The sequence below is a fragment of the Candidatus Endoriftia persephonae genome, assembly GCF_023733635.1.
GTDB classification, from domain to species: domain Bacteria; phylum Pseudomonadota; class Gammaproteobacteria; order Chromatiales; family Chromatiaceae; genus Endoriftia; species Endoriftia persephonae.
The window spans coordinates 743,747-801,417 of the sequence record NZ_CP090569.1 but is presented as its reverse complement, the minus strand read 5'-3'; the positions used below and the strand labels follow the sequence as shown (position 1 = coordinate 801,417).

The 57,671-nt window shown below is 59.1% G+C and carries 47 protein-coding genes and 1 tRNA gene (2 of these 48 running past the window's edge); 15 read left to right on the top strand and 33 right to left on the bottom strand.

What is annotated here, in order from left to right:
* Both L0Y14_RS03675 and L0Y14_RS03670 read left to right on the top strand, forming a co-directional pair.
* A protein-coding gene (locus L0Y14_RS03675) for an MMPL family transporter (protein WP_251859250.1) crosses the window boundary here: on the top strand, window positions 1–1,840 show its 3' portion. Its footprint begins 962 nt before the window's first position; only the last 1,840 of its 2,802 coding nucleotides appear in the window; the start codon falls outside the window, past its left edge; its stop codon occupies window positions 1,838–1,840.
* A gap of 84 nt (window positions 1,841–1,924) precedes the next feature.
* Window positions 1,925–2,659 (top strand): hypothetical protein, encoded by a 735-nt coding sequence (locus L0Y14_RS03670; RefSeq protein ID WP_006474237.1) that lies wholly within the window; start codon window positions 1,925–1,927, stop codon window positions 2,657–2,659.
* A 364-nt stretch (window positions 2,660–3,023) separates the two neighbouring features.
* On the opposite strand, the gene L0Y14_RS03665 is transcribed toward L0Y14_RS03670, so the two are convergent.
* Window positions 3,024–3,269: an RtcB family protein gene (locus L0Y14_RS03665; protein WP_006474238.1), complete on the bottom strand. Its 246-nt coding sequence runs from the start codon at window positions 3,267–3,269 to the stop codon at window positions 3,024–3,026.
* 376 nt (window positions 3,270–3,645) lie between these two features.
* Here L0Y14_RS03665 and L0Y14_RS03660 point away from each other — a divergent pair, with 376 nt between their 5' ends.
* The 3 genes from L0Y14_RS03660 to L0Y14_RS03650 are packed head-to-tail and all read left to right on the top strand — an operon-like array spanning window position 3,646 to window position 7,401.
* On the top strand, window positions 3,646–4,650 hold the full coding sequence (locus L0Y14_RS03660; RefSeq protein WP_006474239.1) for a Fe(3+) ABC transporter substrate-binding protein: 1,005 nt from the start codon (window positions 3,646–3,648) through the stop codon (window positions 4,648–4,650).
* Between the two features lie 3 nt (window positions 4,651–4,653).
* On the top strand, window positions 4,654–6,339 hold the full coding sequence (locus tag L0Y14_RS03655; RefSeq protein WP_006474240.1) for an ABC transporter permease: 1,686 nt from the start codon (window positions 4,654–4,656) through the stop codon (window positions 6,337–6,339).
* A gap of 9 nt (window positions 6,340–6,348) precedes the next feature.
* Entirely contained in the window at window positions 6,349–7,401 is a 1,053-nt protein-coding gene (locus L0Y14_RS03650; protein ID WP_006474241.1) for an ABC transporter ATP-binding protein, read from the top strand.
* A gap of 64 nt (window positions 7,402–7,465) precedes the next feature.
* Here L0Y14_RS03650 and L0Y14_RS03645 read toward each other — a convergent pair whose 3' ends face one another.
* Window positions 7,466–7,870: a Fur family transcriptional regulator gene (locus L0Y14_RS03645; RefSeq protein WP_006474242.1), complete on the bottom strand. Its 405-nt coding sequence runs from the start codon at window positions 7,868–7,870 to the stop codon at window positions 7,466–7,468.
* 689 nt (window positions 7,871–8,559) lie between these two features.
* Here L0Y14_RS03645 and L0Y14_RS03640 point away from each other — a divergent pair.
* The 4 genes from L0Y14_RS03640 (at window position 8,560) to L0Y14_RS03625 (ending at window position 12,583) form a co-directional block, all read left to right on the top strand.
* A complete protein-coding gene (locus L0Y14_RS03640; RefSeq protein ID WP_005963934.1) occupies window positions 8,560–10,581 on the top strand; it encodes a putative bifunctional diguanylate cyclase/phosphodiesterase in 2,022 nt (673 codons plus the stop codon).
* Window positions 10,582–10,622: 41 nt separating this feature from the next.
* Window positions 10,623–11,489, top strand: a complete 867-nt coding sequence (locus tag L0Y14_RS03635; RefSeq protein ID WP_005963931.1) for an HDOD domain-containing protein — start codon at window positions 10,623–10,625, stop codon at window positions 11,487–11,489.
* A gap of 132 nt (window positions 11,490–11,621) precedes the next feature.
* Window positions 11,622–11,819 (top strand): hypothetical protein, encoded by a 198-nt coding sequence (locus L0Y14_RS03630; RefSeq protein WP_010084807.1) that lies wholly within the window; start codon window positions 11,622–11,624, stop codon window positions 11,817–11,819.
* Between the two features lie 122 nt (window positions 11,820–11,941).
* The gene (locus tag L0Y14_RS03625; protein WP_006474245.1) at window positions 11,942–12,583 is read left to right on the top strand and encodes a hypothetical protein; all 642 of its coding nucleotides are present in this window, start codon (window positions 11,942–11,944) and stop codon (window positions 12,581–12,583) included.
* A 246-nt stretch (window positions 12,584–12,829) separates the two neighbouring features.
* Here L0Y14_RS03625 and L0Y14_RS03620 read toward each other — a convergent pair whose 3' ends face one another.
* The 6 genes from L0Y14_RS03620 to L0Y14_RS03595 form a co-directional block, all read right to left on the bottom strand.
* Window positions 12,830–13,798 (bottom strand): zinc metalloprotease HtpX, encoded by a 969-nt coding sequence (locus tag L0Y14_RS03620; RefSeq protein ID WP_006474246.1) that lies wholly within the window; start codon window positions 13,796–13,798, stop codon window positions 12,830–12,832.
* A complete protein-coding gene (locus L0Y14_RS03615) occupies window positions 13,798–14,109 on the bottom strand; it encodes a chaperone modulator CbpM (RefSeq protein WP_005963922.1) in 312 nt (103 codons plus the stop codon). The genes L0Y14_RS03620 and L0Y14_RS03615 overlap by 1 nt, the downstream gene beginning before the upstream one ends.
* Window positions 14,110–14,115: 6 nt before the next feature.
* Window positions 14,116–15,072 (bottom strand): DnaJ C-terminal domain-containing protein, encoded by a 957-nt coding sequence (locus L0Y14_RS03610; RefSeq protein ID WP_005963919.1) that lies wholly within the window; start codon window positions 15,070–15,072, stop codon window positions 14,116–14,118.
* Between the two features lie 51 nt (window positions 15,073–15,123).
* Window positions 15,124–16,599: a DegQ family serine endoprotease gene (locus L0Y14_RS03605; protein ID WP_006474247.1), complete on the bottom strand. Its 1,476-nt coding sequence runs from the start codon at window positions 16,597–16,599 to the stop codon at window positions 15,124–15,126.
* A gap of 59 nt (window positions 16,600–16,658) precedes the next feature.
* Window positions 16,659–17,165 (bottom strand): Hsp20/alpha crystallin family protein, encoded by a 507-nt coding sequence (locus tag L0Y14_RS03600; protein WP_005963912.1) that lies wholly within the window; start codon window positions 17,163–17,165, stop codon window positions 16,659–16,661.
* A gap of 704 nt (window positions 17,166–17,869) precedes the next feature.
* A tRNA-Ser gene (locus L0Y14_RS03595) sits at window positions 17,870–17,960 on the bottom strand.
* 367 nt (window positions 17,961–18,327) lie between these two features.
* On the opposite strand from L0Y14_RS03595, the gene mltF reads away from it, so the two are divergent.
* Entirely contained in the window at window positions 18,328–19,725 is a 1,398-nt protein-coding gene (gene mltF, locus L0Y14_RS03590) for a membrane-bound lytic murein transglycosylase MltF (protein ID WP_240991606.1), read from the top strand.
* A gap of 7 nt (window positions 19,726–19,732) precedes the next feature.
* On the opposite strand, the gene L0Y14_RS03585 is transcribed toward mltF, so the two are convergent.
* The 4 genes from L0Y14_RS03585 to guaB all read right to left on the bottom strand — a co-directional run bounded on the left by L0Y14_RS03585 (window position 19,733) and on the right by guaB (window position 24,442).
* Entirely contained in the window at window positions 19,733–20,725 is a 993-nt protein-coding gene (locus L0Y14_RS03585) for a phospholipase A (RefSeq protein WP_006474251.1), read from the bottom strand.
* A gap of 38 nt (window positions 20,726–20,763) precedes the next feature.
* Window positions 20,764–21,255, bottom strand: a complete 492-nt coding sequence (gene tadA, locus L0Y14_RS03580; RefSeq protein ID WP_006474252.1) for a tRNA adenosine(34) deaminase TadA — start codon at window positions 21,253–21,255, stop codon at window positions 20,764–20,766.
* Window positions 21,256–22,830: a glutamine-hydrolyzing GMP synthase gene (guaA, locus tag L0Y14_RS03575; protein WP_006474255.1), complete on the bottom strand. Its 1,575-nt coding sequence runs from the start codon at window positions 22,828–22,830 to the stop codon at window positions 21,256–21,258. It abuts the gene before it with no gap.
* A gap of 148 nt (window positions 22,831–22,978) precedes the next feature.
* On the bottom strand, window positions 22,979–24,442 hold the full coding sequence (gene guaB / locus L0Y14_RS03570) for an IMP dehydrogenase (protein ID WP_039960636.1): 1,464 nt from the start codon (window positions 24,440–24,442) through the stop codon (window positions 22,979–22,981).
* A gap of 242 nt (window positions 24,443–24,684) precedes the next feature.
* Here guaB and L0Y14_RS03565 point away from each other — a divergent pair, with 242 nt between their 5' ends.
* Together L0Y14_RS03565 and xseA are read left to right on the top strand one after the other, a co-directional pair.
* Complete coding sequence (locus L0Y14_RS03565) at window positions 24,685–26,799, top strand: ATP-binding protein (protein ID WP_005966157.1); 2,115 nt, start codon at window positions 24,685–24,687, stop codon at window positions 26,797–26,799.
* Window positions 26,796–28,280: an exodeoxyribonuclease VII large subunit gene (xseA, locus tag L0Y14_RS03560; RefSeq protein ID WP_006474258.1), complete on the top strand. Its 1,485-nt coding sequence runs from the start codon at window positions 26,796–26,798 to the stop codon at window positions 28,278–28,280. Before L0Y14_RS03565 ends, xseA begins: the two co-directional genes overlap by 4 nt.
* Window positions 28,281–28,289: 9 nt before the next feature.
* Here xseA and L0Y14_RS03555 read toward each other — a convergent pair whose 3' ends face one another.
* The 21 genes from L0Y14_RS03555 to L0Y14_RS03460 all read right to left on the bottom strand — a co-directional run bounded on the left by L0Y14_RS03555 (window position 28,290) and on the right by L0Y14_RS03460 (window position 56,273).
* Window positions 28,290–30,680, bottom strand: coding sequence for a Lon protease family protein (locus tag L0Y14_RS03555; protein WP_006474259.1), 2,391 nt, complete (start codon window positions 30,678–30,680; stop codon window positions 28,290–28,292).
* 20 nt (window positions 30,681–30,700) lie between these two features.
* A complete protein-coding gene (locus L0Y14_RS03550; RefSeq protein ID WP_006474260.1) occupies window positions 30,701–31,096 on the bottom strand; it encodes a host attachment protein in 396 nt (131 codons plus the stop codon).
* A gap of 150 nt (window positions 31,097–31,246) precedes the next feature.
* Entirely contained in the window at window positions 31,247–31,438 is a 192-nt protein-coding gene (locus L0Y14_RS03545; RefSeq protein ID WP_138921778.1) for a hypothetical protein, read from the bottom strand.
* 10 nt (window positions 31,439–31,448) lie between these two features.
* Window positions 31,449–31,877 (bottom strand): DUF1841 family protein, encoded by a 429-nt coding sequence (locus tag L0Y14_RS03540; protein ID WP_006474262.1) that lies wholly within the window; start codon window positions 31,875–31,877, stop codon window positions 31,449–31,451.
* A gap of 16 nt (window positions 31,878–31,893) precedes the next feature.
* The gene (locus tag L0Y14_RS03535) at window positions 31,894–32,352 is read right to left on the bottom strand and encodes a DUF302 domain-containing protein (protein ID WP_006474263.1); all 459 of its coding nucleotides are present in this window, start codon (window positions 32,350–32,352) and stop codon (window positions 31,894–31,896) included.
* Between the two features lie 47 nt (window positions 32,353–32,399).
* Window positions 32,400–33,032, bottom strand: coding sequence for an endonuclease III (gene nth, locus L0Y14_RS03530; RefSeq protein WP_040819103.1), 633 nt, complete (start codon window positions 33,030–33,032; stop codon window positions 32,400–32,402).
* Window positions 33,033–33,094: 62 nt separating this feature from the next.
* The gene (locus L0Y14_RS03525; RefSeq protein ID WP_006474265.1) at window positions 33,095–33,577 is read right to left on the bottom strand and encodes a C-GCAxxG-C-C family protein; all 483 of its coding nucleotides are present in this window, start codon (window positions 33,575–33,577) and stop codon (window positions 33,095–33,097) included.
* A 184-nt stretch (window positions 33,578–33,761) separates the two neighbouring features.
* Window positions 33,762–36,857 carry an AsmA family protein gene (locus L0Y14_RS03520; RefSeq protein ID WP_006474266.1) on the bottom strand — a complete coding sequence of 1,032 codons (3,096 nt, stop codon included), beginning with the start codon at window positions 36,855–36,857 and terminating at the stop codon, window positions 33,762–33,764.
* A 47-nt stretch (window positions 36,858–36,904) separates the two neighbouring features.
* Complete coding sequence (locus tag L0Y14_RS03515) at window positions 36,905–37,375, bottom strand: hypothetical protein (RefSeq protein ID WP_005966203.1); 471 nt, start codon at window positions 37,373–37,375, stop codon at window positions 36,905–36,907.
* Window positions 37,372–39,933, bottom strand: coding sequence for a TRAP transporter permease (locus L0Y14_RS03510; protein ID WP_251859249.1), 2,562 nt, complete (start codon window positions 39,931–39,933; stop codon window positions 37,372–37,374). Before L0Y14_RS03510 ends, L0Y14_RS03515 begins: the two co-directional genes overlap by 4 nt.
* Window positions 39,934–40,000: 67 nt before the next feature.
* Complete coding sequence (locus L0Y14_RS03505; protein ID WP_005966200.1) at window positions 40,001–40,960, bottom strand: TAXI family TRAP transporter solute-binding subunit; 960 nt, start codon at window positions 40,958–40,960, stop codon at window positions 40,001–40,003.
* A 93-nt stretch (window positions 40,961–41,053) separates the two neighbouring features.
* Window positions 41,054–43,543, bottom strand: coding sequence for an EAL domain-containing protein (locus tag L0Y14_RS03500; protein ID WP_251859248.1), 2,490 nt, complete (start codon window positions 43,541–43,543; stop codon window positions 41,054–41,056).
* Between the two features lie 123 nt (window positions 43,544–43,666).
* Complete coding sequence (locus L0Y14_RS03495; RefSeq protein ID WP_006474272.1) at window positions 43,667–44,461, bottom strand: alpha/beta fold hydrolase; 795 nt, start codon at window positions 44,459–44,461, stop codon at window positions 43,667–43,669.
* 74 nt (window positions 44,462–44,535) lie between these two features.
* Window positions 44,536–46,266 carry a dihydrolipoyl dehydrogenase gene (gene lpdA, locus L0Y14_RS03490; RefSeq protein ID WP_251859247.1) on the bottom strand — a complete coding sequence of 577 codons (1,731 nt, stop codon included), beginning with the start codon at window positions 46,264–46,266 and terminating at the stop codon, window positions 44,536–44,538.
* A gap of 306 nt (window positions 46,267–46,572) precedes the next feature.
* Complete coding sequence (aceF, locus tag L0Y14_RS03485) at window positions 46,573–47,901, bottom strand: dihydrolipoyllysine-residue acetyltransferase (RefSeq protein ID WP_006474275.1); 1,329 nt, start codon at window positions 47,899–47,901, stop codon at window positions 46,573–46,575.
* 77 nt (window positions 47,902–47,978) lie between these two features.
* The gene (gene aceE, locus L0Y14_RS03480; protein WP_006474276.1) at window positions 47,979–50,633 is read right to left on the bottom strand and encodes a pyruvate dehydrogenase (acetyl-transferring), homodimeric type; all 2,655 of its coding nucleotides are present in this window, start codon (window positions 50,631–50,633) and stop codon (window positions 47,979–47,981) included.
* A gap of 329 nt (window positions 50,634–50,962) precedes the next feature.
* Window positions 50,963–51,892 (bottom strand): GGDEF domain-containing protein, encoded by a 930-nt coding sequence (locus L0Y14_RS03475; protein WP_005961334.1) that lies wholly within the window; start codon window positions 51,890–51,892, stop codon window positions 50,963–50,965.
* Window positions 51,873–54,569 (bottom strand): response regulator, encoded by a 2,697-nt coding sequence (locus L0Y14_RS03470; protein WP_006474278.1) that lies wholly within the window; start codon window positions 54,567–54,569, stop codon window positions 51,873–51,875. The genes L0Y14_RS03475 and L0Y14_RS03470 overlap by 20 nt, the downstream gene beginning before the upstream one ends.
* Before the next feature lie 85 nt (window positions 54,570–54,654).
* Window positions 54,655–55,512 (bottom strand): PhnD/SsuA/transferrin family substrate-binding protein, encoded by an 858-nt coding sequence (locus tag L0Y14_RS03465; RefSeq protein ID WP_005961330.1) that lies wholly within the window; start codon window positions 55,510–55,512, stop codon window positions 54,655–54,657.
* A gap of 311 nt (window positions 55,513–55,823) precedes the next feature.
* Window positions 55,824–55,892, bottom strand: coding sequence for a hypothetical protein (locus tag L0Y14_RS16585; RefSeq protein WP_081417723.1), 69 nt, complete (start codon window positions 55,890–55,892; stop codon window positions 55,824–55,826).
* 42 nt (window positions 55,893–55,934) lie between these two features.
* Window positions 55,935–56,273, bottom strand: a complete 339-nt coding sequence (locus L0Y14_RS03460) for a response regulator (protein WP_005961328.1) — start codon at window positions 56,271–56,273, stop codon at window positions 55,935–55,937.
* A 33-nt stretch (window positions 56,274–56,306) separates the two neighbouring features.
* Between L0Y14_RS03460 and L0Y14_RS03455 the strand changes: the two genes are divergently transcribed.
* The 3 genes in view from L0Y14_RS03455 to L0Y14_RS03445 are tightly spaced (at most 52 nt apart) and all read left to right on the top strand, a layout consistent with a single transcriptional unit that may run on beyond the window.
* Window positions 56,307–57,296 (top strand): GGDEF domain-containing protein, encoded by a 990-nt coding sequence (locus L0Y14_RS03455; RefSeq protein WP_006474280.1) that lies wholly within the window; start codon window positions 56,307–56,309, stop codon window positions 57,294–57,296.
* A gap of 52 nt (window positions 57,297–57,348) precedes the next feature.
* Window positions 57,349–57,642, top strand: a complete 294-nt coding sequence (locus L0Y14_RS03450; protein WP_006474281.1) for a c-type heme family protein — start codon at window positions 57,349–57,351, stop codon at window positions 57,640–57,642.
* A gap of 5 nt (window positions 57,643–57,647) precedes the next feature.
* A protein-coding gene (locus tag L0Y14_RS03445) for a class I SAM-dependent methyltransferase (protein WP_005961325.1) crosses the window boundary here: on the top strand, window positions 57,648–57,671 show its 5' end (the start). The gene runs 738 nt beyond the window's last position; 24 of the gene's 762 nt are visible here — the first part of the coding sequence; the start codon lies at window positions 57,648–57,650; its stop codon lies beyond the right edge, outside the window.

Sequence of the window (57,671 nt, the reverse complement as noted above, 5' to 3'; positions counted from 1 at the left end):
CTACGTCGGTTTTCTCTCGGTGGGGCTGAGCCGCATCGAGGTGCTCTGGCAGTTCGGCATCCTCGCCTCCACCGGGCTGTTGTTTAACTTCATCGCCACCATCGTGCTGATCCCTGCCCTACTGTCGCTTGCCGGACGCTGGCAATTGGATGGTCGATCCCGCTTTGTGCAGGCCAAACCGGGCAGGCTGGCGGATGCCTATTGGCGGGGGTTGCAGCGCTACCGTTGGGCCATTCTGCTGGTTCTGCTCGGCATCACCGTGATTGCCGCCTTGGGCGTACCCGCCATCCAGGTCAACCACAGCACCATCGAAAGCCTTGGCCGGGATTCGGCCGTGCGGCAGCAAGTGGAGGCAGTGAATAGTGATCTGGCCGGGCTTGAGAACTTCTCCATCATCCTCGACTCCGGCATCCAGGACACCTTCCTCAAAGTCCGTTATCTGGAGGAGATCGTTGAGATACAGCAGTTTATCGACAGCCAGGGGATCTCCCGCTCCACCACCTCATTCGCCGACTATCTGTCTATCCTCAATCGCGCCTTTCAGGAGTTGGATGAGGCCGAGTTGCCGGAGTCGGACGATGTGGTGAACGAACTGATGATCTTTCTCGACCACAAGCATGTGCATGCCTACGTCTCCGAGGACTACAGTCGGGTACGCATCCTGGTCCGGCACGCCGCCGACTCGACCCGCGAACTGCAGTCCTTCGTTGATGCCCTGCAGGAATTCATCGACCAGCAGCTCGATCCCGGTCTGCAGGCGCACATCACCGGCTCCTCGGTACTCACTCTCTCAGCCACCCGATCCATGATCAATGGACAGTTGCAGTCGATCTTGCTGCTGCTGCTCTTCTTTGTGCTGATCATCTCGGTGCTCTTCACCGATCTGCGGGTCGGCCTGCTGGCCGCCCTGCCCAATGCCTTCCCGGTGGTGGTGCTGTTCGGCGTGATGGGTTTTGCCGGCATTCCCCTCAACATCGGCACCACCATGGCGGCGGCCATCGCCATCGGCATTGCCGTGGACGACACTCTGCACTTCATGCTGCGCTACAACCAGGAGCTGCGCTCATCCCGCCATCAGGCCCTCGCCATGCACGCCACTCTGGCCAACGAGGCCCTGCCGGTGATCTCCACCTCAGTGGCGCTAATTGCCGGCTTCCTGGTCTTTACCCTGTCTGATTTTCAGCCCATCGCGCTCTTCGGGCTGTTGAGCGCACTGGTCATCGCCACCGCTCTGATCGCCGATTTCGTCATCACGCCACTGGTGATCTCTTCCCTGCGACTGGTCAGCCTGTGGGATCTGCTCTCAGCTCAACTGCGTCAGGAGGTCATCCCGCAGAGTGTACTGTTCCGGGAGATGCGGCCCTGGCAGATCCGTCGCTTCATCCTCGCCAGCACCGTGACTGAGTACGCTGCAGGAGAGCAGGTGTTCAAACCCGGCGACAAAAGCCATGCCATGTATCTGGTGATGCAGGGTGCGGTGGAGGTGAGCATGCCGGGCAGAGAGAACTCGGAGAAGAGACTGGTCGTCAACCGTTTTGCCCCCGGCAAATTATTCGGTGATATCGCCCTGCTCGCCGACGAACCGCGCAAAACCCAGGCGGTGGCTCTGGAGAAGAGCAGCCTGCTAGTGCTCAGCAGAGATAGCCTCCGCAGTGTCACCCTACTCCATCCGTTTATAGGCAGCCGCCTCTTCTACAACCTCGCTACCGATGTCAGCTGCCGCTGGGTCACATTCATCGACAAGATCAATCCACCAACATCCACTGAGACGGTCCCAGCAAAGCGAGGGGATAGAAATGTTGCTGGCCCGAAACACGAGAGGCAGAATGGAATCCAATAAGGTGATTCGATGAAACAGTCTCTAAACCAACAACCTAATAACGCACATGCAATGCGTCACCCACTCTGCTGGCTCCTCCTTCTGATGGCCATCTCTGCCGCTTCCGAGGCCGGCCATGCCGATCTCTACTTCAGTGCACCCTACAGCGGTCAAAAGGTCACCGAATATGAAGTCAACCTGCCGATCAGCCGGCATATTAAAAAGCCGTTCCGTATCCCTGCCGACTGTGCTGCGGCACAGGCTGCCTTCCGACAGGGAGCCCAACAGTGGTGTAATCGCGTGGAGCGCACTATCTGGAGCAAGGTGCAACAGGATTGTGACTATGTGAATTTTCTGTACCGGTTTAATGGACCACCAACCCATGACTTTGTCAGTGGTTATGATTTCATGAATGCCAAACTGCACGATCTGCCCATTCAGGTCGATTGTAATCCAGAGAGTGACTCAGGCAACTGCCGTCCCCTACCGCCCGGTGTACCCGACCTAACCCGTATTCTGACCAGAGTCGAGCCCAGCAGTGAGAAACCGGCGAACGATCTCCAGGCCTGCCGCATTAAAAACGGCCTTTTCCGTGGTCGCATCGACTTCAAATCGACAGGTCTCGACTGCGAGACCGATCCCTTGGCCACCGGTTTTCGGGTGATTGCCATCGACTATGCCGATGTGAATGGCGATGGTTATCAGGATGTCACCCTGCGGTTGCTGCCCCTAGGACGGGGCGGTAGACGCGGCCCTCTGATCCTGCCATTAACCCGCAAACAGGCAGATGGACCTTTTACCATTCCACAGAACCTGCCCGGCCCCGTGCCCAGACCCTGATGTAATAATACGATAGGGGTTAGGGAGCCTCCCCGACCTCCAAACCGTGTGTACGGTTTTCCCGCGCACGGCTCTCCAGTCGGGCGTTGCCTCGTCGTGACTGGCTCGCCAATATCCAGGCTCCTGATAAGGTGCAAGATCCCGCATTAACGAAGAATACATTTGGCCAGCGATGATGGTCGAAGCGTTAGTCCTTGAGCTGTCAAAGCCCCGTGGACCGCGGCCCTCGGCCATAATATCCACGATAACAGCGCCCTCGCTTTCAAGTAGGCCCTCGCCGAAGACGACGACACTGCAGACGGCGGCAACGGCGAGACCGCCGACAACCGCTACCGTCCATCTGGCAGTGGAGTTCTGAGCCAACCTAGGGAAGCTGGGCCACAGCCGATATCCACCCCCACCGCAGCGGGGATGATCGCCCCCTTGTGGGGATCACCGCACCCACCGTGGCACCAATGCCCAGGAACTCATCCGGCATCCCCACCACATGGTGGTGCACGAGGTCGAGTCTAGCGATGTTGCCCAGTTGCTGCAGCGCGGTGGGCTCCATCTCATCGGTGTAGATCCGCAGCGGCACCCGTCCCTGATCAAGGATCATCTTCACTGGCATAACGTCTTCTTGCCCACCAACAAGAGAGTGAGAGTGGTTCACTTGTAAATACGAACGATTTGCAATAACATTTGCATCAAGGTCTATTTTTAGGTCACTTGGTGAGATCAACAATGTACGCCAAAACAACCAGCAAGAGCAGCCACCCTGCAACACCTGCCACCTTAGCCCACGCCTGGCTACTCCACCGCCAGGCAAAACAGCACACAGAGAACCATAGAACAAGACGTTGGCGGCTAATGCGCGAGGCCCTGTTGCGCTAGCCGGATAGCATCGGGGCAATCTGGCACCAACCTCTGCTGGGCAGACGGCCTCATCGAACACCGTCTGCCCAATCAGCCACTCTCACATCCCTGCACATCCATTCGAGACGATCATGAAATATCTGCACCAACCGATGCTACTGCTGCTCGCCACCCTGATGCTGCTGCCTGCCGCCCAGGCCGACGATGAGATCGTCGTCTACTCGGCCCGCAAGGAGCATTTGATCAAGCCGCTGTTCGACGCCTACACGCAAAAGAGCGGAGTAAAGATCCGTTACATCACCGACAAAGCCGGACCGCTGCTGGCACGGCTAAAGGCGGAGGGGGCCAACACCCCGGCGGATCTGCTGATCACGGTGGATGCGGGCAATCTCTGGCAGGCGGCCGAACAGGGTGTGCTGTCCCCTATCGACTCACAGAGCCTCAGCGCCAACGTGCCGGAGCATCTGCGCGCCCCCGACAACAGCTGGTTCGGCCTCTCGGTGCGCGCCCGCACCATCGTCTACAGCAGCGAGCGGATACAGCCGGGAGAGCTAAGCAGCTATGCGGCGCTAGCCGATCCCAAATGGAAGGGCCGCCTCTGTCTGCGCACCTCGAAGAAAGTCTACAATCAGTCGCTGGTGGCGATGATGATCGCCCGCCTGGGGGAGGAGAAAACGCAGCAGATCGTCGCGGGCTGGGTCGCCAACCTGGTCGCGCCGCCCTTCTCCAGCGACACCAAGACGATGCAGGCAATCCTCGCCGGCCAGTGTGACCTGGGCATAGTCAACACCTATTATTTTGGCCGGCTGCAGAAAAAAGATCCATCGATCAAGCTGGCACTGTTCTGGCCCAACCAGCAGAGTAGCGGCGTACACATCAACGTCTCCGGCGCCGGCATCACCCTTCATGCCAAGCACCGCGACGCAGCGGTGAAGCTGCTGGAGTGGCTCGCCTCCCCCGAAGCCCAGGCCCGATTTGCGGCCCTGAATATGGAGTACCCGGTCAATCCGGCGGTCCAGCCCGATCCGGTGGTGACCACCTGGGACGAGTTCAAGGGCGACCCGCTCAACGTTGCTGAGGCAGGAAGGTTGCAGGTCAAGGCGGTGATGCTGATGGACCGGGCCGGCTACCGCTGAGCCATGTCCACCGCTCCCTCTCATTTTCAGTCAACGCATGCGGCCCGGCTGTCTGATTCAGGAGTACGGCTACCAGGCTGGCAGCTGGGCAGCCTAGCGCTCGCGGCACTGATCGCAGTACCGCTGCTGCTGATCTTCTCCGGCTGGTTGCAGGGGGAGAACGCGGTCTGGCACCACCTTGCTGAGACGGTGCTGGCGGAACTGGTGTACAACACCCTGGTCCTGCTCGCTGGCGTCACAGTCGGAGTGCTGCTGCTCGGCGTCGGGCTGGCTTGGCTCACCAGCCTCTGTGAGTTCCCTGGACGGCGATTCTTCGACTGGGCGCTAATGCTGCCGCTGGCGGTACCCGCCTATGTGCTGGCGTTCGTGGTGTTGGGGCTGTTCGACTTCACAGGCCCCCTGCAGGGGCTGCTGCGGGAGCTATTCGGCCGAGGCGGCTTCTGGTTTCCTGAGGTGCGCTCCAGCGGCGGGGTGACCCTGGTGTTGGTACTGGTGCTCTATCCCTATGTCTACATGCTGGCCCGCTCCGCCTTTCTCACCCAGGGGCGCGGCACCCTGGAGGCGGCGCACAGCCTCGGTCTGACACCACGGGCTGCATTTTTTCGCGTGGCCCTGCCGATGGCCCGCCCCGCCATCGTCGCCGGTACCTCACTGGCGTTGATGGAGACCCTGGCCGATTTCGGCACGGTATCGGTGTTTAACTACGACACCTTCACCACCGCCATCTACAAGGCCTGGTTCGGCCTGTTCAACCTACAGGCCGCCTCCCAGCTCGCCTCGCTGCTGTTACTGTTTGTCGCCCTGGCGCTGGTCGCAGAGCGCCGCCTGCGCGGCCGCGCCCGCTACCACGAGACCAGTCGCGGCGCCCCGCCACAGCGCTTCCGACTGCAGGGCTGGCGGGGCGGTGTAGCTAGTTCAGCAGCGGGACTGGTGTTCAGTCTCGCCTTTCTGCTGCCGCTGATCCAGCTGCTGATCTGGGCCTGGCAGGTGGTGCAGCAGGATCTCGACCCCCGTTATTTCGAGCTGCTCACCCACACTCTGGCACTGGGCGGCATCTCCGCACTGATCACCATCATCGTGGCACTATTGCTCGGCTGTGCACGGCGCTTTCACGACAACCGACTCACCGCCAGCTCGGCGCGCATCGCCACCCTCGGCTACGCCCTGCCCGGCTCAGTGCTGGCGGTGGGCATCATGCTGACCTTTAGCAGCCTGGATAATCTGATCAACGCGATCTGGCGCATCTTCGATAACACCCCCCCTGGGCAGATCTTCGGCGGCAGCCTGCTGGCGCTGCTTAGCGCCTATCTGACCCGTTTTCTGGCAGTCGCCCACGGCCCCATCGAGAGTGGCCTAGGGCACATCCGACCGAGTCTCTCCGATGCCGCCCACAACCTCGGCTGTCGTGCACTCGGGGTGGTGCGCCGGGTCTACCTGCCACTGTTACGCCCCGGCCTGCTCACCGCACTGCTGCTGGTGCTGGTGGATGTAATGAAGGAGATGCCCGCCACCTTACTGCTGCGCCCCTACGGCTGGGACACCCTGGCAGTACGCATCTACGAGATGACATCCGAAGGCGAGTGGGAACGTGCTGCGCTGCCGGCGGTAACCCTGGTGTTGGCCGGGCTGCTGCCGGTGATCCTGCTAGTACGCAGCTCCAGCCATCCCCATTCAGCCCAACCACACTGACCTCTTGCCATGACACAACTGTTGGAAATCGAAGGTCTTCACTGCCGCTACGCTGATCAGGATGTGGTCGCTGATCTATCACTCAACATCAGCCCCGGCATGCTGAGCTGTCTGCTCGGCCCCAGTGGCTGCGGCAAGACCACGGTGCTGCGTGCCATCGCCGGTTTCGATTCGATCAAGCAGGGCGAGATACGCCTCAACGGTCAGATCGTCTCAAGCCCTGGTTACACGCTGCCGCCGGAGCGGCGCGGGCTCGGCATGGTGTTTCAGGACTACGCACTTTTCCCCCATCTCAGCGTGGCCAACAATATCGACTTCGGCCTGCAGCGCATCAGCCGCTTTGAGCGCCGGCGCAAGGTGGAGCAGATGCTGGAGCTGGTGGGGTTAGAGGGCTACGGCCAACGTTTTTCCCATGAGCTATCGGGGGGCCAGCAGCAGCGCGTTGCAGTGGCCCGGGCGATGGCCCCAGAGCCGCCGTTGCTGCTGCTCGACGAGCCTTTCTCCAATCTCGATGTGGAGCTGCGCGAACGACTTGCCGCTGATGTGCGGGATATCCTCAAGGCCCGTGGCACCGCCGCCATCTTCGTCACCCATGACCAGCATGAGGCGTTTGTGATGGGCGAGCAGGTGGGAGTGATGCAGGCGGGCAAGATCCTGCAGTGGGACAGCCCGTTCAATCTCTACCACGAACCGGCGGACCGTTTTGTCGCCGACTTCATCGGCGAGGGGCGTTTCCTCAAAGGCCGGCTGAGCGCACCCGATCGAGTTGAGACCCCACTCGGCGAGATCCAGGGCAATCGCGCCTACGGCTGGCCCAGGGGCGCCGCGGTGGAGGTGCTGCTACGCCCGGATGATATCACCCTAGCCCCGGGCGCCGGCCTTGAGTGCCGCATCATCGAGCGCGCCTTTCGCGGCGCCCAAACGCTCTATACCCTGGCGCTGCCGGAGGGGGGTGAGCTGCTTTCGCTACTACCGAGCCACAACGACTATCGGGTGGGCGAGCGAACCGGGGTGAAGATCCAGGTGGAGCACTTGATCCTGTTCCGTCAGGGGCCGCAGTAAGATAGCCCACGCAAGAGGGGACCATCGCCGATAAAGGTCGCCCCACCGTCGAGGCTACAGGGGGTTAGCGATTGCAAACCCGCACAACGATATCGACAGCTTTCACTTTGGTCCCCTCCGGCAGAATGCCTTCTGGAAGATTCAGTAGCTGATCGCCTGGGATATCGCTCAGCTCACCGGTATCGATATTGAAAAAGTGGTGATGAGGCTGGGTATTGCTGTCGTAGAAGGTACGTGCCGGATCGGCAACCAGCTCCCGTAGCAGCCCTTTCGAGACAAACAGCGCGAGGGTGTTATAGACAGTCGCCTTGGAGACCCGCCTGAAACGCTGACTGACCCGCTCATGGATCTGCTCAGCCGTTAGATGTTGCTTGCGGGCAAACAACAGCTCGCCGATGCTGACCCGCTGAGGCGTCGGATAGATACCACTCGAACGCAGCATCGACTCAACATCTACTGCTGGTTCCATATCGTCAGCTCTGCGCAAGGCTTCATTCATGGCGACCAGTATAATTCACCTTGTCGCGTCAAATCCAAATGTTTTTGTCAACTATTCTCCCAGCATCGGCACGGCACAACTTTGATTCCCTTTCTGCCCACTACTCCGGTTGCAAAAGATCTTCAGAAAACCACTGCACCGGCCACCACAAATATGCAGTAGAGCGCTGCATCTGCCCCAGCAAGATTTTCCGCTGATCACCTTTCCCCTCAGAGCTGAATTCAGCACCGATACAGGGGATTGCACTGGGCATTACCCCCCATGTGGGTAACGATGCATTTTCGGCAGAATCCACTAGGATGAAGTGGGGGGCAGAAGGGGACCTGCGCGACTCCTGAACCGAAGCACAACCCGCGCATCGGCGTTTAGCGACCTCAGATAATTCCAAAGGCAGGTCTCCAATACTTATTGCTGGAAGGATTCAAAGAGGGTATTGGAATTAGTACAAATGAAAAGGACCAGCCGCCACCTTCCGAACCAGCAGCCCCCCAGAGCAGCCCGTCTCCATAGCACCTTGATCTTGGTGCCGGGCCAAACACTCATCTCAGCCTCACTGCATAGAGAAGCCGGAGTTGCTGAAAAATCGTTACAAGCTAGACCTTCCAGGGGTGTGCTAGAGACCGGGGGGACGCCTCTCCTGCAGAAAGCAGAAGCACCCCATGCATCAAGTTGAAACCGTCAGACAGGGCATGGGCAACCCACGCAATAACTTCACATTCTCCCAATTGCCGATCTGGCGGCAGATCCTGCTGTTGCTTGGAGGGAGCATATTGCTGGTCGGGTATGCCGTCGGCATAGTGTTCGAGCAACTGGAGACAGATTATCTCAGGCAAAATCTGGAAGAACAGAATCACAGAATCCTGAGCGTCCTCTCAGCCACCAGTATCGATGCGGTAATCAGCGAAGATCAGGCGCGACTCGAGACCATCATCACCCAGTTGGCAACCCTGGACCCAAACATCCTCTCCCTGACAATGGAGAATGAGCGAAGAGAAACTCTCGCCCACTGGCAGCGAATCAGCGATACCGGCGCTATGACTCACCTCGCCTTTGCCGAGGATATCCTGTTCGACGGCGAACACTTCGGACGCATCTTCATCGACTGGAACATCCAACCACTACAACAACAGATCGACCTGCATGTTCTCAGCATGCGCCTCTTCAGTACCGCAGTGTTGATTGCGCTAACCGGCCTGATCCTCTTCTGGATCTATCTGCTGATCTCCAAACCAATCAACACCCTGAACAAACGACTCCACATGATCGCTCAAGGCGATCTCACCAGTGAGGTTCACATCTCCAGCGGCAAGGAATTGATCCGGCTCGCCGACTCGGTCAATACTCTGAGCCGAATCCTGAGGATCAACGAGAGCCGGAAAAAGGAGATCCGCCAACTCGCCTTCTTCGATAAAACCACCGGCCTCGCCAGCCGGGCGCACTTTCTGCAGCGCTTCAGCGACACCCTCAAGGCGGCAACCCGGCGTGACGAACAGCTGGCGCTGATTTTCCTCGATCTGGACGGTTTCAAGGATATCAACGACAGCATGGGGCATGAGACGGGAGACCAACTCCTCGCCATTATCGGCCAACGCCTCGAAAAACCGCTGCGCGATGTCGATTTCGCGGCCCGCTTTGGCGGCGACGAGTTCTGCATCATCGTCGACAATATTACTGATGAGTTCGACGCCGCCGAGGTGGCCGACCGCTGTCTAAAAGAGATCCATCAGCCGGTCGAACTCGGCACCCAGACAGTGCGCCCGATGGCAAGCTTGGGCATTGCACTGTTTCCCAAGGATGGCAACGACATGCAGCAACTGCTCAAAGCGGCAGACAGCGCCATGTACGCCGCCAAGGAAGCGGGCAAACACCGCTATGCCTTCTATATCCCCGAATTGACCACTCAGGCCAGCCAACGCCTCGCCCTTGAGCAGCAGTTACGGGTAGCGGTCGACAACAATGACTTCACACTCCACTATCAGCCACAGATATCCCTGAGCAGCGGCAAAGTCACCGGCGTTGAAGCCCTAATCCGCTGGCACCACACCGAACTTGGTGATATCCCTCCGAGCGAATTCATCAACCTCGCCGAGCGGATCGGCCTGATCCAGGAGATCGGTGAATGGGTTCTAGAAACCGCCTGCCGTCAGGCCGCCAGCTGGCATCACAATGCGCTCGATCAACTCCAGGTTGCGGTCAACATCTCCGCCATCCACTTTACTGATCTCGACTTCGTGAATACGGTCACGCGGGTGCTTGACACCACCGGCATTGATCCGAAGCGATTGGAGATCGAGGTCACCGAAAGTGTTATACAGCTGGGTGACAACTATTCCACCACTTGCCAGCAGTTGGATGCACTCGGGATAAAGGTAGCGGTTGATGACTTTGGCACCGGCTACTCTTCCCTCGCGGTATTGAAACAGCTGCCGATCGACACCCTCAAGGTGGACCGGCTGTTTATCAAGGATCTGCAACACGAGGCAAAATCCACTGTGCTCGTCGGCACCATTATTGGCATGGCCCAAGCACTGGGTTACAAGGTGGTTGCCGAAGGAGCCGAAACACTCGAACAGATTCAGATCTTGCGGGGGCTGGGATGTCACCAAGTCCAAGGCTACTATTTCAGCCCGCCAGTACCAGCCGATCAGATCCCCTCACTGGTCAGCAAAGTACATTTTTAGCAGGCTGATAGCTCCACATCACAGCAAACGACCGGCTACACATGGAATGTAACAACGCTACCCTGAACCAACACCTGAGTGGAAACACCAGACTTCCGGTATTACCCCCCGGGGTCTCCTATCTGCTAAAGGTGGTCATGGATGACGAGATTGGATTTCACGAATTGGCCCATGAGATTGAGCGCTTCCCCACTATCACCGCTCGACTGATCTCCCTCGCCAACTCCGCCTGGGCATCCCCCCGCAGCCCGGTCACCAACCTAAATCAGGCCTGTGTGCAGCTTGGACTACAGGTAGTACGGAGCCTGAGCATCGCGCTCGCTATCTCATCACCCTTCAACCCGTCACGCTGTCCGGCATTCCACGCCGAACGATTCTGGTGCACCTGCATGCTGGTTGGCGAAGGGGCCGGCAGACTCAGCGAACAGGCCGGAGCGCGACTCGAATGCGATCCACAGACAGCGCGTACCGCCGGACTGCTGCACAGCCTGGGCCTATTGTGGCTCGCCGACAATATACCGGAAGAAACCGCACAGGCGCTCAGCCTCGACGAAGCAGATCCAACATCCTGCGTTCGCCAAGCCCTCAGACAAACAGTTGGCGATGACTACTGTAGCGTCGGCGGATGCTTGGGCCAGGCCTGGGCTCTACCCGATGTTCTGACAAATGCCATGAGATACCACTGCGACAAGAGTTACCACGGCACATCATGGCAGACCGCAGCACTGGTTGGCAGCGCCGCCAATATGGTTTCCAGACTCTATCGAGGTGAGGATTTTCAAGCAGAAGACCCCAGATTGAAAAAACTTGAATTCGCCGAATCCGAGTTGGAGAGCGTGTTTCAAAAACTTGCCGATCAGTTCGAACGAACCCAAGAATTGGCTAAGGCGCTTTTCCAGAACAATTGAGGAGCCGCTGAACGAAGCGGGACGAACAGAATTTCGAGAGCAAATTCTCTGCTACAAGCCGAAAGTTCCAGATGGCTCTTCCCCTAATTTGGTGGGCAACTCCTACAGCTCAACCCGATTCAGTCCTCCCAGATGGCAGCAGGTGAGCGTAGCGAAGTGCTGCTTATTATGGAATCCTCTGCTCCGTACCCTGACCACTTTGATGCGACGATTGTCCCCTTCGGCGAGGCCATTGCAAGGGAGCTGATGGTGAGGGACCTTGTCTCTGCAGCTCCAGGTGAGACACTGGATAATGTGCTGCATCGTATGATGGAGTTTGAAGTAGAGTAGATGCCCTTGATCGATGATACGCACAAAATAATTGTGCAATATTAATCTGACCGATGCGCTTCGTGCAGCGCAACAATGCGACCTCCAAATTACCTACCGAGCATTCATTCAAAGGATCATTCATGCCCAGTTCCCCCATAGACGACATCCTCCACCGTCTGCATACCCTGCAGGCGGAATTGGAACGTGAGATCGACCAACTACTGGACGAAAAACGCCGGCTCTTCCACTACACCCTGGAACAAGGCAGGGTCCGATTTGAACAGGGCATGCGGGCGTTGCAACGCCATCAGAAAGTGGGGATTTGGACCTATCTTCGTACGGCCCGGCTTGGACATCTGCTCACTGCACCTGTTATCTATGGTGTGTTCATCCCTTTCGTATTGCTGGACATCATAGCTACGCTCTACCAGCATATCTGTTTCCGCGTGTACGGCATTCCGCGCGTAGTGCGCAGGGATTACCTGGTCATTGACCGGCAGCACCTGGCTTATCTCAACGCCATCCAAAAGCTTAACTGCATCTACTGTGGTTACGGCAGCGGCTTGATCGAGTATGTCCGTGAGATTGCCGCCAGAACTGAACAATACTGGTGCCCCATCAAACATGCACGACGCACTCCAGACCCCCATCGATTGGTTGAGCGATTTGTGGACTATGGGGATGCTGACGCCTATACGGCTAGGCTGAAGGCCCTGCGACAGGAGATCGCCACTTTGGAGAAAACCGCGTCTCCCACCTCACAAAACGGAGAAGATAGATAAATCGGGTCAACCTGCCAGCCGGCTTCCAGAACCTCACCGCCTGCCAATACTACAACCGCTCCCTCTCCCAGGGAGCGTCAGGGCCCATCGATTAAGGCACGCTGGCCACAAGGACAATTTCCTGCTATTGCCGGGTCAAGGTCACACCGGCGCCAACCAACTCTTCTTTCATTACCGGTTGATCGCCGCGCGATGGGAGCAGACCATATGAAAAGGATCTTTCATGAATACAATCCCCCAGAAACATTAATGCCACAAACCTGTTACATGCCATCGCGGCCTTCGGCTCACTAAATAAACTGGAGCATCGTCTTGTAAGAAGCCACGCTCACGCCTGATAAAGGATAAAGGTTCCGCAATGGGTGGCTTGAGTGCCATCAAGCGGCGCACCCGCTCTTTAGTCGGCGGGTGGGTCCGCAGCAGTGAAGGCTCCGGGATGCGCCGTCCGGGCAGAAAAAGTCGTTCAAGCAAAGAACCGGAGCGCTGTTCGATCTTGACCAGGGCATTGGCCAGCCCTTCTGGATCACCCGTGAGACGGGCTGCGCTGAGATCCGCCTCATATTCCCGGGTACGAGAGAGCCCCAACTGGGCCAGCGCGCTCAGATTGGGGGCAAAGATAAGCAGCAGAATAGCGAACCAGTTGATGCTCACATTCGACATCACGATCAGTGGCAGGTTGAGCAGCAGAAGGAACTGACCAAGCAGGGAGAGTAGGCTGGTCAAACGGCTGAACAGATCGGCCATCCCCATCACCCACATGTCGTTATTGCGAATATGGCTCACTTCATGTGCCAATACTCCGACTGTCTCCCGTGTATCCAGTGAACGCAACAGGCCATCAGTCACCGCGATTACCGCTTCGTTCCGGCTTCCCACCGTAAAGGCATTGACCATAGGGCTAGGGACATAGAAAAGCTCAGGAACCCTGTGGAGCCCTGCTCTGTGGGCCAGCTCCCTCAAAGTTGAATCAAGTGTTGGCGCCTTAACTGACGTCAGACGAGTAGCCCGGTACATGCGCATGATCAGCCAGGGTGAAGAGACTGGATTGAACAACAACAACACAAAACCCAGTAGCAACAGCCAGAAGATGCCGTCAACTCCCCATAGCACCCAGCCCAGCAGAGACAGAAAGCTCACCATAGCGACGAGCAACAACAAAGATTGAATGCGATTTGCCAATGCGTGTTGATGCCAGATTTGTGAGTCTATGGCCATTAGCAGCCCTGCTCCAGCCAGTGCAGTCGTGCTCGCAAACTGTCAATTTCGTCCATCAGATCCAGCACCAGCGCGGCACCAGCAATATTAATTCCGAGATCCTGCTGGAGACGCCTGACGGTACGCGCCCGATGCAGACAGGGTCCGGAAAAACGCCAGTGGACGGCATCACAACCACTCGGCTCCAGAACGCCCTCATCCACCAGTTCAATGATCCATTCGGCATGCACCATACAGGCACGGCTCAGCTCACCCAGAGTCAGGAAGCTCTCTTCATCCAGCAGAAAACCAGTCAGAATATCTTTGCTCATGCTCAGCTAAACTCCCAATCTGGCGCGTGGGTTGAACGCCAGTTCCTGTTCCATTTTGCGATAAAGGGCTTGTGCGCGCTCCGTATCCCCAGACGGCAACGCAATACGCAAAACGGCATAGAAATCACCAGGATTCTTTCCGGGGATACCCCGTCCTTTCAGCCGCAGCTTGCGCCCCGAGGTGGAGCCGGCAGGTATCTTCAGATCGATAATCCCCGCTGGAGTCGGGGTTTTGACTTTGGCCCCAAGCGCCGCCTCCCAGGGGGCTACCGGCAGTTCCAGATAGAGATCCCGTCCTTCAACGCGGTAGAAGGGGTGCGGCCTAAATTCCACCTCCAGATAGAGATCGCCAGCACCTCCACCCTCCACACCGGGAGAACCCTGTCCCACCAGCCTGATCTGCTGTCCCTGTTTGACCCCTTTGGGGATTCTCACGTTCAACGTGCGCTCATGGGTAATCACATGCCCCTGGGCGTCCAGTTCAGGTGCACGTAGAGTGATCGTACGGGTGGCACCATGGAAGGCATCCTCCAAATCGATCAACACCTTGGCATGATGATCTACGCCTTGAGTGCGGAAATGCGGCCCGGCTCTCCGTGCATCAGCAAAACCACCACTGCCCCCCCTGCCAAAAAGGGTCTCAAAAAAGTCACTGAAGGCCGAGGCGTCCCTCGGCGTGAAGCCGCCACCGCGGAACTCAAACCCTGCATCCCAGTCCGGCGGCGGCCGGAACTCCTGGCCAGCCTTCCAGTTGGCGCCAAGTTGATCGTAAGCCGCCCGCTTCTCCGGATCTTTCAGCACCTCGTAGGCTTCACCCACTTCTTTGAACTTGGTTTCGGCATTCGGCTCCTTACTCACATCCGGATGATATTTACGCGCCAATTTGCGGTAGGCTCGCTTGATTTCATCCTGAGTAGCGCCTTTTTCGACACCCATGATCTTGTAGTAGTCTTTGTATTCCATAGTAGTACTGTTGTCTCTGCCCTAAGCCTCTAATAGAAATCACTCAGGTTGTCATTGCCAGTTCAGCACCACATATTGCTGCATATCACCTCTACGGATGAGCAACAGCACACGCTTGTCACTGCTACCATTTTCCACCGCATGCTTGAACTCGGCAGCGCTTTTCACTGGTTTATGCTCCACCTGCATGATCACCGCACCGGGCTTAATCCCCGCCATGGCGGCAATGGATCCAGGCCTGACTTCCGTCACCACCACACCTTCACCCGCTTTGGCACCAAACTGATCGGCCAACTGAGGCGTTAACGTCTGCACGTTCAGGCCAAGCTCATCAGCACTTTGGGCAGGGCCCTCGGCAATTAGTTTGTCTTTGGCGAGTGTGCCAATGGTTACAGTGATGCCTCGGCGCTTACCGTTACGGACAATGGTTAGTTGTTCACGGCTTCCCGGCGAGGTAAGCGAGACTTGGTTACGGAAACGGCCAACATCGGTCACAGGCTTGCCTTGATATGCGACGATCACATCACCCTGCCGCAAACCTGCCTGAGCGGCCGGGGAGTCTTCTGATACCTGGGCTATCAGAATGCCCACGTTCTGATCAAGGCCGAAAGATTCCGCCAATTCAGGGGTTAGCGCCTGGATAACAATCCCGAGATAACCTCGTGTCACCTCGCCACCATCCATCAATTGATTGGCGATGGCTTTAGCCAGGTTAATGGGTATGGCGAAGCCAACCCCCATATAGCCACCACTACGAGAAAAAATTGCAGTATTAATACCGACAACCTCACCGTCCAGGTTGACCAGTGGGCCTCCGGAGTTACCGGGATTGATGGCCGCATCAGTCTGGATGAAATCCTCATAGTCGTTGATGCCAAGACTGGTGCGTCCCTTGGCGCTGACTACACCCACCGTGAGGGTATGGCTCAGACCAAAGGGATTGCCGATGGCTACCACCCACTCACCGACTTCAAGCTTCGAGGAGTCACCCAACGATAGCGCCGGAAGCCCGCCTGTATTGATCACAAGCACGGCTACGTCGGACTGCGGATCCCTGCCCTCAATCTTGGCATCGAACTCACGCCCATCCTGAAGCTTCACCCGTATCTTATCGGCATCTTCCACCACATGATTGTTAGTCAGGATATAGCTCTGATCGGACAACAGGCCATCTTTGGTTGCGAAGACAAAACCCGAGCCCTGACTGATTGTACGGCGTTCACCTCGCGGCATCTCAGGGCGTGGACTGTGGGGGATTCCTGGAAACCGGTCACCAAAAAATCGCTTGAACAGATCGTCGTTGAATGGCGACGTGTCACCAAAAGGCGAAGGAAACTCGGTGACCGCAGAGCCAGATGCCTTGCCTTCAACCTGGATGAAAACCACCGATGGAGAGACCGTTCGGGCCACCGACGCAAAGGCCTTACCAGTCTCCCGCAGGTTTTCGATACCACCGTCCTGCGCATAAGCTGGCGATACAATGCACAAGAGCAAAACCAGGAGTGGAACGATTCGATTTATCTTCATGTCATACTCCTCAGTGACAAGTGTAGAAAGCTGTATTGGCTAAATTCTTGAGGGCGCTATCAGCGCACTTTCACTTTGATTCTTCTACTGCGCCGGGCCGACGATTTCGGCAACTCTACCCGCAGAACGCCGCGCCTGTACCGGGCTGAGGCCTTATCGCTGTCTACTTCATCCGGCAACCATATCGCGCGTTCAAAATGACCATAGGCACACTCGGATATTTGATAGCGCCCCTCAGTGCGTTCACTCTGGAGTTGCTTCTCACCACAGACCACCAGCATGTCATCGACGACATCCAGCCTGAATTCATCCGGCTCCATACCCGGCACCTCCAGACGTACGATCACCCGGTCATCATCATCAAAGACCTCGGCTGCCAATACGCCCCAGCCGGAACTACGGATAGCAATCTCTCCCTCATCTCTGGATCTAAGCTCCCCCTTAGAACCATGTGGCGTGAATCGCGTTATGGCATTTGTCGCGCGACGATAGAGATCACGCCAGCCATCCACCAATGCATCCCATGCGTGATTCATTCCTTCACCAAGTTGCTCTAATGTTGACATCGTCGCCTACTCCAAATTGATATCTTTCCCTTTACTGGTACTGCTAAAGACGTGGGAGTTGATGATCGATTTTTCAAGAGCAACCTCTTCCTCCCCATCCAGTCGAAATCTTGCAGCGACAGAGGTTCATTTCTCTCCTGAGAAGGCGGCTCCCGACCCTATCAAAGTGTAGCTGGAGGTACCGAGCACCGAAACAAAGACCTGGGCACTGCAGTACCTCACCCGTTCCCGATACAGCACGCCAGCCGGTTACCACAATAATTGAAGGGTCACCCCTTTGCGTTTCAGCTTCTGGTGGATACGGAAGTAACCCGACTCGATAAAGCGATTGAATTTAGCTTGGATTGGAAAAAGACGGGCCTCGTTGACACCCTCGGACAGCGACCAGCTGATGCTCTGAGCCGCAGTAAGATTGACGTGCTTGCTGGCTGCACCTTTGGAGAGGCCATAGGCGCAGACGACCTTCTCATGACTGAGTTTGGATGAGTTTCCCGGAGCAGCCCTGGAAATCGAATCAATCGGGATAAGCCTAGAATTTCCGCCGACAAGCGCGACGCAAACCGTCTCTTAATTAGTATGAGTTATCAGGGAGCCGGCTCAGAAAAATCTTACAAGCAGCTGATTTAATGGAAGATTATCTTGGTTGACTGGTACAGCATCGAGGCATTGCAAAAATCCACATCTTATTGTTTTTATAGACTATTTGGCGGAGAGGGAGGGATTCGAACCCTCGGAACCCGCAAGGGTTCACTTGATTTCGAGTCAAGCCCGTTCGGCCAGCTCCGGCACCTCTCCAAAAACTCTGCTATCTAGCAGCCCATAGGGCTGCGGTTCACTTGATTTCATTCAGCACAGCCATGTGCCTCACCCTGTGGGCAACATCTACGGCGTCGTGAAACGGGCCTCCTGCCCATTTGCTCGAGTCAAGCTCGTTCGGCCAGCTCCGGCACCTCTCCTGATGCATCGTGATAAACTGCGCTGGCGCAGTGTTACTCACTTGAAGACTGCAGTACCTTTGTGCGCGCTGCCCGCTATTTTTCCCGCAGCACTTGATTCCTAACAGACACTCAGGTATCTGTTTTTCGTATCTTGAAGAGGCCATCAATGGACGGGCGGCTATTCTACATAAAACACTGACATTTTCTCAATCTGAATGATGCGATTGGCTGTTGTACTTGCTTTGTTGCTCTCCCTCTCAGGTTGCAGCATCCCCCCTCCCCTGCTGGACCGCATCAAGGCAGGAGGTGAGCTTGTGGTCGCCACCCGCAACAGTGGAACCACCTACTATGAGGGACCGGACGGAAAGATGACCGGTTTCGAGTACGATCTGGTCAAACTGTTCGCCCAGCGTATCGGGGTCAAGGTTCGGTTTATTGTCCCCAACCGGGTGGACGACCTGCTCTCCAGCATCATCGAAGGCAAAGCCCACATTACCGCCGCCGGCCTCACCATCACTCCCAACCGCGAGACCAGGATCCGTTTTGGCCCCAGTTACCATGAGATCACCCAACAGGTGGTCTACCGTAGTGGCAGCCTGCGCCCAAAAAAAGTTGACGATCTGATCGGCAAGCGACTAGAGATTCTGGCCGACTCCAGCCACGAGGAGGAGTTACAACGGCTACAGAAGCAATATACCGGACTCTCCTGGATCGCCCACCGGGAGTTGGAGAGTTCCGACCTGCTGCAGATGGTGCAGGATGGTCAGATCGACTTCACTATCGCCGACTCCAACGAGGTCGCCGTCAACCGCCGCTTCATGCCCAATATTCGTGTCGGCTTCGATTTGACAAAGCCTCAACAACTGGCCTGGGCGATGGCGCACAAGGATGATACTAGCCTCTACGAGGCGATCCGCGACTTCTTCACGGTGATCAAGAAAAACGGCACCCTTGCCCAGTTGAAGGAGCGCCACTATGGCCATATCGGGCGGCTTAACTTTGTCGACACACGGGACTTCAAGCGTCACATAAAGGACCGCCTGCCCAAATATGAGGCATTTTTCCGGGCCGCCGCGGAAGAGACTGGCTTCGACTGGCAACTGCTGGCGGCGATCGGCTATCAGGAGTCCCACTGGAGGCCCAATGCCAAGTCCCCCACCGGGGTACGTGGCATCATGATGCTGACCAAGAACACCGCAAAACAGATGCAGGTGGAAGACCGCCTCAACCCGGAGCAAAGCATCTTTGGCGGTTCACGCTACCTGAAATACCTGGATACGCGGATCCCGCCGCGCATCGAAAACCCGGACCGTACCTGGCTGATCCTGGCCGGATACAATGTCGGCTTTGGTCACCTGGAGGATGCACGCATCCTCACCGAGCGTGATGGCGGTAACCCGGATAAATGGGCTGACATAAAACAGCGCCTACCGCTACTGAGCCGGAAAAAGTGGTACTCCACCGTCAAGCACGGCTATGCGCGCGGCCAGGAGCCGGTCAACTACGTCGATAACGTACGCGCCTACCATGAGTTGCTGAAGTGGACAGAGCGGCAGAAACAGGAACCGCCCCCCGAGCAGCCATCCCACCCGGCACTCGCCATCTCACCGGAAGCGCTCTGAGCTGGCCTCATAACCAATCAGTCAACGCCACTCCAAAACTCAATCGGTTACTGCTGGCATTGTAGTCGACCATACTCTCTCCATAGCCGTTGAAATACTGCAGATAACCATGAAAACGGCGATGTAACGGGAAGATCCAGTCGAGCTGAATCGCGCCTCGATTCTCATCCCAATTGAGATTGTTGCGCAGCATGAAACTGTAGCTGTGCTCACCATTTTTATAGATCCCTTGCAGCTCGCCATACCCCATATAGTCAAGGATATCCGGATTGTTATCGTTCTCTTCAGCCTCGGGAATCCGATACCAGGGCTTTACCCCAAGAAAGAGATTGTCCTTCTCGAAGATAAACTGGGCAAAGAGCCGGTTCCAACTGCGTGAGAGTGGCTCTGACCGCCCATTCGACTGGTGCACCATCCCCAACCTGATCTTCGGGTTTTTCCAGCCAAACAGTTCCCAATCGTTGTCGAACAAGAGAAACACCTCCGGCTCATAGTTGGTCTCACGAAAGGGTGATGAAAACTTCTGGTTATAGGCCTGCCAGAACGCAAGGTGAGTGTAGGCGACATAGAGATCACCATTGTCGCCAAATAGGTCATCCACCACCGGGACCTTGAAGCTCAACTGGAATTTGATCTCAGTATTACTGAAGTCCTCATCCGTCACAGCGTAGGGCCTGGAGTTGGGGGAGGCGTTGTAGCTGGCGAACATCACATAGTTGCGCTTGTGGGGGGTGATCACAAACGGATCGTCCTGGGTGCGGTGCTCATCCTCAACCCGCTGAGCGATCAGCGACTCATCATCCTGGCGCAGTATTGGCTGAACCGCTTCAACCATCTGCGACGGTTGTGACTGCAGCAGGCACTGTTCACGCAATCGGGCCACCGGAGTTGAGCCCTCTGCCTTGGCCAAGGCATCCAGCAAACAACGCTCCCGTTCACTGAATGAATCGGCTGCCGAGACGGCAAATGAGAGGCCACAGATGGCTCCAAACAGAGTCATTGAATAACCCCAGCCCCATATCGAAACGGCCGATTCCCTCATCCCAATGTCCCTTTTATTTGATCTTTGTTTCTTCGCGCACGAAAAAAATCCCGCAGACGATTCGCGCTCTGCCCTGCCAGCAGCCCCCCTTCTGACTCAACTCGGTGGTTGAAACGCTGATCCGAAGGCAGCAGATCGAAGACACTGCCGGCAGCCCCGCTGCGCGGATCAGAGGCAGCATAGACCACCCGTTTGACCCGCGCATGCACGATCGCGCCGGCACACATCGGGCAGGGCTCCAGGCTGACATAGAGCGTGGTATCGGGCAGACGGTAGTTGCCGACCCGCCGAGCCGCATCCCGCAGCGCACAGATCTCCGCATGGGCAGTGGGGTCATGGCTGCCGATCGGCCGGTTCCAGCCTTCGCCGATCACCTCCCCATCACGCACCAGCAAGGCACCGACCGGCACCTCGCCCACGGCCTCCGCCCTGGCGGCGAGCGCAAGGGCACACTGCATGAAGTGGTGGTCTTGTTCGTCTGGGGTCATTTACTCCCACTCGATCGTCGCCGGCGGCTTGCTTGAGATATCGTAGGCGACCCGCGAGATCCCCGTCACCTCGTTGATGATGCGGCGCGACACCTCTTCGAGAAAATCGAACGGCAGATGGGCGAAGCTGGCGGTCATGAAATCGATCGTCTTCACCGCGCGCAGCGAGACTACGTATTCGTAGCGGCGCGCATCGCCCACCACGCCCACCGACTTGACCGGCAGGAACACCGCAAACGCCTGACTCACCTCGTCGTAGAGGTTGTGCTTGCGCAGCTCCTCGATGTAGATGTGATCCGCCTGACGCAGGATGTCAGCATACGCCTTCTTCACCTCGCCGAGGATGCGCACCCCCAGTCCCGGCCCTGGGAAGGGGTGGCGATAGATCATCTCGGAGGGCAGACCGAGCTCGACACCGATCTTGCGCACTTCATCCTTGAACAGCTCGCGCAACGGCTCCACCAGCTTCAGCTTCATGTAGTCGGGCAGGCCACCCACATTGTGGTGTGACTTGATCACGTGGGCCTTACCGGAGGCGGCGCCGGCGGACTCGATCACGTCGGGGTAGATGGTGCCCTGGGCGAGGAAGGCCACATCTTCCAGCCGGCTCGCCTCCTCCTCGAAGATGTCGATGAAGAGGTTGCCGATGATCTTGCGTTTCTGCTCCGGGTCCGAGACCCCCTTCAACGCCTTGAGGAAGCGATCCTCCGCATCGACCCGGATCACCCGCACCCCCATGTGTTCGGCAAACGTCGCCATCACCTGATCACCTTCATGGAGCCGCAACAGGCCATTGTCGACGAAGACACAGGTCAGCTGATCGCCGATCGCCCGGTGCAGCAGGGCCGCCACCACTGAGCTATCGACACCACCGGAGAGGCCGAGCACCACTTGGGCATCCCCCACCTGCTCGCGCACCTGGGTGATGCTCTCTTCGATGATCTGACCCGGGGTCCAGAGCGCCTCACAACCACAGATCTGGAACAGGAAGTGATCGAGGATGCGCTTGCCCTGGCGGGTGTGGGTCACCTCCGGGTGGAACTGGATGCCGTAGAAACCACGCTCTTCATCGGCCATCCCCGCCAGCGGCGCATTGTCGGTCTCGCAGATCACATGGAAGCCGGGTGGCAGCGCCTCGACCCGATCGCCGTGGCTCATCCAGACATCGAGCAGGCCATAGCCCTGTTCATTGGTATGGTCCTCGATATCCTTCAACAGCTTGGAGTGGCCGTGGGCGCGCACCTGAGCATAGCCGTATTCGTGCTTGTCGGAGGCTGCCACCTTACCCCCCAGCTGTGCCGCCATGGTCTGCATGCCGTAGCAGATGCCCAGCACCGGCACCCCCAGCTCAAACACTTGCTGCGGCGCGCGCGGCGCCTCGTCGGCAGTCACCGTCTCCGGTCCGCCAGAGAGGATCACCCCGCTGGGCTTGTGCTCCAGCCCCATACCCGCATTATCGTAGGGAAAGATCTCGCAGTAGACCCCCGATTCGCGCACCCGGCGGGCGATCAGCTGGGTGTATTGGGAGCCAAAATCAAGAATCAGGATGCGATGGGCGTGGATGTCAGTGGTCATGTTTTTTCCAGTCGTTTAAACCAGAAAGGCACCAAGCTACAGGGCGTTTTCTACCGAAAACCCGAGCCTCGTGCCTCTCTGGATCGATCCAGTATCGTAGGTCCGGCTTTAGCCGGAGATGTCCGCCTGAAGGCGGACCTACAGTCAATCAGTCCCGACGGTAGTTGGGCGCTTCTTTGGTAATGGTCACATCGTGCACATGGGACTCGGTCATGCCGGCGCCAGTAACTCGCACAAAGCGCGGCTTGGTGCGCATCTCATCGAGATTCGCACAGCCGGTGTACCCCATGCTGGAGCGGATACCACCCACCAGCTGGTAGATTATGTTGGTCACCGAGCCCTTGTAGGGGACGCGCCCTTCGATACCCTCGGGCACCAGCTTCTCCTTGTCGGTGCTCTCCTGGAAGTAGCGATCGCTGGAGCCCTGCTTGCCGGACATCGCGCCCAGCGAGCCCATGCCGCGATAGGACTTGTAGGAGCGTCCCTGGAAGATCTCCACCTCGCCGGGCGACTCGTCAGTGCCGGCGAACATGCCACCAACCATCACCGAGTAGGCGCCTGACGCCAACACCTTGGCGATATCGCCGGAGTAGCGCAGCCCGCCATCGGCGATCAGCGGCACGCCGCTGTCCTCCAGCTGCTTCGCCACGTTGGAGACTGCCGTCACCTGGGGCACGCCGACACCAGCGACAATGCGGGTGGTACAGATCGAGCCTGGGCCAATCCCCACCTTGACCGCATCCGCACCGGCATCCACCAGCGCCTGGGCCGCCTCGGCAGTGGCGATATTACCGCCGATCACCTGCACCTCGGGATAGTGTTTCTTGACCCAAGCGACCCGGTCGAGCACCCCCTGGGAGTGGCCGTGGGCGGTATCCACCACGATCACATCGACACCGGCCTCGGCCAGCCGCTCGACCCGCTCCTCGGTGCCCGCGCCAACGCCGACCGCGGCGCCAACCCGCAGTCGCTCCTGATCGTCGCGGCAGGCGTTGGGGTTATCCTTCGCCTTCTGGATATCCTTCACCGTGATCATGCCACGCAGCTTGAACTCACCGTTCACCACCAGCACCTTCTCGATGCGGTATTTGTGCAGCAGCTGCAACACCTCGTCACGATCGGCGCCCTCGTTGACGGTGACCAGCTTATCCTTGCGGGTCATAATGTTGCGCACCGGATCGTCCATCTTGGTCTCGAAACGCAGATCGCGTCCGGTAACTATACCCACCAGCTTGTCGCCATCCACCACCGGCACACCGGAGATGTTGTGCGCACTGGTCAGCTCCACCACCTCGCCGATGCTGATATTGGGCGCCACCGTGATCGGGCTGCGGATTACTCCCGCCTCATACTTTTTGACGTTGGCGACCTGTTGGGCCTGCTCTTCCGGGGTCATGTTCTTGTGAACGATGCCAATACCGCCCTCCAGCGCCAGCGCGATGGCGAAACGGGATTCGGTGACCGTATCCATGGCAGCTGAGACCAGCGGGATATTGAGGTTGATATCGCGGGTCAGTTTGGTCCGCAGATCGACATCGTTGGGCAACACTGTAGAGTGGGCCGGCACCAACAAGACATCATCAAATGTGAGGGCATCCTCGATTACACGCATAGTCTTCGCTTCCGCATCGGAGTGGGTCAGGCGGGGCATTATAGAATCTGCCACGGTACCGGTAAACTGGATCACCTGCCACGGACCAAAATTCTCAAACAGAGATCGGCTGGTTGAATGGTCTGGTCATCGACAGGCACCTCAGCAGGGTAGCTGGAAAACATCGCTATCAACCATCCTGAAAAGATCCGGGATATACTGCCCGCAATAGAAAGAGGCTGAGTAGAGACTAGGTCGCCCCAATGCCCACACACGCAAACCACCCCATACTGACGAGATTGCACAACAGCGATGAACTGCAATCATCCGTGGTACGGCTGCTGGCCTGGGTGATGATGGCGAGCGTGCTCATCATCGGCAGATGGCGCGAGCTATTTCCCTTTGCCTGGGAGGATTTCATCCTCTTTTTTGGCATTCATCTCGCCTGGTTCATCGGGCTGCTGCTGCATACCATATGGACACCCCAAGCGAACCCCAGACGGCAGTTGCACGCCGCACTTGCGGATGTCAGCGGCACCTCCTTCTGCATCTATCTCAGCGGCAACCCCTTCAGCCCTTTTTTCCTCATCTACCTCTGGTCATTCGTCTCCCAAGGCACCCGCTACGGCACCCACAATCTGCTCTTCTCCTGCGCCGCCAGTGTCATCGGCTACAGCTTGGTGGTCATCCTAATGGACGGCTGGTCGCAGCATTTTCTCTACACCCTGTTCCTGCTGGTTGGCCTGATCATCCTGCCACTCTATCAGTTTATGTTGCTGCGCCGGCTACACTTCTCACGTCAGACCGCCGAGGCTGCCAGCCGCGCCCGCGGCAACTTCCTCGCGGTCATGACCCACGAACTGCGCACCCCGCTCTCCAGTATCATCGGCCTCTCCCGGCTGCTCGGCGCGACCCGGCTCAACCGCGAACAGCGCGGCTACATCAGCTCCATCAGCTCCTCCGCCGACACCTTGGCGGCATTGATCGGCGACATCCTCGACTTCTCCAAGATCGACGCCAACAAGCTGGAGCTGCACCCCTCGGCGTTCGATCTCCGCAGCTGCGTCATCGACGTCTGCAGCGGCCTCGGCACCAGCGCTGCCAGCAAGGGGGTGGAGCTGGTCTGCCGCATCGACGCCAACGTACCGAACGAGATCCTCGCCGACGAACTGCGCTTTCGCCAGATCCTCTACAATCTGATCGGCAATGCGGTCAAATTTACCCCCTCTGGCCATATAACCGTCACACTGACGCTGCATAACGATGAACAGCACTATCTGCAGCTCGAGGTGCAAGATACCGGCATCGGCATCGACAAAGAGAAGCGCAACCGGATCTTCGACGAATTCTGGCAGTCGGACTCCTCCCGTACCCGCGAGTACCGCGGTACCGGCCTCGGCACCACCATCGCACGGGATCTGACAAAGATGATGGGCGGTGAGATCGGTTTCGGCAGCGAGACCAGCAGGGGCAGCTGCTTCTGGTTGAAGCTACCCTGCCTGAGAGAGATACCGGACGACCCACCCGGCCCTCCAGAGGCGCTACAGGGGGTTACCGTCGCCATCTCCGAGCCCTCGCCAGAGAGCCGCAATGTACTGGTCGACTACTGCTGCCAGGCTGGCATTCAGGTGATCCTGCTGGATCATTACGACAATCGCCAGATCGATCCAGACTCCGGCTTCAACGGCAATCCGGTAGACCTGCTGCTGGTGGCAGAATCCCCTGCCACCGATGACACCCAGGAACGCGCCGAACGGCTCCTCAACTATCTGGGAAAGAGCGCGCCAGTACTGTTTTTGACCTTCACCCACGCGATCAGCAGCGACAACCACAACCTCAACCTGCGCAAGCCGATCAACCCGGTCGATCTGTGGCATGCCATCGAACAGCTGATCGACGACCAGCCCCTGGACGAAGACTCGAAATTCGCCCTGGAGAGCGGCTTTGTACCGCTACTGGAGGCCACCCGCGAGACCCACGTGCTGGTGGCTGAGGATGACAGCATCAGCTTTCAGCTGATCAATACCATGCTGACGAAGGCCGGCTACCGGGTAAAGCGTGCGCAGGACGGCAAACAAGCCCTCGACCTGAGCCGTTCCAGCGGCTTCGATCTCGCCCTGGTGGACGTTCGCATGCCGCACATGGACGGCATCGAATTCACCCGCATCTACCGCAGCCGGGAGAAGCCTGGCACCCGCTTACCGATCATCGCCCTCTCCGCCAACACCGCTGAAGAGGTCAAGCAGGAGTGCCTCGACGCAGGCATGGACGCCTACCTGCTGAAACCGGTCGACACCGAGAAGCTCAACGCCCTGCTGCGCCACTTTCTCATCGATACCGCCAAAAAAGTGGCGCTGCAACGGCCGCGCAACCAATGAACAGCCAACTTAAGCCCAACCGGGATATCTACTCCATCTCCCGCCTGGTGCGGGAAAGCCGCGCGGTCATCGAGGGCAGCTTCCCGCTGCTCTGGGTGGAGGGCGAGATCTCCAACCTGGCGCGCCCCGCCTCTGGCCACATCTACTTCACCCTGAAGGACCAGGTGGCCCAGGTACGCTGCGCGATGTTCCGTATCAAGCGCCAGCGGCTTCGCTTCCAGCCGCAAAACGGCCAGCAGGTGCTGGTGCGCGCCCGGGTCAGCCTCTATGAGGCGCGCGGCGAGTTCCAGCTCAACATCGAACATATGGAGCCCGCCGGCGAAGGCGCGCTGCGTCAGGCGTTCGACCGGCTCAAGGCGAAGCTCGCCGCCGAGGGGCTGTTCTATAGCGAGCACAAGCAACCGCTGCCCAGGCTGCCCCGCCAGATCGGCCTGATCACCTCCCCCTCCGGCGCCGCCCTGCGCGACCTGCTGACGGTACTGGCGCGACGCTTCCCGGCGATCCCGCTGCTGATCCACCCGGTGCAGGTGCAGGGCGACACGGCAGCACAGCAGATCGTACAGATGCTGCAGCTGGCCAACCGGCAGCAGCGCTGCGATCTGCTGATCCTGGCGCGCGGCGGCGGCTCCCTGGAGGATCTGCAGCCGTTCAACGATGAGCGTGTGGCGCGCGCCATCTTCGACTCGCAGATCCCGCTGATCACCGGCATCGGCCACGAGATCGACTTCACCATCGCCGACTTTGTCGCCGATCAGCGCGCCGCCACCCCCTCCGCCGCCGCCGAACTGGCCAGCCCCGAGCAGGTCGAGCTGCGCAGCCGCCTCAACAGCCTCCAGCAACAACTCCAGACACGGCTGCGCCACATCACTACCAGCCATACAGAGCGGCTGAGACAACTCAGCGCACGCCTGCAGCGGCAGCACCCGCAGCAGCATCTGAGCCAGCTCAGCCAGCGCCTGGACGAACTGCGGCTGCGACTGCGCCAACAACAGACCCGCCAACTCGACAGTGCCCGACTCAACCTGGCGCATCTGCAACAGCGCCTGCAGCCACAGAGCCCGCTGCAGCGCCTGGTGCGATTTGAACAACGGATGGAGAAGCTGGCGGAACGCCTGCAACAGAGCCAGGGACGACAACTGAACCGCGCCCAGCTGGCCCTCAGCTATCTACAACAGCGGCTGCAGAGCGCCTCACCAGCGCATCAGCTGGCACCGTTAGACGAAAGACATCACCATTTGCAGCAGCGGCTGCAACAGGCGATGGAGAGCCGACTCGAACAGGCCCAGGGACGGTTGGCCCAGTTCGCCCGGGATCTGCACAACCTCAGTCCGCTTACCACCCTGGAGCGGGGTTTCGCCATTGTCAGCAGTGAAGACGGGACGATCCTGCGGGATGCCGCCAAGGTCACTGTCGGCGATCAGATAGAGACCAGGCTGGCCCGCGGCAGGCTGCGCTGCCGGGTTCTCGAATCAGGCGAGTAGATCGCGCACTCAGCCCTGCCCACCGGAGAGCTGCAGGCGCAGCGCAAACCACTCCGCCAGCCGTACCTGCACCTTGCCGTTGACAGTCTGCTTGGGGTAGACCCCCTGCTCATCCGCCACCCCCGCCAGCATCCCGGTGAAGAGCTCCATCGCCTGCTCCACATGGCGCACCACATAGATAGAAAACAGGCCCTCAGCAGCGGCCTCGCGCAGGCTCTTTTTCAACATCAGATCGGGCAGATTGACCTGCGGGATGATCACTCCATGGCTGCCGTCCAGACCGCGCGCCTGGCAAATATCGAAGAAGCCCTCGATCTTCTCGCAGACCCCGCCGATCGGCTGCATCTCACCATGCTGATTGACCGAACCGGTGATCGCCAGGGACTGCTTCAGCGGCAGATCGCCGAGCGCTGAGAGCAGCGCACAGAGCTCGCCGGCGGAGGCGCTGTCACCCTCCACCTCACCGTAGTTCTGCTCGAACACCAGGGTCGCCGAGACCGATAGCGGCTGATAGCGAGCGTAGCGGCGGTTGAGGTAGGCGGAGAGAATGAACACCCCCTTGCTGTGAATCGGCCCGCCCATATCGACCTCGCGTTCGATGTCGATCACCTCGCCACTGCCGATGCGCGCGGTGGCGCTGATGCGGTTCGGCATACCGAAGCTGTAATCCCCCACCTGGATCACCGACAGGCCATTGACCCGGCCCAGCTGAATGCCGTCGGTATCGATCATCAGGATGCCGTCGAGGATCTCCTGCTGCATACGCTCCTGTAGCTGACCAACACGTCTCTGCTGATGCTCGATAGCATGCTCCAGCTGCGCCACGCCGATCTGTTCTTTTTGCTCCCTGGCGCTCCAATAGTCAGCCTCCTGCAGCAGATCAACCAGACTGCCCATGTGCAGCGAAAGCCGAGCACCGTCGCCGGCGCGGCGCGCCGCCCACTCCACTATCCGCGCTGCCGCCATACGCTCGATCGGCCGCAACCCCTCACGCTGCTGCAGAGTAGCCACCAGCCGCAGAAATCGCTGATCGTTGCCCGGCTGTCGCGGCAGAGTCTCGGCAAAGTCGGCCACCACCCTGAACAGCTGACTGAACTCAGCATCATAGGCTTTCAGCAGATGGTAGATGTGGCGGTCGCCGATCAGGATCACCTTCAGGTCGATGGGAATAGGCTCCGGCTCCAGACTGGTGGTACTGACCAAGCTGAGCTGGCGCTCCAGGGATTCGATGCGGATCTCGCGGGATTTCAGGGTACGCTTCAGCGCCTCCCAGGCGTAGGGGTTGGCGAGCAGTTTCTCTGCCTCCAGCAGCAGAAAACCGTCGTTGGCGCGGTGCAGCGCACCCGCTTTGATCAGGGTGAAGTCGGTAGCAATGGTGCCGAGGCGCGCCATATGCTCGATCCGCCCGAGCAGGTTCTGGTAGGTCGGATTGGTCTCGTGCAGGATCGGCACCGCCGGGCCATCCCGATTGTCCACCAGCAGGTTGACCTTGTAGCGATTGAAGCGGGGGGCATCCGCTCCTGGAGGGGACTCCCTCTCCTCATCGGTCCCGCTGAACAGTTCAATCTGCTGCAGAAGATCCCGGTGCAGGCGCTCAAAGTAGCTCAGCAGCTCATGCTGTTCGGCATATTTACTGGCCAGCTCGCCGATCAGCTGCTCAATCACCAGCCCCACCACCTCTAGCTCCAGCTCTTTGTAGCGGCTGCGCAGCTCCCGCTGCCACATCGGGATCTGTCCCAACACTTGGCGCAGCTGGTCGCGGAACTGATCGATCTTCGCCTGCAGCACCTTCCGTTGCTTCTTCGGCAGCTTGCCAAACTGCTTAGAGGAGAGCACCTTGTCATCCACGATCGGCGCAAGGGTGTAGCCGTCCGGGGTGTGTAGCAGGGCGACGCTCTGCTGGCGGCTCTTCTCGCCAAACAGCTCCACCGCTTCCTGCTCACGGGATTTGATACTGTCGTGGATCGCCGCTGCGCGTCGCTGAAAATGCTCACTCTCGAAGCTGGCTGGGATCGCGCTGAGCAGCTCAACCACCAGCTCCTGCATGTCGCTGCGCAGCTCCCGGCCCATACCAGGCGGCAGGCTAATCGCGATCGGCCGATGTGGAGTGTCGAAATTGGCTAAATAACACCAGTCCACCGAACGCTTGCCGGACTCCTGGGTGAGGCGTTTGAGGGCATCGATAGTGACCCGGTGGCGACCGACCCCGGCAGAGCCCATCACATAGAGGTTATAGCCCTCATGCTCGATGCCGACGCCAAAATCGAGCGACTCACTGACCCGCTCCTGACCCACCGTTTCGGTCAACGGTTCCAGCTCTGCGGTGGTGGTAAACTCAAGCCCGCTAAGATCACACTCCCGGTAGAGCTGATCGGGCCTGAGTGGGTTTAGTTTTTCCATCAGCCGCGTGCGCAACCCGGTCAGAGCAGCTTGGGCAGATGCTGAAGGATCTCCGTGGCATCCTGCATCGCCAGGTTTTTATCAACCTCCGCCACCACCAGCTGCTTCAAAGCGGCGCTCTGATGCTTGCGTATCATGCCGAGGAAGCTGGGTGCAGCCACCAGATAGAGACGCTGGCACTCACCGTTCTTGCGCTTCGCCTCGAGTACCGAGCAGACATGAGCAGCGAAGCGATCAGCCTCGACCTGCCGGCGTACATCCGGCTTCTCGGTCTTGTCGGAGATCAGGTCACCCTCATGCAGTCGCGCCTCTGGATGGGTGACTGTCTGAATCTCGTTGAGCGTCCTGGCCGGCTTCTCGACATTGAAGATACGGGCCCGACTGGTGTCTGCTACCACTACCCAAGTCATCGACATAGCACTCTCCCCTCTGTTGCGGAGTTTCGCCCCCGTGTCACCTGGCCTTTGCCAAAAGGCCAACAGACTGAGAAGCCCTTAACTTAATCCTAATCCTGAAACAACAATTGCGCCACGAAAGCTAGACGGAAGAAGCGGGCCGAGCCAAACTCAACGATCGTCAGAGCGTTTGCGATGCACCCAGGCAGTCAATGCGATAGCGCCGAAGAGCGCATAATAGATCGCTTCATTCTGCTCAACCCCGAACAACCAGATCGAGCCATAACCAAAGATCGCCGCGCCCATACCGCCAAAGGCAAAGCCGCGCATCACTCGGCACAGGGCGCAGTTGCGGAAGTTCACCCCGCCCATATCAGAGTACTAAACGCTTCAGACATTCGAGATAGGCCGCCTCGTCGGGCATGCGCTTGTTCGATTGGGCCTCCCAGAGGATGCGGCCAAGGCACTCCATCATCTGGTGCTCCGCCTCATGAGGGTCATCCAGCCGCTGACAGAGGCGCTGATGATAGCCGGCGATGCCGGCTGGCCGATCGGTGCTGACCTGCTCTTGCAAGGTGATGTGCATCCCCATATGCAGAAACGGGTTGGACTCACCACCCTCGGGCAGAAAGTCGCGTGCCTTGGCTTGCTCGCCATCCAGCAGCATCGGCTGATACTCCGGATGCAGTTCGATGATGCCCGCCACCACCAGCTCTAGCGGCTGCATCGGCTCACCGCCGATACGCTTGCGCCAGGCGTCAACGAACACCTGGCGGATCTTATCTCTGTTACCTCCAAACAATGGGATAGTGCCTCAGTCAGGGGTTTTGCGTCGCTGCCTTGGCGAACTTCGCCAGCACCGCCGCCATCTTGTTTTTCACCGGCTCCCGATCGTGGATGCCAAAGCGATTGAGAATACGCGCCGGACGAGTGTAGCTAAGCCAGACTACGCCTTTGGCATCCCGCCAGACCAGCACCTTCAGCGGCAGATCGATACCAACCCGCTGGTCGCTGATCATCAGCGGGGTGCCCGCCTTGGGGCTACCGAAGATCAGCAACTGGGTCGGACGCAGGCTCTTGCCGACGCTGGCGGCACCCTTGGCGTGGTCGATGCGGGCAAATACCTTCATACCGGCGGCCTTTACGACTTTTTGCAGACGATTCATGGTGCGCTCCACGCCAAACTCGCTACGCACATTGATCAGGCCATTGCCCGCCCAGACGGAGCTTGAGGCAAGCAGGGCGGCAATCGCCAGCAGAGTAGCCCATCGTTTCATATCATTCCTCCTCTCAATCCTCGACAAAGCTGCGGCTGCGGCCACTTTCATTCGGTTTTCTCGCGGCATTCGCAGAGATCTTCGATCACACAACTGCCGCAACGCGGCTTGCGCGCCACACAAGTATAGCGCCCATGCAAGATCAGCCAGTGGTGCGCATCCTGCAAAAACTCCTGTGGAATCCAGCGCAGTAACTTTTTCTCCACCTCCAGCGGTGTCTTGCCTGGCGCCAGTCGGGTGCGGTTGCCAACCCGGAAGATATGCGTATCCACCGCCATTGTGGGATGGCCGAAGGCGGTATTCAACACCACATTGGCGGTCTTGCGCCCCACCCCCGGCAGCGCCTCCAGCGCCTTGCGCTGCTCCGGCACCTCGCCACCGTGATGCTCCAGCAGCATCCGACAGGCGGCGATGATATTCTTCGCCTTGCTGTTGAACAGGCCGATGGTCTTGATGTATTCCTTCAACCCCGTCTCGCCCAGTTCGAGGATCCCAGCCGGAGTGTTGGCCACCGGAAAGAGCCGGGCGGTGGCCTTGTTGACCCCCTTGTCAGTAGCTTGGGCGGAAAGGATCACCGCAATCAGCAGCTCGAAGGTCGAGCTGTAGTTAAGTTCCGTGGTGGGGTTGGGGTTGGCTTGCTGCAGCCGCTCAAAGATATGCCGGCGCTTCTCTTGGTTCATCTCAATCGTGGAGCCCCAGCTGGTGAAGACAGAAAGCGGGAAGTCTAGCAGTTCAGCACCGCTCAGATCATCTCCACCACCCATTTGGTGACCACACCAGTAGCGCGGGCACACTGCTCACCGCGTGCATCGGCAAAGGCTTTGTATTCCGTTGCATCCCACAGGTCATAGGTGCGGCCGGTGAAGCGTTGCTGCAACTCTTCACAGGTGATGCCGCCGAACTCCTCGCGGAAGCGCTCGACCAGTTCCCGACCCTTGCGAAAGTTGCCGATGCCTCGCCCCCGGTCGAGTTTATCCCGATCCCGCCCGCGCTTGGCGCTGAGCGCCATCAGGCCACCGGTGAGCGCACCGCAGGCGCCCTGCCCCATCAGACCTCCACCGCCAGAGAGGCCATGACTCGCCTTGATCGTCTCGTCACTGATGATGCCAATGGTCTCCTGCACCGTGGCCAACACACACTGAGGGCAGCAGCCATAATCCAGTTCATATTGAGTCGCCTTCGCATAGGCCTGTTCGGCGAGTTGTGCGCGCTTTTCCTTGTCCATTACTACTCCAGCAGGGATTGAAGATCCGTCAATTTCAGCAAAATGGTGCAGCTGCGGCATTGATTATGGGCAATCGGAGCATCTGGGGGGCCGCTGAAGGGCAACACCACTCCGCCATGTGCCGGATTGCTCACTCTGCAATGGGTAGATCACCACCCCCCATCCGGTTTGCCTCTTCACCCTGTTAATCCCCACTCTCCTTTTTGACGGTGCCGAGAAACGCGGGCTCAACCCGCTTGCCGTTCAACGCCATAGTGCAGTAGTCGGTCTCATCGATCTGATCCACCACCTTCTCCGCCAGCGCCTCCACCAGCAGGGAGGTTCCGCCGGTGGCTAGCGCGGTCAGGGTGGTGGCGGTGGTCTTCAGTGTTCCCGCCACCTTGGGGGTAATCGTCGGATGCGCCAGCGTGCCCCCAACACTGAGCGGCACCAGGGTCAGCTTCATCACACTGATATTCTTCGCCCGCGGGTCCAGACGCAGATCCAGCTGCTCTCTGCCCAGATCGATCTTACCGGTGCCGATCAGCGACAAGGCACCGGTATCGAAGACGATGGCCCGGGCATCCGCCTGGCCCTTTACGATATCGAAATAGGCCACACCGCAGTTGATCGGCTGGCCCTCTTTATCATCGGGCGACGGCAACAGCGCCTGCAGATCGGTAGCGAGGAAACCGATCGCCCCGCTCGAATAGCGCCCATCATTGATCACTAGACGGGCCTCACCATCCGCCCCCGCCATCAGCTCATGCACAGAATCTCCCGAGCCTCGCAGTTGCAGATCCAGATCAGCCTTGCCGGCAAACTGCGGCGCCTCTCCCGGTCCCGCCAGCAACGCCCCATAGTCGAGCTGGCTAATCTGCAGATCTGTTTCCAAACGGGGCAACAAGGGGCGGCTGTCAAGCCTGAGATGACTGCTCATCCTGCCCCCAGAAAAGAGGCCCTGCAGCGGCTTCAGCTGCAGGATGCCATCCTTCAGCGAGAGCTGAAGCTCGAGATCTTTGGCTACATGGCCACGGCCGCTGATCTGTTTCGCCCGATAGACAAGCTCCAGATCAGCCAACTTGAGGCTCTCCAACGGCAGGGGCTCTTTAGAGAAGAGGAACGCCGGTGCCGCTGGCTCTGCTGCCTTCTCCCCCGACGAATCCACCTCCAGAATCTCGCTCGACTCCCTCTGAGCCTTCTGAGCCGGTGTCTGTATTTGCGGCGGTGGTGGAAAGATCGCATCGATGTCCAGCAGATTGGAGGCCAGCTCCGCCTCCACTGCCGGGCGCTCACCCTCGAGGCTCAACGCCAACCAGCCGGAGAGGTCGCTATTGCCCAGAGTCAGCAGCATCTCATCCAGGCTATAGCGATCCTGCTGCGCTTTCAGCTGGCCCGAAATTTTCAGCGGCAGAGCGGGTATCGGCCCGGCCTCTTTGAGCGCCGGCACCCACGCAGCCAGCGCCTTGACGGTTCTATCCGGATGGGGCGCATCCAGGCCAAGCTGCAGCTCGACCTCTTTGGCCGTCAGCGGAATCTTGACCATACCCTCTATCGAGAGCGCCACATCCAACGCCACAGCGTTGATCTGTAGCGGGGTCGGCCGACTCAACAACAGTTCAGCCAGGGAACCGATCTGGCCGTCCGCGCTAAAAGGATCCTCCCCATAGCTGCCGACCAGCTGGTACGCCAGCGGCCCTTTGGCAGCATCGAACCCCATCCGCAGATGTTCGAGCCGCAGCGGAAGCAGCGATTTGCGCTGCGGATTTTTGAGCTGCAGCGCTAGCTGCTTCAGCTCGAGATGGCTGTCGCCCTGCAGCTGCTGCAACAGGGCACGGGGCGATCTACCTCTGCCCCGCAGGTCGATAATCAGATCCAGCCTGCCCTGACTGATCTGCTCCACGCCCAAGGCGCGAGCCAAGATTGCCAGGTCGAGCTGCTCCGCCGTCAGCTGTATTCCCAGGGCCGGTGTGGATTTAGTGCTGTCGAGGGTCAGGTCAGCCTCGATCTGACCCTCCGCCAGCTTCAGCGAGAGGGGTTTCAGCTCCAGCCTGCCGGCTTGTAACGAGAGTTCCAGTGCCAGCGCCTCGATGCTCAGTCCCTGGGTGATGATCCGCTGACCCTGGAAGCTTAGCCGGGCGTCGAACGCCTGCAACATCGCCAGCGGCAGGGGCTCATCAGAGAGTCTGAGATCAAACAGATGATCCGACGACTGCGCCTGCGCAGCCACTGGCTGGGGCAGCGCGGTTTTCCGCACCTCACCCTCTGCCTGGGGATGCAGCAACTGATCCAGATCCAACAGGGTCGATCTGAGCGCCAGATCAAAACGCGGCTGCTTGCCGCCAGGCGTGAATGCCAAGCGGCCGGTGAGGTTGTTGTCACCCAGGCTCCAGTTGAGCTGCTCGATGAGATAGCCATCCGCTTGGTCCCTGAATTGGCCGCTGAGCCGCATCGGCTGATGCGGTATTGGCCCGACAGATTTCAATGCCGGCAGCATGCTGGCGGCTGATGCCAGAGCCTGCGCCGGGTTGGGCAGATCCAGGCTGAAGGCGATCTTAATCCCCTTGCCCGTCAGCGCGTTCTGAATCTGGCCCTGCAGATCCAGGACGAGCCCCGGCAGGTCGAGTTTCAGGTCGACCGGCAAGGGGGCGCTGGCCAGTGCATTCGGCATCCCCACCCTGCCGGAGAGACTGTAGGCCTGCTGGTTGATGGCGCCCTTGCCATCCAGCTCCAACAGGGTCTGGTCCGAGTTTGCGCCGAGTTGGAGATGATCGATGGTGGTGGTGGCGATTTCGCCGCTGGCGCCATCCCGGTAGCTGACTCTGACCCGTTCGATCTGTGCCAGACGCACCACCGGCAATAACGGCCTGCCGCTGCGGGAGTCGGCGGAACGACTCTTCGCCGGTTTGCCAAACTGCCAGTTGGCCTGCCCATCCGGGTCGGTCTCCAGCAGCAGATCCAGGCCAGCCAGCTCAATCCGATCCACCACCAGACGGCGCTTCAACAATGGCAGCAACTGCAGTTGCAGTTCCAGATGCTCTAGCTGCAGCATCGGCTGCCTGCTTCCCCAGGGGGCATTGGCAAGGCTGACCTGTTGCAGCTTGAGACGGGGTTCGAGGGAGAGTTGCAGTTCAAGATCCCCAGCGATCACCAGTTCGCGCCCGCTCGCCTCACTCAGCTGGGCGGCGAGCCAGGGCTTGAGACGATTGAAGTCGGTATTCATCAGCAGGATCAAACCGATGAGTAGCACCGCAATCACAAACAGCGACACCAGACCCAGCGCAATCCCCAGCTTTTTCATCGCCACCCTCCCTCTTGGGCGAACCCCACTCAGCAGAAGCCAGCTGGCTACTCGATCGAGTCTTTGACGATGCCATCGAGCAGTTCAAAGATCTCCTGGGTCACCTTGCCCGAATCTCCCGCCAGATACTGTCGGCGGAACGCCACATAGACCTGTTCAGGTTCAGCGGCCTTAATATAAACAGCAATGGTGAAGGGGCAGATCACCAGGTTCTCCGGCGTCACCTGGGTCATCTTGTGGGAGATCACCGCGCTGCAGAACTCCACCGACTCGGCCTTTTTGAAGACATCCTTGTAGCCCAGATCGGGGCCGGTACGATTCAGCATATCGCTCACATGCAGGGTGCCACTGACCAACATGCCGCGTTCCTCAATCGCCATCTTGATGTTGTCGATGACATCCTCATAGGCCTCGTCCGACTTATAGATCTGCACGGCTCCCGCTGCCGCGGGTGCCTCTCCCCCAGCGCTTGCCAGCAGCGGCATCAGCAGGATCATCCACGCCAGAATCACTCTCATCTTCCTTCTCCTTCCCGATTATTGTTCATACGTCGCCGCTGCCCCAACAGGAGAGCGCCCAACAGCAGCAGCGGCGGTAGCACAAACCACCAGTGCGACGGCTGCTGCAGGCTTTCATGGTAACCGACAATGCGACGAGTATAGCCCGGCTCCAGGCCGAGGTTTTCCGCCGGGCTCATGAAGCCGATATCGATTACTCGCAGACTGTCGCCCTCAGCCTCGGTGACGAAACCCATACCCTGCAGACGCCCCGCCACCGGCAGATCCGGCACCATCAGGGTCAGTTCACGCATTACCAGCCGGCCGCTCTCCTGCTCCACTTCCACCTGCAGCCGCAGTGAATCACCCGGGGTAGTGGAACGCAATTGCTCCGCAATCTGCGAGGCAGGCTGCAACTGGTCCGGTGGATAGAGCCAATCCCGCCAGTAATCGGGACGAAACAGGGAGAAGGCGATCAGCAACAGCAGCAGACTCTCCCACCAGCGGTTACGCGCCAGCAGCCAACCCTGGGTGGCAGAGACGAACAGCAACATCGCCGCCAACGCTGAGCTAAACACAACCAGCAGGTGGCCGATGGAATCAACCCCGATCAGCAGCAGCTCGGTGTTAAAGATGAACATGAACGGCAACACCGCAGTGCGAATATCGTAGTAGAACGACTGCAGCCCGGTGCGGATCGGGTCGGCCCGGGAGATCCCCGCCGCGGCGTAGGCCGCCAGCCCCACCGGCGGCGTGTCATCGGCAAGTATGCCGAAGTAGAAGACAAACATATGCACCGCCAGCAGTGGGATCTCCAGCCCGTGGGCGGCGGAGAGCTGCACGATCACCGGCGCCATCAGAGTCGAGACGACGATGTAGTTGGCGGTGGTGGGCAAGCCCATACCGAGCACCATGCAAACCAGCGCGGTGAGCAGCAGCATGAAGAAGACCGAACCGAAAGAGAGACTCTCGATCAGCTCCGCCAGCACCTGTCCGATCCCGGTCAGGCTCACCGTGCCCACCACGATACCGGCAGTGGCGGTGGCAACTCCGATGCCGATCATGTTGCGCGCGCCATTCTCCAACCCACGAATCAACGAGAGCCCACCGTGGCGTAGCGCCGCCGACAGATTGCGCCGGGCAAACAGCGCCCGCAGCCCCTCCTGGCTGAGCTGGATCAGCAGCATCAGGCAAATCGCGTAGAAGACCGCGCTGGCCGGCGACAGCCGCAACAGCATCAGACACCAAACCAACACCACGATCGGCAGTAGAAAGTGCAACCCACCCAACAGCGCCCGGCCAACGCTCATCACCTCATCCAGCCCCGACTCACGGCGCAAATCACAACGCACCTCGCAGTAGATCAGCGCCACATAGAGCCCCATCACCAGCAGCGCCACCCCCCAGAAGGCGGCCGCACCTAACAGGCTAGCGATGCCCTCCACCAGCCAGTAGGCGAGCAGAAAAAACAGCAGCGTACCGGACAGCATCAACCCCGCCCCCAGCAGGCGGGCACTGAGACGGCGCACCGGCCGCATCTCGCCCTGCATACCCGCCTTCACCGCCTCCAGATGTACCAGATAGATCAGCGCCAGATAGCTCAACAGTGCCGGTAGCGCAGCGTGGCGGATCACCTCCACATAGCTGATATTGAGGTACTCCACCATCAGGAAGGCCGCCGCCCCCATCACCGGCGGCATTATTTGGCCGTTGGTGGAAGCCGCCACCTCGATCGCCCCCGCCTTCTCACCGCTGAACCCCACCTTTTTCATCAGCGGGATGGTGAAGGTGCCGGTGGTCACCACATTGGCGATGGAGGAGCCGGAGACCATGCCGGTCAACCCGGAAGCGAGCACCGCAGCCTTGGCAGGGCCGCCACGCATATGGCCCACCAGGGCAAAGGCGACACGGATGAAGTAGTGGCCGCCACCGGCCTGCTCCAGCAGGCTGCCAAACAGCACAAATAGAAACACAAACCCCGCCGAGACCCCCAGCGCAACACCGAACACCCCCTCGCTGGAGAGCCACTGGTGGGAGGCAACCCGCGTCAGCGAGTGACCCTTGTGGGCCAGCAAATCGGGCAGCCAGGGACCGGAAAAACTGTAACCAAGAAACAGCACGGCGACGATCGCCAGCGGCCAGCCGAGGGCGCGACGAGTCGCCTCCAGCAGCAACACTACCCCGATCACCGCGAGCGTCACATCGAGCAGGCTGGGATCACCAGCACGCTCTGCCAGAGAGTGATGAAAGAGGAAAAGATAGCCGGCACAGAAGGCCCCCACCAGGGCCAGCAGCCAATCGAGCAGCGGGATCTGATGGCTGATCCTGCCTCGTTGGGGTGGGAACGAGAGGTAGGCGAGAAAGATCGCAAAGGCGAGGTGGATCGAGCGCACCTCGGTGTCGTTGAAGACGCCAAAGCCGAGCGCGAAGGGGATCGGTGAGGCAACCCACAGCTGGAACAGCGCCCAGCCCAGAGCCACTGCCAGCAACAGCTGCTTCGGCCAGCCTTCGGGACGGCGACCGCCATGCTCCACCGCCTCGATCTGCTCCAGGCGCAGCTTAGCGGACGCGTCACTCATTGGAGAAATTCGTCACTATGCAGCCCAGCTTGAACGCGGCATCAGGATCCAGCCCGGGGCAGGGCTCCTACTCTATCAACCCGGCTTCACGATAGTAGCGCAGCGCCCCGGGATGGTAGGGGGCGGAGTTGCCCTGCAGCATCGACTGCGGGGTGAGATGGGCAAAGGCGGGATGCAATCCGCGCATCGCCTCGAGATTTTCGAACACCGCTTTTACCAGCTGGTAGACCACTTCGTCATCCACATCGGCGCGGCTCACCAAAGTCGCCTTGGAACCGAAGGTATGGGCGTCGAAGTCGTTACCGCGGTACATCCCAGCAGGGATGGTGGCCGGCGCGTAGTAGGAGAGCGAGTCGATCAGCCGCTGCACCGCAGCCCCCTCCACCTGCACCAGTCGTGCGTCACAGGCGGTGGTCGCCTCCTTGATCGCCGCATTGGGATGACCTGCCATAAAGATCATCACATCGATCTTGTTATCACAGAGCGCGCGGGACTGCTCCGAGGCCTTCAGCTCGGCGGCCAGCTTGAAATCGTCCATGCTCCAGCCGAGCAGCACCATCAGTTCCTCCAGGGTACCGCGCTGACCCGAGCCGGGGTTGCCGACGTTGACCCGTTTACCCTTCAGGTCGGCCAGCGTCTTGACCCCGCTGTCAGTCCTGGCGACCACGGTAAAGGGCTCGCTGTGGATCGCGAAGACTGCGCGCAGATCTTTATTCGGACCCTTGGCCTTGAACTTGGAGCTACCCTGGTAGGCGTGCAGCTGCCAATCGGACTGGGCGATAGCAAAATCGAGCTCGCGATTCGCCAGGGTGTTGAGATTGAAGATGGAACCGCCGGTAGACTCCACGGCACAGCGGATGCCATGGCTGCGCCGGTTGCGGTTGATCAGGCGGCAGATGGCGCCCCCCGCCGGATAGTAGACCCCGGTCAGCCCGCCGGTACCGATACTGATGAAACGCTGTTCCGCAGCCTGGGCCAACAGAGTCAGGGAAAACAGCGACATAAACAACAGGGCCTTTCTCATCATCGCCTCCGGATCACCGGACGCCCGGCCCGGCCTGTGGTTTTTATTGCGGCAATCCTAACAGCTTCGCCAATCCATCGGGAGCGACAGCTATCCTCAGTGTTGATCCGGTAGGGGCTCAGGCCTCGAGATCGCATAGCCCTGCACAAAATCGACACCCATACTGGCCAGCTGCTCTCTGATCGCATCGCTCTCGACAAACTCGGCGATGGTCTGCTTGCCCAGTACCTGGGCGATGTCATTGATCGACTTCACCATCGCCAGATTGATCGGGTCATCCAGCATCTCGCGCACGAAGGAGCCATCGATCTTGAGGAAATCCACCGGCAGGTTTTTCAGGTAACCGAAGGAGGACATACCGCTACCAAAGTCGTCCAGCGCAAAGCGGCACCCCAGCTGTTTAATCTCCAGCATTAGCCGCCTCGCCACTTCGAGGTTGGATACCGCTGCGGTCTCGGTGATCTCGAAACAGATCTTTTCCGGTGGAATCCCGAAGGTCTCAAAACTGTTGCCGATGAACTCGCTGAAACGCTCATCGCCGATGCTGTGCCCGGAGAGATTGATGGTGGCAAAATCGAGGTCTTCCAGCTCTTCCGGGGAACTGGCCAACCAGCGGAAGGCAGCCTGCACTACCCAGCGATCGATGCTGGGCATCAGGCCAAAACGCTCCGCCGGCACCAGGAACACGGCGGGCGAGAGCAACTCTGTATCCTGCATACGGACCAAAAATTCGTAACGCCGCAGGGCATTTTTCCGCTCCTCCCCCAGTGCAACGATAGCCTGACGGTAGAGCAGAAAACGCTCCTCCTCAAAGCCACGATGGATGCGCTCTACCCAGTCCATCTCCTCGCGTCGGCGCGCCAGTTCCAGATCATCCGGCGCATAGACCTGCACCCGGTTGCGCCCCCGCTCCTTGGCTGCGTAGCAGGCCGCATCCGCCGCACTCATCACCTCCGCCAGGCTCTCTCCTTGCCCGGTGATCGGCACCACGCCAATGCTGATGCCTACGCTATAGCGGCGATCACTCCAGAAGAACTGGAACTTCCTGACCACTTTCAATACCCCCTCGGCGATCTTCTCCGCCACCGCCAGGGAGCAGTATTTCAACAGCACTCCAAACTCATCTCCGCCCAGCCGGGCCAGGGTATCGCTGAGGCGCACCTCATGCTTCAACATTTGACTCAGCTGCCGCAACAACTCATCCCCGGCGGCATGGCCAGAGGTGTCATTGACCAGTTTGAACTGGTCTAGGTCCATATAGAGCACACAGTGCTCCCTCCCCCCCTCATCCATCACCCGGTTCATGCGACGCTCGAATTCACGCCGGTTGATCAGGCCGGTGAGTGCATCATGGGTCGCCTGATAGGAGAGCTGCTCTTCCATCGCTCTGGCTGCGGTAATATCGCGCAGAAAGGCAGTAAAGACCGGCTCGCCACCCACATTCTCACGGGTCACCGTTAACTCCACCGGAAAGGTGTGGCCGGCCGCATGCAGCGCGGTCACCTCAATGCGCTCACCGAGGATGGTCGCCGTCTTTCCATCAAGCTGGCGCTGTATACCAGCCCAATGGGCATCTCGGCTCTCTTCCGGGATCAGCAGTTCAGCCATATCCCGGCTCACCATCTGTTCACGGCGATAGCCGAAGGTCCGTTCCGCGGCCGGGTTGAACTCCAACACCCGACCCTGCGCATCCACAGAAACAATACAATCAAGCGCACTCTTGACGATGGCTGCCTTGCGCGCCTCACTGTCGGTGAGTGCAGCAACCGCCATGAGCTGCGCCTGCTGCCGGGCCGCCAGCTGTCGATAGCCCATCAGCAACCCGAACAGGCCCAACAACCAGACACAGGCATAGGCCGCAATCTCCCTCTGAATCGAGGCGTTCTCCATCTCCAGATACCCCCCCATCGGTAGCGCCACCCCGACAGCGCCACCATTGCCGCCCACTCTCCAACCCTGGCCCGGATGGCAGAGCAGACAACCTTTATGCACCTTCAGCGGCCGCATCAGGCGCAGGTAAGGCTCGCCGTCGATCTCGGTGAACTCGAAAGCTTCTTCCTTGCCCTGATCGAAGCGGGCCAGCGCCTGTTTCTCCCAGGCATCGGGCCTGTTCTCAGGCCGCAGCGGATTGAGGCTGGTCACCCGTCCCGGCACACCGTAAAGGTCGCCGTAGTGTTCCTTCATCTGGCGGATCATCGATGCCGGGTTGATCAGCGTAAGCTGGACTCCCGACGGGGTGGTCAGATCGCGATCAGGGATATGTTTGAGATAAGGATCGGGCTGGGTGGTCTCAGAGACCGGCACATAGATGCGCCCATGGTCGGTGCCCCAGAGGCGGAAGGCGTTGTCCTTGAAGAAGTGCGCGCGCGCCTCGGCGGTTGCCATCTCGCGGGTATTTTCTTGGATATCTGCGGCTCCCCAGAAGCTGAGCACGACAAACACCAAAGTCCAGCCTGCACTGAGCAGCAGGGAATACCACTTCAGGCTGTTTCGTCCAATCCCGCTGACACTGTCAATCAAAAAGCCACTCTCCATCACCAGGGGCGACTCCTGCCAACGAGTCGTCAGACCCAACCGACTGACCATCCCTCATCGATAGTCTTCGGTATGCGCATCCCCTGCGACAGAAAGCTTTCCGCCCGGATACAAAAAAAGCGCCGCACAATTGACTCAACACCCTGTGCGCTTTCTCTACTTCTAATGTAGGCACTATCGTCCCCCGTTACCATCAGCAGAGAAAAAACTGCAACAGAGCGCGGTGAACTTGTCCGGCTGTTCGGCATAGAGCCAGTGACCTGCGCCTTCGATCATGCGCAGCCGGGCGAAGGGGAAGTGACGCAGGATGATCGGTCGATACGACTCCCGCACATAGTCCGAGCAGGAGCCATGCAGAAACAGTGCCTCACCGGGGAAGGCCTGCCCACCGACTTCGGGAAAGGAGAGCAACTCCGGCAGCGCAGCCTGCAGACCACTCAAATTGAGTCGCCACTGCCACTCGCCATCGATGCGCAGCAGATTCTGCAGCAGATAGCCGCGCACCCCGGCATCATCGACCCATCGGGCCAGCTGCTGGTCGAGCTGCTGCCGGGTTGCTGCAGGAGACAGATCGACCCCCAGCAGGCCGTCGAAGATTGCATCGAAACGGTGCGAATAGCTGACCGGGGCGATATCGGCCACGACCAGCCGCTCGAGCCGCTCAGGGTGTTGCAGCGCCAGCCACATCGCCACCTTGCCGCCCATGCTGTGACCGCAGAGATGGGCCGCTGAGATCCCAAGCTGATCCATCAGCGCCAGCAGATCCTCCACCATCACCGGGTAGTCCATCGGCATCGCGTGGGCGGAGCGACCGTGGTTGCGCAGATCGGGGATAATCAGGCGGAAATCGGCGGCCAGCCGCCGGGCGATGCCGAGCCAGTTGGCGGAGGAGCCGAACAGACCGTGCAGCAGGATCAACGGCGGCGCAGTGGGATCGCCCGCCTCACGGTAGTGGAGCTGCAGACTCATGGGTTTCTGGAACCCGCAGGAGCGCTGCTTGCAGCGCGAATTACCCCCGGCAGTTCGCGCCGCGAGCGGCACTCCTACTTCTTGCGTTTTCTCGGCGGCAGCAGGTCAGTGATGCTGCCCTCGGCCATCTCCGCAGCGAAGCAGATGGTCTCGTTGAGGGTTGGATGGGGGTGCACGGTGAGCCCGATATCCTCCGCATCGGCGCCCATCTCCAGCGCCAGCACGGTCTCGCCGATCAGCTCGCCGGCATTGGGGCCGACGATGCCGGCGCCGAGGATACGCCTGCTGCCGGGCTCAAACAGCAGCTTGGTCATGCCTTCATCACGACCGATGCCGAGCGCCCGACCGCTGGCGGCCCAGGGGAAGGCACCCTTCTCATACTCTATGCCCTTAGCCTTGGCCTCGGTCTCGGTCAGCCCCATCCAGGCCACCTCCGGATCAGTGTAGGCCACAGAGGGGATGGTCATGGCATCGAACTGGGCCGGCAGACCGGCGATCACCTCCGCCGCCACCTTCGCCTCATGGGTCGCCTTGTGGGCTAGCATCGGTTGTCCCACCACATCGCCGATGGCGTAGATGTTGGGGACGTTGGTACGCATCTGCTGATCCACCGGAATGAAGCCATGCTCGTCGATGTTGATCCCCGCGGCCTCGGCGTTAATTGACCTGCCGTTGGGAGTGCGCCCCACCGCCACCAGCACCTTGTCGTAGAGTTGCGGCTTGTCCGGTGCGTTTTTGCCCTCGAAGCTCACCTTCAGCCCCTGCTTCTGCGCCTGGACGTCGGTGACCTTAGTCTCCAGCATGATGCTGTGGTAGCGCTTCTTGATGCGCTTGGTGAGCGGTCGCACCAGATCCGGATCACAGCCGGGGATCAGCGTCGGCTGCAGCTCGACGATATCAATCTCACTGCCGAGGGTGGCGTAGACGGTGGCCATCTCCAAGCCGATGATACCGCCACCGATCACCAGCATCTTTTTAGGCACATCGCTCAGTGCCAGGGCGCCAGTGGAGTCGATCAGGCGCGGGTCTTCGTGAGGGAAGCCCGGAATCTTGATCGAGCTGGAGCCACAGGCGATGATCGCATCACTAAAGGCAATCGAGGTGCGCCCCTCAGCGCTCTCGACACCGATGCGATTGGGCGATTCAAATCGGCCCACCCCCTGCACCACCTGCACCTTGCGCTGCTTGGCCAACGCACTCAGCCCGGTGGTGAGCTTCTTCACCACCTTATCCTTGCCGGCGCGCAATTTGTCGAGATCGATATCGGGCTTGCCAAAGCTGATTCCCATTGACTCCATCTCGGCCGCCTCGTTGATCACATCGGCGGCGTGCAGCAGCGCCTTGGAGGGAATGCAACCGACGTTGAGGCAGACCCCGCCGAGACGGGGGTAGCGTTCGATCAGCACCACCCGCTTGCCCAAGTCAGCAGCGCGGAAGGCGGCGGTGTAGCCGCCGGGGCCACCGCCCAGCACCACCAGATCGGTCTGGATATCCGCCGGCCCTTTGACTGCCTCGGCCACTGGCGCGCCCTTCGGCTCGGGCTTAGGCTGAGCTGTCTCCGCCGCACTCACTTCCAGCCTGAGGATCGGGCTGCCGACAGAGATTTTATCCCCCACCTTGACCAGCAGATCCATCACGACCCCCGATTCGGGGGCCGGGATCTCCATCGTTGCTTTGTCGCTCTCCAAGGTGATGATGGAGTCCTCCGCCTCGATCCGATCACCCTCGGCAACCAGCACCTCGATGATGTCGACTTGGTCGAAATCGCCGATGTCAGGAAGAGTAACCTCGATGGTTTTGCTCATGTTGTTTCCTCTGGGGAACGGCCTGTGTCTGTGTTTGAATCTATAATGCCCGCTGGGTAAGCGAACCTGCCATAGGTCGGGCATAGCCCGACATTATCCTTGATTTTGCGCGATGGCACACGGCGGCCTGGGAAGCTCTAAACAAGTCATGATTGCTTTACGCTGGTTAAAATCGCCCCAATTCGTCCCGAAGACCGGAGCAATAGGCCGGCTATTCCTGCTCACTTCGAAACAAATTGGAACGATTTTATCTCAGCCTAAATCTAACCAGACTTATTCAGAGCTTCCCTAGGGGCCACCCTATCTCTACAACAGCAGCCGCCGGATGTCGCTCAGCACCCCGCCCAGGTGGCTGGTAAAACGCACGCCGTCGGCGCCGTCGATCACTCTGTGATCGTAGGAGAGCGACAGCGGCAGCATCAGCCGAGGCTGGAACGCCTGGCCATCCCACACTGGTTTCATCGCAGCACGGGAGACGCCGAGGATCGCCACCTCCGGTGCGTTGACGATGGGCGTGAAGGCGGTGCCGCCGATACCGCCCAGGCTAGAGATGGAGAAACAACCACCCTGCAGATCGGCGGGCATCAGCTTGCCGTCACGGGCGCGGCCACTGACCGCCATCAGCTCATTCGCCAGATCGAACACACCCTTCTGATCCACATCGCGGATCACCGGCACCACCAAACCGTTGGGGGTATCCACCGCCACACCGATATGCACATATTTACGGTAGATCAGGCTCTCGCCATCGGGCGAGAGGGCGGCGTTGAAGGTCGGCATCTCGCGCAGCGCGGCGGCCACCGCTTTCATCAGAAACGGCATGAAGGTGAGGCGCAGATCCTGCTTCAGCGCTGCCTCCTTCTGCGCCTTGCGAAACGCCTCCAGCTCGGTGATATCGGCCTCGTCGAACTGGGTGACATGGGGCACCGTGAGCCAGCAGCGGTGCAGGTGGGCGCCACTGAGCTTTTTGAGCCTGCCCAGCGGCTGGGTGTCGATCTCACCAAACTTCGAGTAGTCGATCACGGGCCCACTCGGCATCTGCAGGGGCGAACCTGGGGCCCGTGCCGGCTGGCCACCACTGAGGGATTTCTTGATGAAACCCTGCACATCCTCCTTAAGGATGCGCCCCTTGGCGCCACTGCCGCTGATCTGACTAAGATCGACCCCCAGTTCACGGGCGAAGCGGCGCACCGCCGGGCTGGCGTGGGCCTTCCTCTCGCCCAGCTCGATGCTGCCACCGGGCACCGGGTAGGGGCTGCTTGCCTTCTCACCCGCAGGTCGCCGTTCGGGCGCATCCGACTGCACCGCCGGGGCGGGGGCCTGCACCGTCTCTAGCTCCTCGGTGGCAGGCGCCGGTGCGTCGTGATTGGTGGGAGCCGCCTCTTCAGAACTCGCATCCAGGATCATGCGTAACAGCAGATGCCCCTTGCTAATCTGGTCGCCCACCTTGACCCGCACCTCGGTCACCCTGCCCGCATGGGGCGAGGGGATCTCCATGGTCGCCTTGTCGCTCTCCAGGGTGACCAGCGAATCCTCCACCGCCACCTGGTCCCCCTCGGAGACCAATACCTCGATGATCTCGACCGCGTCGAAGTCACCGATGTCTGGCAACACTACATCTGTCGTTTTTGCCACTGTCTATCCTCTACCGCCTTTTCGGCGCTCAATCTTTTCCCGGCTGGAATACCGAAGCCGGCCATGCTCTGAGATCGCTAGAGCGTGCTCGGATTCGGCTTTTCCGGGTCGATCTTGTACTTTTTGATCGCCTTGCTAACTTCGGATGCATCAATCTTGCCATCGTCGGCCAACGCCTTGAGGGCAGCCAGCGCCACATAGTAGCGATTCACCTCAAAGAACTTGCGCAGCTGTGAACGCATGTCGCTGCGGCCAAAACCGTCAGTGCCGAGCACGCTGTAGCGGCGATCGATATAGGGGCGAACCTGATCTGCATAGCTGCGGATATAGTCGGTGGCGGCAATCACCGGGCCTTTGGTCTCCGCCAGCTGCTGACTGATGTAGGCGATGCGCGGTGGCTGATCCGGATGCAGCATGTTCCAGCGCTCCACATCGATACCGTCACGCCTCAGCTCTGTGAAGCTGGTGACGCTCCAGACATCGGCGGAGATGCTGAAGTCTTTCTCCAGCAGCTCGGCGGCGGCGATCACCTCCCGCAGGATCGCACCACTACCCAACAGCTGCACCCGTTTGCGCCGCTTGCCACCCAGCTGGAAGCGGTAGATGCCACGGCGGATGCCCGCTTCGACACCTTCTGGCATCGCCGGCTGCAGGTAGTTCTCGTTCATCACCGTCAGATAGTAGAAGCAGTTCTCCTGCTCCTGATACATGCGGCGCATGCCATCCTGCATGATCACCGCCAGCTCATAGGCGAAGGCCGGATCATAGGCGACGCAGTTGGGGATGGTGGCGGCCATTAGATGGCTGTGGCCATCTTGGTGCTGCAGCCCCTCGCCGGCCAGGGTGGTGCGACCGGCGGTACCGCCGATCAGGAAGCCGCGCGCCTGCATGTCGCCGGCGGCCCAAGCCAGGTCGCCGATGCGCTGAAAGCCGAACATCGAATAGTAGATGTAGAACGGGATCATCGGCGTGCCGTGGTTACTGTAGGCGGTGGCGGCAGCAATCCACGACGACATGGCCCCCGCCTCGTTGATCCCCTCCTGCAGGATCTGGCCCTTTTTATCCTCCCGGTAGTACATCACCTGGTCGGCATCCACCGGCTCATAGAGCTGGCCCACCGAGGAGTAGATGCCGAGCTGACGGAACATCCCCTCCATGCCGAAGGTGCGCGCCTCGTCGGGCACGATCGGCACCACCTGTCGACCCAGCTTCTTGTCACGCAGCAGCATGTTGAGCATCCGCACGAAGGCCATAGTGGTGGACATCTCGCGCTCACCGCTGCCTTCCAGCAGCGGCTGGAACAGGCTCAGCTCCGGCACCTGCAGCGCCTCCGCCTGGGTGCGACGGCTCGGCAGATAGCCACCCAGCTCCTGTCGCCGCTGATGCATATATTTCATCTCCGGTGTGTCGGCGGCCGGCTTGAAGAAGGGGGCGGCGCCGATCATCTCGTCGGGGATTGGGATGTTAAAACGGTCACGGAAGGCGCGTAGCGCCGCCTCGCCCATCTTTTTTTGCGAGTGGGTGATGTTCTGCCCCTCACCGGCCACGCCCATGCCGTAGCCCTTCACCGTCTTGGCCAGGATCACCGTCGGCTGGCCAGTGTGCTTGGCGGCCTCGGCGTAGGCGGCGTAGACTTTGTGCGGATCGTGGCCACCGCGGTTGAGGCGCCAAATATCCTCATCGGTCATGTCGGCGACCATCTCGGTAAGCTCCGGGTATTTGCCGAAGAAGTGCTCACGAGTGTAGGCGCCGCCCTTAGCCTTGTAGGCCTGGTAGTCGCCATCCACCGCCTCTTCCATGCGTTTCAGCAGGGTGCCATGTTTGTCGCGGCTGAACAGCGGATCCCAGTAGCCGCCCCAGATCACCTTGATCACGTTCCAGCCGGCACCACGGAACACCGCCTCCAGCTCCTGGATAATCTTGCCGTTGCCACGCACCGGGCCATCGAGCCGCTGCAGGTTGCAGTTAATGACGAAGCAGAGGTTGTCGAGCCGCTCGCGGCCGGCCAGAGAGATTGCCCCCAGCGCCTCCGGCTCATCCATCTCGCCGTCGCCGCAGAAGGCCCAGACCTTGCGCTTTTCGGTGTTGGCGATGCCGCGGTCGTTGAGGTAGCGCATGAAACGCGCCTGGTAGATCGCCATCAGCGGCCCGAGCCCCATCGAGACGGTGGGGAACTGCCAAAAGCCTGGCATCAGCTTGGGATGGGGGTAGGAGGAGAGGCCGTTGCCATCCACCTCCTGACGGAAGCTGTAGAGCTGATCCTCACTGATCCGCCCTTCCAGATAGGCACGGGCATAGATGCCGGGAGCGGAGTGGCCCTGGAAGAAGATCAGATCGCCCTCCTGCTCCTTGTTGGAGGCGCGAAAGAAGTGGTTGAAACCCACGTCGAAGAGAGTCGCCACCGAGGCAAAGCTGGAGATGTGGCCGCCCAACTCGGTGGAGATGCGGTTCGCCTGCACCACCATCGCCATCGCGTTCCAACGGATGAAGGAGCGGATGCGCCGTTCCATCGCCCGGTCACCGGGGAAGCGCTCCTGCTGACTGAGCGGGATGGTGTTGAGATAGGCGGTATTGGCGCTGAACGGCAGGTGCGCTCCGGAACGGCGCGCCTTGTCGACCAGCCGCTCGATCAGGAAATGGGCGCGTTCGACACCTTCATTCTCCAGCACCGCCTCCAAGGCGTCGAGCCATTCCTCTGTTTCCTGCGGATCGATATCGGGTTTGTTTACCATCGAGATTCTCTATGCGATTTTCGTTTTTTCTGCAGCAACTACAGCAGCAGGCTCTGCCGCTCTGTTGTCTGTCGGGACATCCAGACCCTAATGATCCGATATTGTTTACAAGCCATCATGCACCACCTTGAGCTGCCAGCCTGCAGTAGCAGTCAGCGACCGACCAATATTTGGATTATCAATAGTCACAATTTAGTCCGCCAATATACTAAAGAGTCACTGAAATTCCAGCTGTTTTTCTATCAAATAAGCCGCAGGATTGTGCGTTTTTCGAATTAGCTTTGTGTGGGCAAAAGACGCGCCTGATTTCGCAAACGCGTCAGTACGCATTACGGGTGGGCGGCGAATGGGGGCGGGGAAAATACCGTGCAATTGCGTCCGGCCGCCTTTGACTCGTACAGAGCGGCATCGGCAATGGTGAGAAGCGCATCGCCCCCACGCTTATCCTCTGGTGGCACAAACAGAGTCGCACCGCAGCTGATCGTCACCTCCAGCTTGGCCTGTTCAATAACAATCGGAGTATCGGCCATGGCCCGCCGAATACGTTCCAACAGATTCTGTGCCTGATCCTGTTTCGCATTCAGCAGGATCAAAAACTCCTCCCCGCCATAACGGCCTACCTGATCATAGGGCCTGAGTGCACCGACGATGCGCTTGGTCACCTCCTGCAACACGGCGTCACCGGCGGGATGACCGTGAGCATCGTTGATGCGCTTGAAGTAATCGATATCGCACAGGCCGATGCATAGGGGTTGCGACAGGCGTATGGCGCGCGCCATCTCCTTCTCCAGCACCTGCATCACAGCCCCGCGGTTGAGCAGTCCGGTCAAGGCATCATGGGTCGCTTGAAATGCCAGCGCATCTTTTGCCCCGAGTAATTCCTGCTGAAGTGTCAGCATGCGTCTGCCGACTTGCAGGCGGGCCTGCAACTCCGCATTTTCGAAGGGTTTGGCGATATAGTCATTAGCGCCGGCATCCAGCCCGGCAACGATGTCGCCGGTCTCACAGCGGGCGGTCAGCAGAATGATAAAAGGTGGATTGCTACTCTGCTGCTGGCGAATTCGTTGACACAGGGCCAGACCATCCAGCTTCGGCATCTCCCAGTCGAGCAGCAGCAGTCTCGGTGCTTCATCTTCCTGCATGACCTGCCAAGCCGCCTCGCCATCTTCCACGGCTATTGGCTCATAACCCCATTTGCGGGTCACGGCCGCCAGCATGGTACGTGAAGTCAGGTCATCCTCAGCGATTAGTAGTTTCAAACAGCCGCTCCTTCATTGCTGCCTTGAGTTGCACGAAGCGATTTTCCAGCTCTGGCAGCCTCTCACGGACAGCCTCCAGGTCAGCGGCCTTGCCAGCCTGCTCCATCGTCAGGGCCAGGGCGCTGAGCGCCATACCGCCCACGTTGGCTGCTGCACCTCTGATCTTGTGTAGCTGGGCGGTGGACTGCGCCTTATTATCAGCCGCGACCAGGACCTTGAGCTGTTCAATCTGATCGGGCATATCTCCCAGAAAGGCCTCGGCCACGGTGCGGACCAGGGTGTCATCATCCGCCAGTCGGCTACGCATGTCGGTGTAGTCAAACACGGGTTCATCAGAGTGTTGGGGTGAGGGAGCGGAATCATGGTTGATCGAAACTTCAGGATTTTCTGCGCTTCGAGACTCATCAGATTTGCCTTCGTCCCCTTCAGGGTTGGTCTGCTGGCAACAGACAGGCAACCACTGTTCCAGCGCTCGGCGCAGTTTTCTGGGGTCCACCGGCTTGGCGATGTGGTCGTCCATACCTGCCTCGATGCATTTGTCTCGATCACCCTGCATGGCGTTGGCGGTCATGGCGATCACCGGGATATTGTGATCTTTGACCGATGATTGCGGATCACGGATGCGGCGGGTGGCGTCATAACCATCCATCACCGGCATCTGGCAATCCATAAAAACCAGATCGTAGGGGAGCTGTTCGAGGGCAGTGATCGCCTCCTGCCCGTTGGCGACCAGGTCGATGTGGACGCCGAACTTTTCCAGCATGCCCTGGGCCACTGCCTGGTTGGTGACATTGTCCTCCACCACCAATACCCGGGCATTGAACTGCTGTATTTCACGGGCGGTGTAACGGGTGATCAGTCGCTCGTCGTCGCCGGTGATACCGGCCACCTGCAGCAGAGCGTTGTAGAGTTCGGACTGGTTGATGGGCTTGCTGAGGTAACCGAAAAAACCCGCCTCATGCATCTGTTTGGCATCGCCACGCCGACCCTGGGAAGTGAGTAGAACCGTACGGGTGGCAGCCAGTTTTTTATCGCTGTGGATGCTGGCTCCCAGCTGTGCTCCATCCATGCCGGGCATCTGCATGTCGAGCAGAGCAATAGTGTAGGGCATATCTAGCCCCGCCGCATCATGGAGCGCCTGCAGCGCTGCCGGACCACTTGCCGCCAGGTCATGTTCAACCTGCCAGACAGTGAGCACCTCGTCGAGCAACTGGCGATTGGTCGCATTATCGTCCACCACCAACACCTTTTCACTGCGCAGATCGCTGGTCTTGCGTGGCGGAGTCTGCACCTCAGCATTGGCCAGATCCAGAGTAAAAAAGAAGGTAGAGCCCTCACCGAGGCTGCTCTCCACCCCAATCTCGCCGCCCATCAACTCCACCAGCTGTTTGCTGATCGACAATCCCAGACCAGTACCACCGTATTGACGAGTGGTGGAACCATCGGCCTGGGTGAAACGTTCGAACAGATGCTCCTGCTGTTCAACACTCAGGCCGATGCCGGTATCACTAACCCTGAAGCGCAGCAGGGTTCGATCACCCTCCTCTGCTATCAAGTCGTAGCGCACCGACACCTCGCCCTGTTCAGTGAACTTGAGGGCGTTGCCCACCAAGTTGGTCAAGATCTGGCGGATACGCCCTGGATCACCCTGGTACCAGTGATGCAATACCGGGTTGGCCGGACAGACCAGCTCCAACCCCTTCTCTTCAGCGCGGAACGCCATGGTTGCAGCAAAATCATCCATCAGGGCGCCCAGATCAAAGTCGATGATCTCCAGGTCGAGCCTGCCGGCCTCGATCTTGGTGAAGTCGAGGATGTCGTTGATGAGGCTGAGCAGGGATTCGGCACTGCGTTTGACGATCAGGGCACGCCCATGCTGCTCATCACTGAGCGGACTATCCAGCAGCAGACTGGTCATACCGATCACACCGTTCATCGGGGTGCGGATCTCGTGGCTCATGTTGGCGAGAAACTCACTCTTGGCCCGGGTGGCGCTAAGAGCCTCGTCGTAGGCGACCTCCAACGCCTCACGCGCGTCAATCAGATCGCGCTCACGTTGATCTCGCTGCTGCATGACATTGGCGAGATCATTCACCGATGCCGCCATCAACCGCAACTCCCGGCTGGAGGAGCGTGAGAGGTGGAGCGGGACAGGATGTTGCGCTTCCGACAATCCGGCCAAAGAGTCGGTGATACGGCGCATCGGACGAATGGCCAGCCAGTGAATGAGGATGACGATCAGCCCGGTCAAGATAACCAGCATCATCGAGATAAAGAGCTGAACCTCGGCCACATGACGGTTGATCTTGCGGTGAACCGGTTCCATATTCCATTGAATATTGATTGTGCCAAACCGCTCGCCATCAAACACAATGGCATGGGTATCGGTGCGTATTTTGTCGTTGCCAGCATCCCTGCTCCGCGAGCGTTGAACCAGCAGTTCCCCCTGTTCATTCTCAATAGAAAGTTCGGACATGTTGGGCGTCTGCTCAAGCGCCTGTGCCATCACTGTCTCCAGCAAAGGAATATCCTCCGCGATCACCGCATCGATAACCGTTGCGCTCAGCAGCGCAAACGCGCTGCGGCTCTGTTCATCCACCTGCTTAAAGAGAAAATCGCTCACCATATGGCGGGCCAGGGGTGCAGTAATCAGGTTGATCAGCAGTAGTGCCGCCAACAGGGCTAAACCCAACTGCAGCCAGAGTGGCCAGCCCTTGCTTGGCGAAGGAGATGAATGACTTATGGCATCCGATCCTGGAGTTTCAGCTGTGCTTCGACTGTCCAAAGAACTCTTCATTATCCTGCATCGACTCCCGGATCGGCGCGTAGTCACTATCATCAGCGGGCAGGAAGCCCGATTTCTTGAGTGCCTTTAGCGCCGCAGAGTCTTTGAGTTCAAGCAGGGTCTCTTTTAGTGCAGAGATTGTTCGTGTGTTCAAAGTGCTGCTGGCGATCCAGGGTTTGGTGACATTGGGAAAACGGACCAGCTGACGAATTGGCGTGCCCTTTTTCTTCAGCTTCTTGAATGTACTCTCCTTGAGCGCGCCGGCATCAAACTGGCCGGCGCCAACAGCTGCGCCGACCCGGTCGTGTCGACCAAGGTATTTATAGCTGGCCAGATCGTGGGCAAACACACCGTTTTGCAACAAAAGATGTTGCGACAAATAACGACCGATGGTCGAACGTGGGCTGCCAAACGCGAAACTCCGTCCCTTAAGGTGGCCGATCTCTTTAATAGGGCTCTGTTCATGGACACAGATGATGCCGTAAAAAGTTTTGCTTCCTTGTTTACTCTCCATCACCAGCAGCTGAAGATCAGGATTCCGCTGCTTGCTGGTGATGTAGGAAGCCGGCCCCATCCTCGCAAAATCGACCTTACCTGTAACAAGATCCTCTATGCCCTGATCATAGTTTTTTGCTACCTGTATTCTGATGCGCACAGGCTCCCCCAGTTTATCCGAGAGCCGGGCCTGCAGCGCCTTGAGCACTGGCCGAAATTGCCTCACCATGGTGGTGGGCTTGTCGGAAGTGTAGACACCAAAGCTGAGCTTCACCTCGGCATGAGCAGGGGCGGTAATCAGTGTAAACAGTAGCAGTGTCGTGGTGATCGGGGTTTTCATATTGTTTTACAACGTAAAAATAATCTTTCCTTCGGCATTGTTTTGTCCACAGGGGGGCGAAGTCAAATTTGATCAGAACTTCAGAATCGTCTACGCCTCGATGCTCATTAAATTTGTCGCCGCCCCATTTGTCAGCCTGGTGACAACGATCAGGCAGCCACTGCTCCAGTGCCCGTCGTAATTTCGTTGAGTCCACCGACTTGGCAATGATCGTCCATGCTTACGACGATGCACTTATCCCGGTCCCCCTGCATTACATTAGCAGTCATGACAATCACCGGGATGGCATGACTTGTTCAGAGGCTCCTTAATCAGCGATTGCGATCACGAATCCGCTGGATGGCGTCATACCCATCCAGCACCGGCATCTGGCAATCCATGAACACCAGGTCGTAGGAAGGCTGCTCGAGGGCAGTAATCGCCTATTCCCCGTTGGCAGTCAGATCCATGTTAATGCCAAACTTCACCAGCATGCCCTGGGCCACCAACCAGGTGGTGATATTGTCCTCCACCACCACTATCTTTTCGTAGTACAGGTCGGCAATCTGGCGCGGAGGAGACCGCGCCTCGGCATTAGCCAGATCGAGGCTAAACCAGGATGCTGCGCCCTGAGCGGCAATACTGCCGATGGATACCAGCACAACACGCGACAAAACGAACAAGAGACAACGCTGCAAACCACCTTTTGTTTTTATTGGCATCGTCTCTCCCCACGGCCACGAGGAGTTCACCGGCACATCAATGTAAATATTTATCGGCATGGGACGATACTATTTCCATAACAAGGAGAACACATGGACTCTGAACACTTTGCCATTCATGCCGCACTGGCTCTGACGCGGCAGAGCGATGGCCATGCACTCAGCAGCCAGGTCATCCAGATCCTGCAGGGGCTCCCCTATGTCACAAACGCCACGGTGTATGAGGTCTTCACCAAGCAACGCATTAAGGGTCCAGATGCCGATCTAAGCGGCGCAGTGGTCAGGAAATTCTGCAACGGTCTGTCGAGGGATGCCCTCTCCATCGGCAGTGAGAGCGGACTCACCCAGTGCCTGCTGGACAATAGCCCGGTCGAAGTAAAGCAACAGGAAGCTCAGGGTGTGCGGCTGGTATTTCCGGTCAAAAGCGGGATCAACCCAGCCCGGCTGGTCGCCGTGGAGGGGGAATCATTCTCCCCTAGGCAGCGGGTCGATCTGCTGCAGATCATTGAACTCTACACCAACCAAACGCAGATTATTGACGCCAAGGAGCGTGACAAACTCACCGGCCTAATGAACCGGGAAACCTTTGAAAACCATCTGATGAAGATCGCCCAGATGCAGACAGAGGTAGGGAGTAACTGCGCCTGGCTGGCCGTGTTGGACATCGACCACTTCAAACGGATCAACGATACCTACGGCCACCTCTACGGCGATGAGGTATTACTGCAATTTGCGCAACTGATGGAGCGCACTTTCCGCTATACCGACATCCTATTCCGCTTCGGCGGTGAAGAATTTATCGTGCTGATGACAGAGACCACTGGCGAGGTGGGCGCAAGGGCCGCGGCAGAACGTTTTCGCGAGACCATTGCCTCCTACAACTTCCCTGCTGTGGGGCAGGTGACCGTCAGTATCGGCTTTACCGCGGTCAGCTCCAAGTTACTGCCTACTGACCTGATCGACCAAGCCGACCGGGCGCTCTACCACGCCAAAGAGAATGGCCGCAACAGGGTGGTCAGCTATTCGGAGATCAGTCAGGTAGACGGTGACGACCACGATATAACGAAGCAGGAACTCTTCTGACCCCACGACATTAATCCTTGATCATTTGCGGGGCTTCCTAACCTGCGAGGGAGTGACTGGGGTAGTCGAGTTCACCAAGATGGATGGCAGCGACTCTCTGCGACTAATGCGCCAGATGGTGATGCGTGAGGGTTGTGTGAGGTGCCACGGCCACTTGGGTTTCAAAGTGGGCGATATCCGTGGCGAGGTCAGCATCTCGATGCCACTGGCTCCTTACAAAGAAGCCACCGAACAGAGCCTGCGCAGCCTCGTCATCTCCCACACCCTGCTCAGCGATCGCAGGCGGAAGGGATTTGCTTTCACCAGACGAAGCGGTTTTACTGCTCCGTCCACTTCTCAAGCCTGAACAACATGCTGACGAATATCCTGCTTGCG

What these genes read in the sequence shown, in the direction of transcription:
- L0Y14_RS03670 (WP_006474237.1), top strand. Translation starts at nt 1,925, where the DNA reads ATGGCCATCTCTGCCGCTTCCGAGGCCGGCCATGCCGATCTCTACTTC.
- L0Y14_RS03665 (WP_006474238.1), bottom strand. Translation starts at nt 3,269, where the DNA reads ATGCCAGTGAAGATGATCCTTGATCAGGGACGGGTGCCGCTGCGGATC.
- L0Y14_RS03660 (WP_006474239.1), top strand. Translation starts at nt 3,646, where the DNA reads ATGAAATATCTGCACCAACCGATGCTACTGCTGCTCGCCACCCTGATG.
- L0Y14_RS03655 (WP_006474240.1), top strand. Translation starts at nt 4,654, where the DNA reads ATGTCCACCGCTCCCTCTCATTTTCAGTCAACGCATGCGGCCCGGCTG.
- L0Y14_RS03650 (WP_006474241.1), top strand. Translation starts at nt 6,349, where the DNA reads ATGACACAACTGTTGGAAATCGAAGGTCTTCACTGCCGCTACGCTGAT.
- L0Y14_RS03645 (WP_006474242.1), bottom strand. Translation starts at nt 7,870, where the DNA reads ATGGAACCAGCAGTAGATGTTGAGTCGATGCTGCGTTCGAGTGGTATC.
- L0Y14_RS03640 (WP_005963934.1), top strand. Translation starts at nt 8,560, where the DNA reads ATGCATCAAGTTGAAACCGTCAGACAGGGCATGGGCAACCCACGCAAT.
- L0Y14_RS03635 (WP_005963931.1), top strand. Translation starts at nt 10,623, where the DNA reads ATGGAATGTAACAACGCTACCCTGAACCAACACCTGAGTGGAAACACC.
- L0Y14_RS03630 (WP_010084807.1), top strand. Translation starts at nt 11,622, where the DNA reads ATGGCAGCAGGTGAGCGTAGCGAAGTGCTGCTTATTATGGAATCCTCT.
- L0Y14_RS03625 (WP_006474245.1), top strand. Translation starts at nt 11,942, where the DNA reads ATGCCCAGTTCCCCCATAGACGACATCCTCCACCGTCTGCATACCCTG.
- L0Y14_RS03620 (WP_006474246.1), bottom strand. Translation starts at nt 13,798, where the DNA reads ATGGCCATAGACTCACAAATCTGGCATCAACACGCATTGGCAAATCGC.
- L0Y14_RS03615 (WP_005963922.1), bottom strand. Translation starts at nt 14,109, where the DNA reads ATGAGCAAAGATATTCTGACTGGTTTTCTGCTGGATGAAGAGAGCTTC.
- L0Y14_RS03610 (WP_005963919.1), bottom strand. Translation starts at nt 15,072, where the DNA reads ATGGAATACAAAGACTACTACAAGATCATGGGTGTCGAAAAAGGCGCT.
- L0Y14_RS03605 (WP_006474247.1), bottom strand. Translation starts at nt 16,599, where the DNA reads ATGAAGATAAATCGAATCGTTCCACTCCTGGTTTTGCTCTTGTGCATT.
- L0Y14_RS03600 (WP_005963912.1), bottom strand. Translation starts at nt 17,165, where the DNA reads ATGTCAACATTAGAGCAACTTGGTGAAGGAATGAATCACGCATGGGAT.
- L0Y14_RS03585 (WP_006474251.1), bottom strand. Translation starts at nt 20,725, where the DNA reads ATGACTCTGTTTGGAGCCATCTGTGGCCTCTCATTTGCCGTCTCGGCA.
- tadA (WP_006474252.1), bottom strand. Translation starts at nt 21,255, where the DNA reads ATGACCCCAGACGAACAAGACCACCACTTCATGCAGTGTGCCCTTGCG.
- guaA (WP_006474255.1), bottom strand. Translation starts at nt 22,830, where the DNA reads ATGACCACTGACATCCACGCCCATCGCATCCTGATTCTTGATTTTGGC.
- guaB (WP_039960636.1), bottom strand. Translation starts at nt 24,442, where the DNA reads ATGCGTGTAATCGAGGATGCCCTCACATTTGATGATGTCTTGTTGGTG.
- L0Y14_RS03565 (WP_005966157.1), top strand. Translation starts at nt 24,685, where the DNA reads ATGCCCACACACGCAAACCACCCCATACTGACGAGATTGCACAACAGC.
- xseA (WP_006474258.1), top strand. Translation starts at nt 26,796, where the DNA reads ATGAACAGCCAACTTAAGCCCAACCGGGATATCTACTCCATCTCCCGC.
- L0Y14_RS03555 (WP_006474259.1), bottom strand. Translation starts at nt 30,680, where the DNA reads ATGGAAAAACTAAACCCACTCAGGCCCGATCAGCTCTACCGGGAGTGT.
- L0Y14_RS03550 (WP_006474260.1), bottom strand. Translation starts at nt 31,096, where the DNA reads ATGTCGATGACTTGGGTAGTGGTAGCAGACACCAGTCGGGCCCGTATC.
- L0Y14_RS03535 (WP_006474263.1), bottom strand. Translation starts at nt 32,352, where the DNA reads ATGAAACGATGGGCTACTCTGCTGGCGATTGCCGCCCTGCTTGCCTCA.
- nth (WP_040819103.1), bottom strand. Translation starts at nt 33,032, where the DNA reads ATGAACCAAGAGAAGCGCCGGCATATCTTTGAGCGGCTGCAGCAAGCC.
- L0Y14_RS03525 (WP_006474265.1), bottom strand. Translation starts at nt 33,577, where the DNA reads ATGGACAAGGAAAAGCGCGCACAACTCGCCGAACAGGCCTATGCGAAG.
- L0Y14_RS03520 (WP_006474266.1), bottom strand. Translation starts at nt 36,857, where the DNA reads ATGAAAAAGCTGGGGATTGCGCTGGGTCTGGTGTCGCTGTTTGTGATT.
- L0Y14_RS03515 (WP_005966203.1), bottom strand. Translation starts at nt 37,375, where the DNA reads ATGAGAGTGATTCTGGCGTGGATGATCCTGCTGATGCCGCTGCTGGCA.
- L0Y14_RS03510 (WP_251859249.1), bottom strand. Translation starts at nt 39,933, where the DNA reads ATGAGTGACGCGTCCGCTAAGCTGCGCCTGGAGCAGATCGAGGCGGTG.
- L0Y14_RS03505 (WP_005966200.1), bottom strand. Translation starts at nt 40,960, where the DNA reads ATGATGAGAAAGGCCCTGTTGTTTATGTCGCTGTTTTCCCTGACTCTG.
- L0Y14_RS03500 (WP_251859248.1), bottom strand. Translation starts at nt 43,543, where the DNA reads ATGGTCAGTCGGTTGGGTCTGACGACTCGTTGGCAGGAGTCGCCCCTG.
- L0Y14_RS03495 (WP_006474272.1), bottom strand. Translation starts at nt 44,461, where the DNA reads ATGAGTCTGCAGCTCCACTACCGTGAGGCGGGCGATCCCACTGCGCCG.
- lpdA (WP_251859247.1), bottom strand. Translation starts at nt 46,266, where the DNA reads ATGAGCAAAACCATCGAGGTTACTCTTCCTGACATCGGCGATTTCGAC.
- aceE (WP_006474276.1), bottom strand. Translation starts at nt 50,633, where the DNA reads ATGGTAAACAAACCCGATATCGATCCGCAGGAAACAGAGGAATGGCTC.
- L0Y14_RS03465 (WP_005961330.1), bottom strand. Translation starts at nt 55,512, where the DNA reads ATGAAAACCCCGATCACCACGACACTGCTACTGTTTACACTGATTACC.
- L0Y14_RS03460 (WP_005961328.1), bottom strand. Translation starts at nt 56,273, where the DNA reads ATGCCGATAAATATTTACATTGATGTGCCGGTGAACTCCTCGTGGCCG.
- L0Y14_RS03455 (WP_006474280.1), top strand. Translation starts at nt 56,307, where the DNA reads ATGGACTCTGAACACTTTGCCATTCATGCCGCACTGGCTCTGACGCGG.